The following is a 57,671-nucleotide window of genomic DNA, read 5'->3' as shown; positions in this document are numbered from 1 at the left end:
GTACGCGGAGCGCCGCTGGGAACTGCGCCGCAGCGGCCGTCTCCCCGGCTGAGGTCAGCGGCCGGCGAGCCCGGCCGCCCAGCGCAGCGGTGCGCACCGCCCCTTGTCCGGTACGGTCCACAGCGTCTGGCCGCGTACCCCCCACTGCGCCAACAGCGCGTTCGCCGCCAGGAATCCGGTGGTGGCGGCGCGCTCCATCAGGGCCACCGGCAGCGGGGTGCGCACCATGTCGCCGGCCACCACCACCCGGGGGTCGGGGGTGCGGACGGTGGGCCGGTCGGCGTAGCCGCCCACCGCGAACAGCGGGCAGTCCGCCCGCCACTCGTGGCGCTGGTCGACGATCCGCACCCCGCGGGTCTCGGGGTAGACGGTGTGCAACTGCTCGATCAGGCGGCGCTGTTGGTGCTCCCGGTCGGCTCCCGGAGCGACCGCGTAGGCGTGCAGTTCGAGGACCGAACCGCCGGTGCGGGCGGACCACCGGGCGGCCTCCCCCTCCCAGCGCTCCAGCACGCTGACGTTGTCCAACGTGCCGTAGCCACTGGTGCCGAGGAAGCCGGGGCGGTGCGCGGCCACCCGCCGTGCCAGCCACAGCCGGGACACCAGGAAGGGCGGCGCGGTCCGCAACCGGGCGATGCGCGCCCGCCAGGCGGTGTCCTCCAACGCATCGGACGCGGCCACGATCCGGCGCAGCCCGGTGACGTCCGCGGCAAGCACCACCCCGTCGAAGCGCCGCTCCCCGCCCGCCGTGTTGACCCGCACCGCACCGTCCGCCGCGGGTGCCACCCGCTCCACCTCGGTGCCGGTCTCCAGCCGTACGCCGTGCCCCTCCAGGTACCTGGCGAGGGGGTGCCACAGTGCCTGCGGGAAGGGTTCGCCGGGGACGTCGAACAGCAGCCCTTCGCTGGAGCCGAGGAAGTAGATGTGGAACATCAGGGCCATCTCGGCGGCGGACAGCCGGCGCGGGTCGGCGAAGAAGCTGCGGGAGAAGACCTCGAAGGCGAGGTGGCGGGCGGCTTCGGGGAAGCGGATGCGGGAGAGCAGGTCCCAGGCGCTGGTCCGGTCGAGCCGCCGGTAGATCTGCGGCACGCGTACGTCGAGCAGCGGCAGGGCCGCACCGGGCCGCATCCGCATCAGGTCCCGCCAGGCGAAGGTGGGGCTGAGCGCCATGAAGCCCAGCGCGCTCCAGGGCGGGGTCCGCGGCACCCGCGCGAAGCTGTCGTGGGTGCCCGAGCGGTGCTGCAGCGGGTAGTCCGGCAGTCGCCGCAGCCCGGCCAGGCCGGGGTCGACCCGGCGCAGCAGCCCGCGGAGGTTGTAGTACTGGGGGAAGAAGGCGTGGAAGCCGCGGCTCATGGTCGCCGCCGAGCCGTCGGCGAGCCGTACCGGCCAGCCCGTCAGCCGTCCGCCGAGGTCCCCTTCGCGCTCGTACAGCGTCACCCGCACGCCGCGCTCGGCCAGGGCGGTGGCGGCGGCGAGGCCGGCGATACCGCCACCGATCACCGCCGCCTCCGGCCGTCCGGCGGCCGTGACCCGGTGGGCTCCGGTCGGGCCCGGCACGAGTTGGGCGCGGCGGTCACGGCCGCGCGGGGCGGGCCGGTCGGGCGGGGCGGGCCGGTCGGGCGGGGCGGGCCGGGTGGTCATGGTCCCTCCTGGCGAGCGTCGGGTGCGGTGGCGGTGAAGGTGTGGGTGATGCCGGTCTGCCAGCCGGGCAGCGGCAGCGCCCGCACCCGGCGGAAGCCGGCCCGTCGCAGACGGTCGGCGAAGTCGGGGGCGGTGTCGAAGGCCAGGACGCTGTGCCACAGGTGCCGGTAGAGGCCGCCGTCGCCCGCGAGGCGGCCGGCCGGCAGCACGATGCCCCGGCACACCGCGGTCCACACGGCGCGGTGCGCGGGGCGGCCGGAGAGTGTGTACTCGTGGACGGCCAGCCGCCCGCCGGGCCTGAGCACCGTGCGGACCGCGGCGAGGACCCCGTCCGGGTCGGTGAGGTTGCGGAAGAGGTAGGCGGCGAAGACGGCGTCGAAACCACCCGTCACCCCGGCACCGGCCAGTCCCTCCGCCGGTGCGTGGACGAAGGTGACCTGCGGCGACCACGGTTTGGCGGCGGCGCGCCGCAGCATGCCCGCCGAGGCGTCGACGGCGACGATCCGGGCACGGGGCGCGGCGGCCAGCAGCGCCGCCGTCGAGGCCCCGGTCCCGCAGCCGAGGTCGAGCAGCCGCAGTCCGTGGCCCTCCCCCGGCAGCCGCAGCCGGCGGGCGGAGCGGCGGAGGTGGGCGTGGTAGCCGGGGTTGAGCGCGGTCAGCCGGTCGTAGCGGCGGGCCGCGTGGTCGAAGGCGGCGGACAGGTCGGTGTCGTGCAGCAGCGTCATGGCGCCCTCCTCGGGAGCGTCGGGGGGCCGGTCACCACGGGGCGGACCTGCGGGGCAGCAGCGGGAGTTCGGCGACGGTACGGAGCATGGGCAGTACGGGGGTGCGCAGCCCGATGGTGAGGTCCTCCCAGAGCCGGGAGCGGCCGTCCAGGAAGCGCAGCAGCCGCTCCATGGGCACCGCGCCGAACAGTCCGCCGAAGAACGCGGCGCCGTCCACCCGGCCGCTGTCCAGCGCACGCAGCAGCACCGCGTCCAGCGCCCGCGCCCACCGGGTGTGCGCGGGCGGCGGCAGGGGCGGCCGGTGGAGGCGGAGCGCGGTGGCGATGGCGTCGCTCTGGCGCTGCACCGCGGCGAAGGTGTAGCCGGTCGAGGGGCGGGTGGCACCGCCGGCCGTGCCGATGCGGAACACCGAGCGCCCCACCCGCCGGGGGAAGCGGCCGTCGGTCATCGGGATGGCGCCCTGCTCGACGGCGGTGATGTCGAAGGGGCCCAACTTCCGTACGTGGGCGGTGTAGTGGGCCAGCGCCCGCTCGTAGTCGGCGGTCTCCAGGGGGCGGCGGGAGAACTGGGTGTACTCGACCAGGGCGGTGCGGTCGGTCAGCGGCAGGACGTAGCCGAAGGCGAGGCCGTGGGGCGGCTGGGGGACGCGGAAGTCCATCAGGTCGGCGACCGCCGGGTCGAAGACCGGCCGACGGGTGCGGACGAACCAGCCACGGAAGTGCTGCCGGAGCGTGGTGCGGGCGGGCGGGAGCCGGGGTCCGGGGCGGGAGTCGAAGGCCCAGCGGGCCCGGAGCGTGACCGGCCGTCCCGCCGCGTCGCGGCCCCGTACCTCCGCGCCGGTGGCGACGTCCCGCACCGACTCGACCGTGGCTTCGGTCCGGATGACGGTGCGCTGCCCGGCCAGCCGGGCGCCGACGACGGAGGCGAAGTCGCCGGACCGCAGCATCTTGTACCGCAGGGGCGCGGGCCGACCCACCGTCTCCGCACCACCGGGCCCGTACACCCGCAGGCGGTCCCAGGACGCGGTGAGCGCCTGGTCGAACTCGCCGCCGGGGGCCTCCCAGAAGCACCAGGTGCGCTCCTGCGGCGGGTGCGGGCCGGGGGGTGCGTCGACCAGCGCCACGGCGAGCGGCCGGGCCCCGGCGTCCGGTGCGCACAGCCGATGGGCGAGCGACAACCCGGCCGCCCCTGCGCCGACGATGACCACATCCGTGTCCCGCACGCGCGTCCTCCCTGCCGCTACCGGCCCCGGGCGGGCCTCGGCCGGTCCGCTGACCGCCGCTGTCGATCCTTCCGCAGGCGGGGGCCGGGGCGGTGGCTGCGACGCGCGGAAATCCGCTCGGCCCGCCTGCGTCGCCCACCGTGGCCGGCGGGGTTGAATGGCGGTGGCGCACGGCCGCGCCGCCGGGTGTGCGCAGCGCGGCCTCCCCGGGCGAGAGGCGGAGTCCCATGACGGCAGCCGGCGGTGCCGCGGAGGTCCTGGTGGTCGGTGCGGGGGCGGCGGGGCTGGCGTGCGCGGGCGATCTGGCCGGGGCGGGAGTGACGGTCCTGGTCGCCGAGGGCTCCGACGCGGTGGGCGGGCGGATGCGGTCGGACCGGGTGGACGGCTTCACCATCGACCGCGGCTTCCAGGTCTTCAACACCTCCTATCCGCAGGTCAAGCGGCGCATCTCGCTGCCCGGGCTGCGGCTTCACCCGTTCTCGCCGGCCGTGTTGGTGCACACCGACGGCAGCCGGCTGCGCTTCGTCGACCCCAGTCGTGCGCCACGGCAGGCGTCCGGTCTGCTGCCCGGGCGGCTGGCCGGGGCACGCGATCTGCTCGCCCTGGCCGCGCTGTCCGCCCGCGATGCGGTGGCCCCGGTCCGGGTACTCAAGGGCGGCGCGGACCGCACCACCCGTACCGCGCTTGCCGCCGCCGGTGTCTCCGAGGAGCTGGTCGAGCGGTTCTTCCGGCCGTTCCTGTCCGGTGTCTTCCTGGAGGACGAGCTGGAGACCTCCAGCCGGTTCTTCCACCTGGTGTGGCGCAGCATGCTGCGCGGGACGCTGTGCCTGCCCGGCGAGGGCATCGGCGCCGTGCCGCAACAGCTCGCGACGGCGCTGCCGCCGGGCAGCGTGCGGCTGGGCTGCCGGGTGGCCCACCTCACCGATGGCGGTGCGAGGACGGACGAGGGCGAGGAACTGGCGGCCCGTGCCGTGGTGGTGGCCACCGGCGCCCCGGCCGCCGCCGCGCTGCTGCCGGGTCTGGCCGTACCGGCGCACCGGACGGTGACGACCTACTACCACGCGGCCGCGGCCTCCCCATTGGCCGAGCCGACCCTGCTCGTCGATGCGGCCCGCCGGTTCCTCAACACCTGTGTGCTGAGCGAGGTGGTGCCGGGCTACGCCCCGCCCGGCCGGAGCCTGGTGGCCACCTCGGTGCTCGGCGCGGACCGTCCGGGTCGGGAAGCCGCGCTGCGCGGGGTGCTCGCCGAGGCGTACGGCACCGGGGCGTCGGGGTGGGACCTGGTGGCGGTACGTACGGTGCCCGATGCGCTGCCCGCGATGCCGCCGCCGCATCCGCTGAGCCGGCCCTGCCGGGTGGGTCCGGGCCGGTACGTCTGCGGCGACCACCGGGCGACCGGCTCGGTCCAGGGGGCGCTGGCCTCGGGCGCCCGGGCCGCCCGTGAGGTGCTGTGTGACCTCGGACGGATCCCCTGAGGACCGTCCCGCGCAAAGGGCCGGTACGGATCTCCTGAGGGCCGCCGTCACGAGGACCCGGTCGTGACGTACGGCGCCGGAGGAGCGGCCCGCCGTCCCCCGCATGGAGGCACCGGAGGCTCTCGACTCCCCCTTCACCGGGCCGGACGCCATGCGGCCATGCGGCCCAACGGGCCGCGCACAGTGCGCGCCTGGGCCCCTGACCAGGGATCATGGGCCGCGGCACCCGCCCACCGCGGACTGCGGAGGAGACGCCGAGGCACTCACGGCCCAGCAGTGAACTTTCCGTGCAAAACCAACCTCAACACGCCTTTAACCCCTGAAAGAGTGAAAGGTTTGTAAATTCCTTAGCCTCGAGGCCGCACGCGCCGAAGGAGATATCAAGAGGCGGCAGTAAGCCGCTTAGATCGATCGGGAGATTGTTATGTCACGGATCACGCGAGTGACTGCTATGGCCGCCCTTGCGGCAAGCACTGCCCTGGGAGGCGCTTCGGCAGCGTTTGCAGACAGTGGCGCGGCCGGCGGCGCGGCCGGTTCTCCGGGAGTGCTGTCGGGCAACGCGATTCAGGTCCCGATCCACATCCCGGTCAACGTGTGCGGCAACACCGTGAATGTCGTGGGGCTGCTGAACCCGGCCTTCGGCAACACCTGCCTGAACGGCTCCATCGAGCGCCGGGTGGTCGTCCGCCGCCACATCGTCGAGCGGCACCACCACCACGTCAGGCACATCAAGAAGCACATCAAGAAGCACCGCCACCACCGTCCTTCGGGCGGCGTGCACACCGGCGGCGGCGGCCTGGCCGGCTAAGACGGGAACCGTCCGGGACACGGCTGAGCAACACGGCCCTGTCCCGGACGCCCACTGAAGAACCGCATCACCACGCCCGGGGCCGGACCGTCACACCGACAGCCCTTCCGCCTTCACCGGAGGAGACGGTCCGTCCCCGGGCGTACGCGTGTTTCCGCCGCCCGTTTTTCCGACGCCGGGGGCCATGACTCCCCGGCCGCCCCGCCCCGACCGCGTCCGAGCCCCCGTCATGCTCCGTGGTCGCGCTTCGATTGCCCTTCGATGCCCGTGGGTTGCCCGTGGGTTGCCCGCCCCGGGGCCCGGGCCGCGCGCGGACGCGCCCCCTGCCCGCGACGTCAGGGCGGGCCGTCACCCCGGGCACGTTCCTGGCGGAGCACCTCGTATGGCCCCGCGAGCCGGTCCAGGCCGCCCACCGCCCGCTACATCCGGGCGTTGCCCGCCAGTCCGTGCCTCGATCATCACCAGGGGGGTGTCGCGCCCGGGGCCGTGCTCGCCCGAGGCGGTGAAGTGCGGGCCGAGCTGGTCGCCGAACAGCCAGTAGCACGCTGGTCATGGCGGCGCCCTCAGGCCTTGCCGCGGGCGCGCTGGAAGCGGGCCAGGCCGTCGGTGAGGTCGATGAGGGGGTCGGGGTAGTCGTACCGGGCGCGTTCGCTCGCCCCGAGCTTCCAGGGCTGGTGCACCGCCGGGCCCGCCAGCCCGTCGAGTTCGGGCACCCAGCGGCGTACGTAGGCGCCGTCGGGGTCGAACCGCATGGCCTGGGTGAGGGGGTTGAGGACCCGGTTGGGCCGGGTGTCGGTGCCGGTGCCGGCCGTCCACTGCCAGTTGAGCTGGTTGTTGGCCACGTCACCGTCCACCAGGAGGTCGAGGAAGTGCCGGGCACCGATCCGCCAGTCCACGTAGAGGGTCTTGGTGAGGAAGCTGGCCACCAGCAGCCGGCCGCGGTTGTGCATCCAGCCCTCGTACGCCAACTGCCGCATGGCGGCGTCCACCACGGGGTAGCCGGTGCGGCCCGCCTGCCAGGCGGCGATGTCCTCGGCGGCCGAGCGGGCGTCGCGCCAGCGGTCGTGGCGGGTGCGGTAGTCCGCCGCTGCGGCCTCGGGGCGGGCGGCGAGCACCTGGTGGTGGAAGTCGCGCCAGCACAGCTGCCGTACGAAGGCCTCGGCGCCGGCGCCGCCCTTCTTGCCGGCGCGGTCGACGAGTTCGCAGGCGGAGACCGTGCCGAAGTGCAGGTGGGGCGAGAGCCGGGAGGTCGCGTCGCCCGCCAGGTCGTCGTGGCGCTCCTCGTAGGCAGCGATGCCGGTGCGCAGCCAGGTCCGGACCAGGGTGCGCCCGGCGCTCTCACCGCCCGGTGCGACCCCCGGTGACACCCCGGAGACCTTCCCGCGGGCGGGAACCGGCTCGGAGGGGAGGCGGCCTGGGACCCGTACGGTGCGGGGTGCGCCCAGGGGCTGCCGCAGCCGCTGCTGGGACCAGCGCCGGAAGTAGGGCGTGAACACCGCGTAGTGGTCCGAGGAGGCGGGGGTGACGGCTCCTGGCGGGAGGGCGGTGACGACGGCGTCGTGCACCTCCAGCCGGCGGCCGTCCGCCGCCAGCGCGGTGCGCAGCCGCTCCTCCCGGCGCTGCGCGTACCGGCTGACTCCTGCCGCCAGGTGCACCACCCCGGCGCCGGACTCCGCGGCGGCCCGGCACACCTCCCGCACCACGTCGCCGGACCGTACGACGAGCCGGCCGCCGCGCTCCCGCAGCCCGGCGTCGAGGTCGGTGAGGCAGTCGGCGAGGAAGGCCCGACGGTTGGGGGTCGCGAAGCCCGCCTCCGCGATGGCGTCGTCGAGGACGAAGAGCGGGACCACCTCGTCCGCGGTGTCCAGGGCAGCGCGCAGCGGCGGGTGGTCGTGCAGCCTCAGGTCGGAGGTGAACAGCACGAGGGAGACGCTCATCGCGCCACTCCTTCGGTAGGCGGGCCGGTCCGGTTCATCCGGGATCGACCGGGGGCGATTGCCAGAGCCGCTACCCGTACGCGATCGTTGGCATACAACGGCTCTGGTCTGATGGCACGGTGAGGTGAGGGGGGTTCACCCGGTGGACCCACACATGGTGACGAGTTCCGACCTCCCCATCGCGCCCGCACCCGATCTCCGCTCCGCTCCCGCTCCCGCGTCCGGCGCGGGCGTCGGATGGCATACCGCGCCCCACCCCGTCCTCGTGGTCAATGCGACCGGTGTGGCGCATGCGGCCAATGATGCCGCCGCGCTGCTGTTCGGCTCCGGGGCGGCCGGGGCGCTGCCGGACGGCACGCTGCCGGGCTGGCTGGCCGAAGCACACCGGCGGTTCGGCGACGGACCGCGGAGCGACGGCGGCGAAGAGCCGGCGTACGGACCGGTGGGCGGCCGCGCCTTCGCGGCCCGCCCGAGCCGTGCCGAGAACGGCGACGTGGTGTGGTGGCTGGTCGACGACACCGCACGCCGCCGGGCCGAGGAGGCACTGCGTGCCGAACGCGAGCGCACCGCGTTCCTCGCCGAGGCGTCGACCGAGCTGTTGGCGTCGTTGAACCTCGACCGGTGCCGGGAGGTCACCGCCCGGCTCGCCGCGGAGCACCTCGCGGACGCCGCGGTGGTGGTGACCCCGCCGTCGGGGCGGCGGCTGTCGGTGAGTTGCTCCGGGCCGGACGGGCGGGTGGTGCACGACCGGGTGGTGGCCGACCCGGCGTCGGTGCCTGGCCTGGCGGAGGCGCTGCGCGGGTTCCCACCCGTGCCGTCGCGCTGGATCGACCCCGCCGCCGTACCCGACTGGGTGGTGCCGGCCGCGCTGGACACCGTCGGCTCGGTCGCCGTCACCCCGCTGCCCGGCCACGGCGTGGCGGCCGGTGCGCTGATCCTGCTGAGGCGCTCCGAGCGGGCCGCGTTCAGCGAGAGCGAGGAGCTCTTCGCCCGGCTCTTCGCCGCCCGGGCCGGGGCGGCGATGTCCGCGGCGCGGCTCTACGCGGAGCAGTCGGCGATCACCCGGACCCTGATGCGGGAGCTGCTGCCGCCGCGCCTGGAGCAGGCGAGCGGGGTGGAGTTCGCGGGCGGCTACCGTGCCTCGAACGACAGCGACCGGGTGGGCGGCGACTTCTACGACGTGCACACGGCGGTCGGGGCCGGCGACGAGTCGCTGGTGGTGCTGGGGGACGTGTGTGGCAAGGGGCTGGAGGCCGCCGTACAGACCGGCAAGATCCGCAACACCCTGCATGCGCTGCTGCCGCTGGCGGCCGACCACCAGCGGGTGTTGCAGCTCCTCAACGGTGCGCTGCTGGACTCCCGGCACACCCGGTTCGCGACGCTGGTGCTCGCGTCGGTGGTGCGCCGCGGCGGCACGGTCCGGCTGCGGGTGACCAGCGCCGGGCACCCGGCGCCGCTGATCGTGCGTGCCGACGGGGCCGTGGAGGCGGCCGATACCCAGGGCAGCCTGGTCGGGGCGCTGCCCGAAGTGACCTCCCGTACGGCCCTGGTGGAGCTGGCGCCGGGCGAGTCGTGTCTGCTGTTCACCGACGGGATCACCGAAGCGGTGGGCGGGCCCCTGGGAGACGAGTTCTTCGGCGAGGAGCGGCTGCGCGCGGCGCTGGCCGAGTGTGCGGGGCTGCCGGCCGAGGCGGTGGTGGAGCGGATCCGGATGCTCGCAGCCCAGTGGGTGGGCAGCAACCGGCACGACGACATGGCGGTGGTCGCCATCACCGCTCCCCGGCACCCCCGCCTCGGCGCCGTGGACGGTCGCACGCCGGGCAGGTGCCCCGCATGACCGGCCGGTCCACGGGCACCGCCGGCCGGTGGCGCGCAGCCGTCGGCCCCGCGCACCGCCGTGCTGCCGGGCCGGGTGCCATGGCCAGCCGGTCCGGGGGCAGGTGGGCGTCATGACCCGCTCGCCCCTCGCCTCCATTCCGGATCCGCAGAGCCTGGCCGCCCGCACCGACCGGCTGTGGGAGGCGGTGCTGACCGCCGATGAGCACGCGGCCGTCCGCCAGGTGTTCGACGCGGTCGACGCCGGCCTCGGGCCGGAGGACGTGCTGCTCGGCCTCATCGTCCCGGTACAGCGCAGGGTGGGTGAGCGCTGGGCGGCGAACGAGCTGACCGTGGCACAGGAGCACGCCGGAACCGCGATTATGGAACGGGCCGTCGCGGCGCTGGCCCACCACCGGCCCACCACGGTCGGCGCGGAGCACGGCCGGATCACCGTGGCCTGTGTCGACGGCGAGTGGCATGCGCTGCCCGCCCGGCTGCTGTCCGAGGTGCTGCGGCTGCACGGCTGGCGGACCGACTTCCTCGGCGCGCAGGTGCCCTCGGCGCATCTGATCGCGCACCTCCACCAGACCGGTCCCCAGGCGGTGGCGCTGTCCGGCTCGCTCGCCACCCGGCTGCCGGCCGCACATGCGGCGATCACCGCCTGCCAGGCGGCCGGGGTGCCGGTGCTGGCCGGCGGTGCGGCCTTCGGTCCCGACGGGCGGTACGCCCGCCTGCTGGGCGCCGACGCCTGGGCCCCCGATGCCCGTACGGCCGCCGAGGTGCTGGCTCGGGGGCTGCCGCGCAGCCGGCCGCCGGCGCTCGGTCACCAGCCGGTCGACGACCTTCCCCACCTGTCCGACCAGGAGTACACCCTCGTGGTGCGTACGGCGCCGCAGTTGGTGCGGGAGACCCTGGCGGAGCTGGCGGACCGGTTCCCCGCCCTGCGTGACTACTCCGAACAGCAGCGCCGGCACACCGCGGAGGACCTCGCGCACATCACCGAGTTCCTGGCCACCGCCCTCTACGTCGACGACGACGCGCTGTTCAGCAGCTTCCTGACCTGGACCGGTACGGTGCTCACCGCGCGGGGCGTGCCCGCGCACTCACTGCTCCCAGCCCTGGACGTGCTCGCGGACCGTCTCAAGGACTTCCCGCGGGCCCTGCGCATCCTCGACCACGCCCGTCGTTCGCTCAGCTCGCCGCCCGACCACGGACCCACCGCATGATCTCTGACTCCTCCGACCTCGTCTGCCATCTGAGGCCGGTGCCCGATCCGGGCACCGCACACCTCCATGTGGTCGGGGACCTCGACTACGACACCGCGGACGACCTGCTCGACCTGGCCGTCCGGCAGCTGTCGGTGCAGCCGGCCCTGCGGGACCTGCACCTCGACTGCGCCCGCCTGACCGTCTGTGACTCCTCGGGGCTATCGGCGCTGCTCGCCATCCGCCGCCGCACCGGTGCGGCCGGGATCCGCCTTCACCTCGACCATCGGCCCCGGATCCTGGAGCGCCTGCTGACGGTCACCGGCACCCTCGCCCACCTCACGGCCCCGCCGGCCGAGGGCGATGAGGTGACCACCGGGTGAACCCTGGCCGGCGGTCCACCGGGCTGTCGGTGAAGCGCCGTTGGGGGGTGAGCTTCTTGGGGTACGTGCGAGCGCGGGCCCCAGGGAACGGCGGCCGGGCGGCGGGGCGCCAGCGGGCGGCCTGCGGGCGGCCTGTGGGCGGCCTGTGGGCGGCCTGTGGGCCCGGCGTGCGGTCGCCGCCGGGCCCCCGGGCCGGGTGCTCAGCGTTCGGTGAGCATGCCGCTGCGGAGCTTGGTCAGGGTGCGGTTGAGCAGGCGCGACACATGCATCTGGGAGACACCGAGTTCCGCGCCGATCTGGGACTGCGTCATCTCCTGCCCGAAACGCAGCTCGATCAGCAGGCGTTCGCGCTCGTCCAGCCGCTGCAGCAGGGGCGCCAGGGTGTGGATGTCCTCGACCATGTCCATGGCCGGGTCGTCCTCACCCAGTACGTCCGCGAGGGTGCGCCCCTGGTCGGAGGGGTCGGGATCGGTGGGCGTGTCCAGCGACCCCGCGTTGAAGCCGTTGGCTGCGACGACGCCCTCGATCACCTCCTCCTCGGACAGGTCGAGGTGGGCGGCGAGTTCGCGGACGGTGGGGTCGCGGTCGAGCTTGATGTGCAGCTGCTCCTTGGCCTTGGCCAGCTCGCTGCGCAGCTCCTGCAGCCGGCGGGGCACATGCACCGCCCACCCGGTGTCCCGGAAGAACCGCTTGATCTCCCCCAGGATGTACGGCACGGCGAAGGTGGAGAACTCCACCTCACGGGTGAGGTCGAAGCGGTCGATGGCCTTGATCAGACCGATCGTGCCGACCTGGATGATGTCTTCCATGTCGTCGCCGCGGTTGCGGTAGCGGCGTGCCACGTACCGCACCATCGACATGTTCATCTCGATGAGGGTGTTGCGGGCGTACTGGTACTCGTGGGTGCCCTCTTCGAGGTCCCGCAGGCGATCGAAGAACTGCTTGGACAGCTCCCGTGCATCGGTGGGCGCCACCGCACCGGGGCACCTGACTTCGGGCAGTCCTGCCGTCACTGCGGTCTGCGGTTCGGTCACGGTGTCGTTCACGACGGTGCTCATCACGCCTCCCTGCGCGCCCGTCACACGCGGGCGCCACAGCGCCCGCCTACCCCGCATCACACAAGCCATGCCAGAAAGATGACCACTTCCTCGGGAGCGGCCCCGACCCGGTGGGCGGCCAGCGGGCCGGAGCCACCGAGGGCCCGTTACGACGGTTATCGCAGGTGAACGGCGACGGCGATGGCCTTGCCTGCGTCCGTGGGCGTGATGTCGACGGACGTGGCGAGCTGACAGACCATCGGCCAGCCGTATCCGCCGACCTCTCCTGGGCCGTTGTGCGGGACCGCGACCGGGTGCTGCGGTACGGCGTCCTCGACGAGGATCTCCAGTCGGTCGTCGGTGATGCGTGCGGCGAAAGCGGTCACTCCACCCGCGTGCCGCCGGGCGTTGGTGACCAGTTCCGAGGTGATCAGCAGGGCATCGATGAGGAACACCTCATCGAGCGGCTGAGGATGAGCCTGCAAGAGGTCGTGCACGCGGTTGCGCGCCTCGGCTGCCGTGGCCGGTATCTCCGCTGCCTGTGTCACCTTTTCCACCCCCTTCGGTGCCGGGATCATTTGGGGTTCCCACCCCGCCTACCCGACATCTACGGGAGTCTGCACAGGTCACCGGTCTTCACTGTCGGTGCTTGCCGCAAAACGCCCGCCGCGGGAGCGGGACTCCGGTAGGAACGCCGGGCGGGGGCCCGGGAGTTTCGTACGGCGGCCGTGCCGTGCCCGGCCGAACACACGTGAGCGGGACCGCAAGTCCGCGGTCCCGCCCGGGCGGTCACGTGCAGCAGTCAGGCTTCGGCCAGAACGCTGTCCTTTCTCTTCTCGACACCTGCCTTCTTCGCCGTACTTCCTCCGTATCCCCACTCCTCTCCGCTGTCGCCAATCTCCTGACCTCTCTTCTCCTCTCGCCTCTCTTCTCCTGTCCTGTCTCTTCTCCTGTGCTGTCTCTTCTCCTCTCGTCCCTCTTCTCCTGTGCTGTCTCTTCTCCTCTCGTCCCTCTTCTCCTGTGCTGTCTCTTCTCCTGTTCGCCTTTCTCCCTGTCGTCCTCCACATCCGCCGTGAGTGCACTGCGGAGGACTTCCCGTGCGAAGGGAAGGGGGCACCCGAGACGCCGCGGAGACCAACCGGGAACCGGCGTCTCGGGCCATGCTGTGCGGTTCTCCCGGCTGCCGCGGACCATTCCCGAATTACCCCTACCGGGGGAACGGGTCCCCGCCCCGAGCCGCGTGAAGCCGTGCCGTGGGGGCGGTGCGTGCAGCCTTCACAGGTGGTCCCGGAGACCGGTTGCGGACGCCCTTCGTTACCGCTTTGCACGGTTCCGGCCAGGCGGTCCGTTCGCCGCTTCCCGCCGCGGGGCGCGGAGAAAGGCGCGGCCGGTGTGGCCGGATACCGAGAACGGGCACCACCCGGCCCCCGGACCGTCGGCCGGGGCACGGCGTTTCCTCGAACGGGCCGGCGTACCGCTCCTATCGGCGGGCACCGCGCCCGCCTACTGACGGCCGGGTACTGGCCGGAATTCCCTGAGCTTCGGCCGAACTGGCGGCACCGGAAACGGACATCACCGAAGCGGTCCAAATGCACCCTTGCCCGGAGGGCGATTCCGCGGGAATGCGAAAACCTTGAACCGGCAACTGCCCGGCGGCTTCGGCGTCCGGAATGTACCTTCCTGCGGGGCAATGGTCGCTCATAGATTCCTCCCCGAGGCACATGCCTCGGGAAAGTGCACACGCAACCTTTTGCATGGCGTACCAACGCCATCAGGTCAGGAGGAGATCGTGGCAAGTCGCAAGGTCATCGCTGCCGTTCTGTCCGCATCGACGCTGCTGGGCATGGGCCTGTTGACCGCCGGCACCGCCCAAGCGGCGGCGCCCACAACGTTCCACCCGGACGTGCGCTACACCTTCCAGAACGTGGGCAGCGACCGGAACCTCGACGCCTTCGGCAACGACACCGTCAAGGCATGGTCGGCGGACGCCTCCGGGACACAGGACTTCTACCTCAGAGCCGGCCGCTTCCAGGGCTACCAGCTGGAGAGCGCGCTCCACGCCGGCCGGTGCGTGACGGCCAAGGGGATCGGACAGCAGGTGACCCTGGAGAACTGCAACACCGCGATACAGGCCCAGTACTGGGACTTCGCGAACCGGGACGAGGGCTCCGCCTTCATCAGCCGCAAGTTCTCCCACGGCTGCATCGCCGACCAGGGCGAGCGCAACACGGTGGGCCTGGCGCAGTGCAACGGGTCCGACGACCAGCGGTGGATGCCCCTGATCGGCTGACCCAAGCCGGCCGGCGGAGCTTCCGCCCTCGCCCCTGGACTCCGGTGCGCCTGGCCGTTTCGACCCCACCGTGAAGCCACGGTGCCCTCCCCCGGAACGTGGTCAGTGGAGTGCAGCACCGGGGGCACGCCGACCGCCCGTCCGTGACTGGGGGTTACGACCCGAGGGGGCGGTGAGCCCTGGCCGAGCTCACCGCCCCCTCAGCCGCGCCGCTGCGACGGCACGGCTTCGTCACACTGAGCGAGTTCGGGGCTAGCGACCAGGGGAAAGGCCGCTGACCAGCCCTCCTTGCGCCGACCGGCGAGCTGCGGTGATCTGAGGTAATTTCGCCTTATATCGCCCTTATCCTGTCTGTCCCGCTCGTACGCGGGCGGGGAGGCGAGCAAGGAGGTGCGCACCATGCGCGCACAGCACATCAAGCGCTCGCTGGCGGCCGCGGCGGCCGGTGCCCTGTTGGCCGGCGGCGCGGCCGTCGGCACGGCGGGCACCGCGACGGCCGCCCCGGCGACATCATCCACGACCACGGTGAGCCAGCACAGCAACTGCACCTGGCACTCCGGCTATTGGACCAAGTACTGGCAGCAGGGGCACTGGGAGTACCGGTGGCATCCGGGCTGGTACGACGGCCACCACAACTGGCACAAGGGCCACTGGAGCAAGTACTGGAAGTCCGGCTACTGGGTGAAGACCTGGCACCCGGGCTACAACAGCTGTAACCGGTGAGCCGGTCGCCTCATGACCGCGCCTTCCTGGCGCCACCCGCCGCGCCCCCGGCGAGCGGGCGACACAGGAGGGCGTCGGGCCGCCCCAAGTGGCCCGGCCGCTGAGTGGAGGCGAGGCCCGCCGCATAGGCGTCGGACGGACACTGCCCCTTGAAGTGACCGTAGGCGAAGTCGCCACCCGGGTCGCCGGGCGGACGGCTGTCCCCCCGGTCGAACCACACGACCCGGCCCGACGTGCCAAGCGGGGTGCGGGCCGGGGCGCAGAGCGCGGCGGAGACGCTGGTGCCGCGGAGGCTGTAGCCGGTGAGGAACTGGCCGTCGGGGCACTGGAGTTTGCGGTAGCCGGGCGCCCAGTCTCCGCCGGCGGGGACGTAGCGCTCGTCGCGTACGACGACGGGGGCGGCCCCGGGCCGGTGCAGCGGCGTGGCGTCGGGGGCGTCGGTGCACAGCCCGCGCCCCTGAGTGTGACTGAGGCCGAGCAGCCGTTCGCCGTCGGGGCAGGCCGCCTTGCGGGCCCCCTCGTCCCAGTCGCCCTGTTCCCGTGCGGTCAGGGACTGGACGAGGTCAGTGTGGTCGGTGGTGAGCATGTGCCAGGACGGGACCGGTGCCACCGGCCCCGAGGTCTGCGGGGCCGTCGTCAGCCGCTGCCATGCGGGGGTGCGCCAGTCACCGCCGTCCAGGACCCCGGTGCGGTTCCCGGCGCGGTCGTACCGCAGCAGCGCCCAGTCGTCCCCCGCCGGCCGGCCCTGGGCGTCGGTGCTCCAGCCAACCAGCGGCCAGTAGGCGAAGTCCGTGTCGTGGGCGATGAGTTGATCGGCCAGACGGGCGAACCAGGTGCGGCCGGCGGCGCCTTGCTCGCCGGCGCCGATCCCGAACTCGCTGACCCACAGGGGCGCGGTGAAGTGCTTCCCGGTCTCGGCCGCGACGTAGAAGGCCTGGTCGTACAGGACGGCGCGCAGCTGGTCGGCCGAGAGGTCCTGGTACCGGGGGTCGCTGGTCTCCCCGATACCGGTGGCGCCGCTGTGGTGCGGTCCGGTGTAGCCGTAGAAGTGGGCCGAGTAGACGAGTTTGCCCGACACGACCAGGGTGTGCGAGAGCGTGCGGACCGGGGTGAGGGTGGGGCGGCCGTGCGGCAGGCCGTCGACCGGCAGGCCGGTCCAGTTGATGCCCTCGATGATCACCAGGAGCCGGGGGTTGGCCTCGGCGAGGAGGCGGTCCGCGGCTTGCTGGGCGGCGGCCTGCCAGTCGTGGGCGTCGCCCAGCCCCCAGTTGGGGTCGTCCCACACGTCCCGGCGCACCTCGTTGTAGAGGTCCGCCCCCACGACCCGGGCGTTGTCCCGGTAGCGGCGGGCCATGAAGACCCAGTCGTCGGCCCACTGCCGGGTGGTCTGCGCGCTGTTCCAGCGCTCGTTGCCGTCCAGGCCGCAGCACCAACGGGTGGTGTTCGTATGGTTGTTGAGGATGACCGCGAAGCCGTCCGCGGTCAGCTCCGCGACCACGGCGTCGAACACCTGCAACGGGGTCCGGCCGCGCAGGCCGGGGTTGGCGGCGACCGCGGCATCGGGCACCGGGGCGGTGCTGTGGATCATCTCGTTGGAGAACGGCAGCCGGATGCTGTTGAGGCCCAGGGCGTGGAAGTCGGCCAGCAGCCGGCGGATGCCGACCCGGTCCAGGCCGAGCGGGATGCCGTGGGAGTTCTGGCCGGCGTGGTGGGCGGCCGGGTCGTCGCGGTCACCCGAGCCGGTCCAGGATCCTTGGGCGCCGTCCCAGTTCGCGGACTTCAGACGAAAGCGCCGGCCCTCGGCGTCGACGATGTACCGGCCCCGGGTGGACAGCGGAGCGGTCCAGCGGTCCTCGGTGTGCGCCGTGCGCGTCCGCGGGTGCGCCGTCGGGGCCGCGGCGGCCGCGGGCAGGGCGAGTCCGGCCAGTACCAGACACAGCGCCAGGACCCGGGACACCGTACGGAGAGAGGTCTTCACGCCATCTGCCTGCCGTGTCGGGAAGTGCCCGCCGGGTGCGTCCGGAGAGCAGCCGGGACCGCGGGGCGCCGCGGCACGGGCAGGGCCAAGCTACCCACGACGCCGTGCGGGGGCCATACCCGGGACGTCCCGGTCGGCGCGCGGCCGCACAATTCCGGCCGTGAGGGGCGCTCCCGGCTACGGCGGCTCGGTGTGATCAGCGCATGAGGGATCTGTCTACGATGCAGCCATGCTGGCCTACGCCCCTGCGCTGCTCTTCTTCGTGCTGTTCTGCATCGGTGTCACACGCGACCGCCGGCGCTTCGGCAACGCCATCCATCTGGGGCTGGCCCTCACCTTCGGACTGCTCGCCCTGATCGGCAAACTCAGCCAGGCGCACGCCCTGCTGGGCGGGATCGCGGTGGTGGCGCTGCTGACACTGCCCGCGCTGGGCGTGCTGGTGCTCGCCGGCTTCCTGCTCGCCAACGGCGTGCAGATGGTCCGCAAGGAGGGGATGCGCCCGGCCAACCTGCTGTCGCTGCTGGCCGGTCTCGGCATCGTCGCGCTGATCGCCCTGCTGATCACGGCGGTGGCGCTGCACTCGCGCACGCTGGTGGTGATCGGGGTGACCGCCACCGGGCTGGTCGGTTTTGTCGCCTTCCAGTTCCTCTGCTTCGTCGGGTACGCCTTCCTCTACGGCCGGCTGCCAGTCCGGCGGGACGCCGACTATGTGGTGGTGCTGGGCTCCGGGCTGATCGGCGGGGTCACGGTGCCGCCGCTGCTGGCCAGCAGGTTGGAGCGGGGGCGCGCGGTGTACGAGCGGCTCACCGCCCGGGGCGGCACCCTGCAGCTGGTGACCTCCGGTGGGCAGGGGCCGGACGAGCAGCTTCCGGAATCCCATGCGATGGCCGACTACCTCGTCGAGCGCGGATTCCCCGCGGACCGGATCGTACGGGAGGACCGCTCGCGGACCACCGAGGAGAACCTGCGGTTCAGCCGGGCCCTCATGGAGGCGGAGAATCCGGACTACCGGTGTGTGGTGGTCACCAACAACTACCACGCCTTCCGTGCCGCGTTGATGGCCCGGAAGGCCGGTGTGCACGGTCAGGTCGTGGGGTCCCCCACCGCCGCGTACTTCTGGCCGAGTGCCACGATCCGCGAGTTCGCCGCGGTGTTCCTGGAGCACAAGGTGGTCAACCTCGGCGTCTGTCTGCTTCTGGTGCTGGGTGGTGTGTTGATCTGGTGGAATCGTTGAGGATCGGACCACAGGTGCCGGCGCCCCCAAGGGGCTGCCCGCTGGGCGGCGGCGGTTCATGTCATCACGGACATGTAAACAACGGGACACAAGAACACTCAAAATAGGTAAACCGCAGCAGGTGGGCGCAAGGTGCTCTAGCGTTCACGTCCGAAACAGGAGCGGTTGTGCGCCGGGGGGTCCAATCGCTACCTGAAGTGAGGGGACGACCAAGTGGGGGGCCATGGGGTTGTTCGAAGCTGCCGCATCACGGGGGATAGCGTCTCCCGCCGCGCCGGCAGGGCTGGATCGCACAGCGGGACCGCACCGAGAAGGCAGGCAGAGATCCGCCGAACGGCGGCTCTTACCGATGGCGTTAGCCGCGGATGTGCTCGGCACACTGATACCGGTCGGGGCGGTGGGTGTCGCGACGCGGCAGCCGCAGCCGCTGCTGACCGCCGCGGTGGCATGCGCCTCATGGCTTGTCGTGAGCGCGGCAAAGAATCGTTACAGCAGGGGTGAGTTAGGGGCGAACCGGGCGATGCTGGCGGTCCTTCGGGACTGGCTGACCATGCTGGGCGTGCTGGCCGTCCTCTGTGTGGCGGCCCGGATCGAGACCGCCACGGCGGTGTGTGTGCTGGCGCTGGTGCCCTGTCTGGCACTGACCGTGGTCAGCCGCACGCTGATGCACCGGCATCTGCTGGCCGTCCGGCGCCGCGCCCAGGCGCTGCGCCGGGTGCTGCTCGTCGGGGAGGCCGGCGCCGTCGACGTGGTGGTGGCGGAGTTGGCGCACCGTACCGATCACGAGTACCTCGTCGTCGGCAGTTGCCTGGTCGGGGAGGAGACCATCGATGCGGCGCTGCCGGTGCCGGCCCGGCTCGCGCTGGACGGGGACGGCCGGGAGGCACAGCCGGACGGGGAGACCGTCCTGCGGTGTGCGGCGGAACTCGATGCCGACCTGGTCCTCGTGGCACCCGGCCGCCGGATGCCCGCCGCGCGGGTGCGCCGGCTGGCCTGGGCGCTGCACGACGAGGGCCGGGATCTGGCCATACTTCCCGGGCTGCTCGATGTGTCCCAGCACCGGGTCCGGCTGGCGAAGGCGGCCGGGCTGACGGTGCTGCACATCGCCCCGGCGCCCCGACAGGGGCTGCCGGGGCTGCTGAAGGAGGTCACCGACCGGCTAGGGGCGCTGCTGCTGCTGGTGCTGCTCTCCCCGGTCTTCGCCGTGGTCGCCGCGGCGGTCCGACTGTCCTCCGCCGGGCCGGTGTTCTACTGGCAGACCCGGGTCGGCCGGGATCTGATGCCGTTCCGGATGTGGAAGTTCCGCACGATGGTCGTCACCGCCGACCGGATGCGAGCCGCGTTGGAGTCGGCCAATGAGCACGACGGCGCGATGTTCAAAATGCGGCGGGATCCCCGGGTGACCCGGGTCGGCCGGATACTGCGCCGGTTCTCGCTGGACGAACTGCCGCAGCTGTTCAACGTGCTGGCCGGCCGGATGTCGCTGGTCGGTCCGCGGCCGCCGCTGCCCGAGGAGGTGGAGCGCTACGACGGGACGGAGCTGCGCCGGCTCACCGTCAAACCGGGGCTGACCGGTCTGTGGCAGGTCAGCGGCCGGTCCGACCTCTCCTGGGACGAGACCGTCGCACTGGACCTGAGCTATGTCGACAACTGGTCCTACGCCAGCGACATCGACGTCCTGGTCCGCACCCTGCGCGCCGTCGTGGACGGCCGCGGTGCGTACTGAACGGGCCGGGTCCGGGTGTGCGGTCGGCGGCGCCCCGTCGGGGGGCTGCCGCCCGCACACCGCGGACCCGGGCTCAGGCAGGTGTCGGCTGCGCCCGCCACGCCCGGTAGGTCTGGGCGATGCCCTCGGCCAGCGGGATGCGCGGCGCCCACCCCAGGGAACGGATCCGGCTGATGTCGAGCAGCTTGCGCGGGGTGCCGTCGGGGCGGGACGGGTCGAAGGAGATCCGTCCCTGGTAGCCCACCGCGTCGGCCACGCAGGACGCCAGGTCGGCGATGGTCAGGTCCGCACCGCAGCCCACATTGACCGGGTCGTCGCCGTCGTGGTGGCGCAGCAGCACCTCGCAGGCCTCGGCCAGGTCGTCGACGTGCAGGAACTCGCGCCGCGGGGTGCCGGTGCCCCAGAGGGTGAGCTCGTCCTGTCCGCGCTCCTTGGCCTCGTGGAAGCGGCGGATCAGCGCCGGCAGGACGTGCGAGGTCTCCAGGTCGAAGTTGTCGCCGGGGCCGTAGAGGTTGGTCGGCATGGCGGAGATGAAGGAGCTGCCGTACTGCCGGCGGTAGGAGCGGATCTGGACCAGGCCGGCGATCTTGGCTATCGCATACGCCTCGTTGGTGGGCTCCAGCGGCCCGGTCAGCAGGGCGTCCTCGGTGATGGGCTGGGGCGCGTGCCGCGGGTAGATGCAGCTCGACCCGAGGAACAGCAGCCGGCGGACCTCTGCCCGGTGCGCACCGGCGACGACGCTCAGCTGGAGGGCGAGGTTGTCCTCCAGGAACTGCACGGGGTAGGTGCTGTTCGCCATGATCCCGCCCACCCTGGCGGCGGCCAGGACGACGGCGTCGGGGCGGACGTCGCGGAGGTAGCCGGCGGTGGCCTCGGCGTCCCGCAGGTCGAGTTCGGCCCGGCTGCGGGTCAGTACCTCGTACCCCTGGGCGGTCAGCCGCCGGGCGACGGCGGATCCCACCAGGCCCCGGTGGCCGGCGACGAAGATTCGGGCGGGTGTGGGCAGCAAGTCATCCATGCGCCGGATTGTGACAGTCAATCCCCTACGCCCACCGGCCATTTCCGGAAATATCTGCCGCACTTCGCTCTCGCCCCATGGTCATCGAGCGGGTAGCGTCCACGCCCCGCGACCCGTCCGGCACGCGGAGCAGCACATCGACCGCACTTTTCCGAAGCACCATCACATCCCGTGGGGGAAAGCCATGCCCAAAACCGCTGTTATCACCGGAATCACCGGCCAGGACGGGTCGTACCTGGCGGAGCTGCTGTTGAGCAAGGGCTATGAAGTGCACGGGCTGATGAGACGCTCGTCGAGCTTCAACACCGAGCGCATCGACCACATTTACCAAGACCCGCACACGCCCGGCCGCCGGCTGCTGCTCCACCACGTCGACCTGTCGGACGGGGTCGCGCTGGTGAATCTGCTGCGCGACGTGCAGCCCGACGAGGTCTACAACCTCGGCGCCCAGTCCCATGTCCGGGTCTCCTTCGACGCGCCGCTCTACACGGGCGACGTCACCGGGCTGGGCGCCGTACGGCTGTTGGAGGCCATCCGGGCCAGCGGGATCCGGACCCGGCTCTACCAGGCGTCGTCCTCGGAGATGTTCGGGGCCACCCCGCCGCCGCAGAACGAGGGCACGCCCTTCCACCCGCGCAGCCCGTACGGCTGCGCCAAGGTCATGGCGTACTGGTCGACGGTCAACTACCGTGAGGCGTATGGCCTGTTCGGCGTCAACGGCATCCTGTTCAACCATGAGAGCCCGCGGCGCGGCGAGACCTTTGTGACCCGGAAGATAACCCGTGCCGTGGCCCGGATCCAGGCGGGCCTGCAGGAGCACCTCTATCTGGGCAACCTCGACGCGGTCCGCGACTGGGGCTATGCGCCGGAGTACGTCGAGGCGATGTGGCTGATGCTGCAGCGCGACGAGCCGGACGACTATGTGGTGGCGACCGGGGTGGCCGCGACGGTACGGGACTTCCTGCAGGCCGCGTTCGGCACCGTCGGGCTGGATTGGGAGCGCAGTGTGCGCTTCGACCCGAAGTACGAGCGGCCCAGCGAGGTGGACGCGCTGATCGGCGATCCGTCCAAGGCCAAGAACGCACTGGACTGGTCGGCGAAGGTGCGGTACGACGAGCTGGCCCGGATCATGGTCGAGGCGGACGTACGGCAGCTGGAGGACGAACTCTCCGGCCACCGGGTGCGGGTGGACCGATGACCGTTCCCGTCACGACTCGCCGGCTGCGCGGCTTCACCGGCGCCGGTTACGACAAGGGCCGCGGACTGCTGACCCAGGTCGCCTGGTTCGCGGTGCTCAATGTGGTGTTCGTCAAGTGGTGGTGCCCGCCACGGCTGCGGCCCGCGCTGCTGCGGGCCTTCGGCGCCCGCATCGGGGACCGGGTGCTCATCCGGCACCGGGTGCGGGTGCAGTGGCCGTGGAAGCTGACGGTCGGCGACGACGTCTGGGTGGGCGAGGACGCCTGGCTGATCAATCTGGAGCCGATCACCCTCGGCAGTGACGTCTGTGTGTCCCAGGGGGCGGTGCTGTGCACCGGTAGCCACCAACGCCGTTCGCCCACCTTCGAGTTCGACAATGCGCCGATCCGGCTGGAGGCGGGCGCATGGGTGGCCGCCCGCGCCATGGTGCTGCGCGGGGTCACCGTGGGCGAGGGCGCGGTGGTCGGCGCGGGCGCGGTTGCCCACCGGGACGTGCCCCCGGGGGCCGTGCACATCACAGGAGGGACGCGGTGAGGATCACCCATGTCGTGACGCTGGTCAGCGACGACGGCGCGTACGGCGGCCCGGTGAGCGTGGCGACCGGGCAGCTGGGCGAACTCGCCTCGCGGGGCCATGAGGTCGAGCTGCTCTCCCTGTGGCGGGGGCGCGGGCGGCCACCGGCCGCGGTGGACGGGGTGCCGCTGCGCGCCCGGCCGGCCCGCACCCTGGTGCCGGGGCAGGGCTTCCTCGGGCTGTTCCATCCCGGGCTGCTGCCGCTGCTGTGGCGCCGGGCGGGCCGGGCCGACGTGCTGCACCTGCACGCCGGGCGCGACCTGGTCTCGCTGGCCGCGCTGGCGGTGGCCGTGCTGCGCCGCCGCCCCTTCCTGGTACAGACCCACGGTATGGTCCAGCCCCGCCGCACGGCCGTCGCCCGGCTCTTCGACCGGGTCTATGTCCCGCTGCTGCGCCGGGCCGCGGTGGCCTTGGTGCTGACTGACGAGGAGGAGGCCGGGCTGCGGCGGGTGCTGCGGTCGCGCGGGCCGCGGCTGGTCCGGCTCCCCAATGGCGTGCGCACCCGGCCGGACGAGGCGGAACGCGGGGAGGCGGACGTGCTCTTCCTCGCCCGGCTCCAGGCCCGCAAACGGCCCGAGGCGTTCGTACGGATGGCGGCCCTGGTGCACCGCAAACGGCCCGATGCGTCCTTCACCCTGCACGGCTCGGACGAGGGCCGGCTCGCCGAGGTGCGGCGGCTGATCGCCGAAGAGGGGCTCGGCGAGGTGGTGACGTACGGCGGGGCGCTGGACCACGGGGCGGCGGTACGGCGGACGGCGCGGGCCACCGTGTATGTGCTGCCGAGCGTCGACGAGCCGTTCCCGATGAGCGTGCTGGAGTCGCTGGCGGTGGGCACACCGGTGGTCTGCACCGGCAGCTGCGGGATCGCCGGCCCGCTGCGGGACCGGCGGGCCGCCCTGGTGACCGATGGTTCGCCGGAGCAGCTGGCCGAGGCGGTGCTGCGGCTGCTGGAGGACCGGGACCTGCGTGAGCGCACGGTGCGCGCGGGCCGGGCGGCCGTCGAGGCGGAGTTCTCCCTCACGGCCGTGGGCGACCGGCTGGTGGAGTACTACCGGTCGCTGACGGGAGCCTGGTGAGGTGGGCGGCGGGGACCGGTCCCCGCCGCCCCGGCCCAGGGCGTTCCTTGCGAAGCTCCGCAACCTCCGGAAGAAAAGCCCTACCGCCCGGTGCCCCGGGCGGCCGTGGCGAGCCGCAGCAGCGCGGTGATCCGGTCCAGGCCGGCCCGGCTGCTGAGGTGCTCCTCGGCGTACCGGGGACCGCAGGCGCCGATCCGGGCGGCCCGTTCGGGGTCGGCCGCGAGCGCGCACACCTCGGCGAGCAGCGCCTTGGGGTCCTCCGGCGTGATCACCGACCCCGCGCCGGAGCGCAACACCTCCTGGGCGGTGCCCCCCTGGGCGGCCACCGAGGCGATCACCGGCCGTCCCGTCATGAAGTACGACGTCAGCTTGGACGGCAGGCTCATATCGAGGACGGAGGCCTTCTGGGTCACCGCGAGCACATCGGCGGCGGCGAGCATGTCGGGGAACGCATCGGCATCCGCGGGCGGCAGGAAGGTCAGCGCGGAGACGCCCGTGGCCAGCTGCTGGAGGCGGTCGCGCTGGTTGCCGTCGCCCATGAGCACGATGCGTATCGGGGCGGCCTCCTGATCGGCGAGCCGGGCGGCCTCGACGAGGACGTCCAGCCCCTGTTTGAGGCCCATGTTGCCGGCGTGCAGCAGGACGGTCTCCTCGGGCCGCCAGCCGAGCCGGGCCCGGGTCGCCTCCCGGTCACCGCTCGGGCCTTGGACGTGCGTCCAGTTGGGCACCACCTGGACCCGGGACCGGGGCACCCCCATCGCGGTGACCCGCTGCACGAACGACTCGTGCACCACCCCGACGACGGTGGCGCCGCGCAGGATCCGGGCCTCGACCGCCCCGGCCGCCGCCGCGGCCCGGCCCCCGCCCCGGATGCCGCTCTGCGCCGCCGCCGCGCCCATCAGGTCCTGGACCACCACCACATGCGGGGCGCCGGCCCGTCGGGCCAGCCGCCCGCCCAGCACTCCCCCGGCCAGCGTGGGCATCTGGGTGAGCACCACCTCGGGTCGGATCCGCGGCGGCGCCAGGACACCGTGCGCCAGGATGCTCGCCTCGAACAGCGCCCGGTGCGCGGCGGTCTGGCGCGGTGGCACGGTGTGCCGGCGCCGGTGCACGGTCACCCCGCCCCGGCGCTCGCGCACCCGCCACCGGCCCCGGTACCCCTGCGCCACCTCCCAGGCCGGGTAGTGCGGCATGCCCGCCAGGACATGGGTGTCCGCGCCGGACGCGGCGAGGTGTTCGGCGATCTGTGTCGAGTACGGCCCTATGCCGGTGTGTTCGGGTGCGTAGTTGGTCGAGACCACGAGCACACACCGGCCGGCGAACGAGTCTTCCACGGCTGCCCCCTCTGGCTGTCGGGACATCGTAGGAGCGGCACCGCCCGCAGAACGGTGAATTGGGTTGCGATTGTGTCCCGAAGGCGACCTTGTCGTCCGATGTCCCTTAGATTGGCGGGCGCCGGTGGGGAGTTGGGGAGAGCTCTGGGGGGAGGTCGATGATGCCGGGGAGGCGTACGGGAAGCGCACCGCCCGCCCGCGGCGTGGCCGCGCTGTGCTGCTGGGCGCTGATGCTGGTCGTGGTGCTGCCGCTGCTGATCCTGCAGTCGCTGGACGCCCGGTTCGGCGCCGCGCTCGTCGTGCAGTGCGTCGTGGTGGTGCACACCGGTGCCGCGCTGGCCCGGGTACTGACGGACGTCGGGGCCCGGTTGATCGCCTTCGGCTTCTGGCTCTTCTCGTACGTGTGGCTCGGCCTGGCGCCGCTAGCCATGCTCGCGACGGACGCCTATCCGCGCGGCTTCCTGGTCGATGCGGACACCGCCTTTGTGTCAACGCTCTTGGTAGAGACGGGACTTGTGGCGTACAGCGCGGGGTCGGCGCTGGCCGGGTGGCGCTCGTCGCGGACCTCCGTGGTGCTCGAACCGCTACTGGCCAGGCGGCTGGCGCCGGGACGGGTGCTGCTGCTCTGCGGCCTGGCGCTCTTATTGGCCGTGATACTGATACCCCGTCAGGGCGGGCTGGCCGCCTTCTTCCTGAGCCGGCAGGCCGCCAACGAGGCGGCGGCGCTGGCCGAACCGGCGGGGTCGGCGGACCGGGCGATGGCGGCGTGGGTCCTGTCGGTGCCGGCGTTCTGGGCGCTGGTAGGGCTGCTGCACGTACCGCGCTTCCGTACGGGCGACCGGGTGCTGCGCGGGTTACGGTGGCTGCTGCTGCCGCTCTTGGCGGCGGTGAACGCGGTGGTCAACAACCCCATCAGCCAGCCCCGCTTCTGGGCCGGCACGGTGCTGCTGGCGCTGGCCTTCGGTGCCTCGTGGATGCGCGGCCCTCGGGCCTTCCGGATCGGTGCGGCCGGGGTGGCGGCGGTGGTGCTGGTGGTCTTCCCGTACAGCGACTACTTCCGCTACGACAAGCGGGAGCCGGTCCGGGTCGTCTCGCTCGCCGAGCAGTTCACCTCCAACGGCGACTACGACGCCTTCCAGCAGATCGAGACCGGTGTGGACTACGTCCGGCACGCCGGCTTCACCCCGTCGGCGGCACTGGGCCCGCCGCTGTTCTTCGTCCCGCGCGCCGCCTGGCCCGGCAAGCCCGACGACGCGGGCATCCTGCTCGCCCGGCACGCCGGGTACACCTTCGACAACCTCTCGGCGCCGCTGTGGATCGAGTCGTACATGTGGGCCGGGTTCCCTTCGGTCATCGCCGTCTTCGGGCTGATCGGTGCGGTCGGGCGGCGCATCGACGAGATCCGGCACCGGCTGCGGAGGCGTCCGGGCACGCTCGCGGCGCTGCTGGTGCCGGCGTTCGGCTTCTACCAGCTGGTGCTGTTGCGCGGCAGCCTGATGGCGATCGTGGGCCCGCTCGCCCTGCTGGTGTGCATTCCGCTGCTGATCACCCGTAAGCACCGGCGCCCGGCGCCGCCGTCGGCGCGGGAGGCCGGGTACGCGCCGGAGCGCGCGGCACCCTCGCCGCTACCCACAGGAGGAGCACGTACGTGAGCGTCTTCGACGAGCCCGTGGAGGAGCCGGACCAGATCCGCGATCAGCTGCGGCAACTGTTCCGGTACCGCGCCTTCATCGTCCTCGGGCTGGTGCTGGGCCTGCTCGGCGGCGCCGCGGTGTCGGTGCTGGGGGGTTCGACCTACACGGCGACCGGCGAGGTGGTGGTGCACGCCATCAGCACCGCGCCGTTCGAGGCCGGCGGGGTCTCGGCGGACAAGCAGATCAGCATGGGCACCGAGCGGCAGATCGCGCAGAGCGCGTCGGTGGCGGCCGGCGCGGCCAAGGCGCTCCGTGAGACCGGGAACCCGGCCGCCCTCCAGCGCGACCTGCGGGTGAGCAACCCGCCGGAGACCCAGACGCTGCTGTTCGAGTACAGCGCGGACTCCCCGGAGCGGGCGTCCAAGCTCGTCAACGCCTTCGTCCATGCGTATCTCGCCTACCGGCAGGACACCGCGAGCCACCGCATCGATGCGACGGTGAGCAAGCTGAACACCGAGCTCAAACCGCTGCTGGAGCAGCGCAAGATGCTGGACCGGCGGATCGCCGGGGAGAGCGCGGGGACGGCGCGGACCTCCGACCAGTCCGAGCGCAGCAACCTGGTGACGGAGATAGGGGACCTGCAGGGGCGGATCTCCAGTCTGAAGTCCCTGGACACCACGGCCGGTGACATCGTGCGCAAGGGGGATCCGCCGGCCTTCCCGTCCAGCCCGGGGCTGATGATGCTGCTGCTCACCGGTGCGGTGGTGGGGCTGGCGCTGGGGATCCTGGCCGCCTGGGTCCGTTCGGTGCTGGAGCCGCGGGTCCGGTCGGTGGCGGACGTACAGGACAATCTGCGGGCGCCGGTGCTCGGCATCCTGCCGCGCCGGCGGGGTGGGGAGCAGCTGCTGGAGGTCGGCCGGTCCGGCCACGGCAACCGGGCGGAGGCGTACCGGACGATCGCCTTCCGGCTGGTGCACGACCGGCGCTTCGCTGGGCGGGGCAGCCTGCTGATCGTCGCCCCGCGCGAGAACGCCGACGCGGTCTCGGTGGCGGTGAACCTCGCGGGGGCGTTCGCCGAGATCGGCAATGACATCCTGCTGGTGGAGGCGAACCTCCGCACGCCCAATCTCGCACAGCGGTTGCCGCTGCGGCCGGGCCGCGGGCGGCCGGTGCCGGGCAGCTGGGCCGAGGGCGAGCGGTTCGCGGTGGACGCGGGCTTCGACGGACGCTTCGACCTCCTGCCGGGACGGGAGGTGCCCAACCCCGCGCGGGCGCTGACCTCCCCGGAGTTCGCCCGGCTGCTGGCGGCGCCCTCGGGGCCGGACGAGCATGTGGTGGTGGTGACCGGGCCGCTGCTGACGCATGCGGACGGGCTGGCCGTGGCCAAGCAGGCGGCGGGCGTCGTGGTGGTCTGCGACCTCAACGAGGTGCGCCGGGACGACCTGGACCGGGTGTGGGAGCTGATCACCGGGGCCGGCGGGCACATCCTGGGGGCGGTGCTGGACAAGGGGAGCCGTGGCCCGTCGCTGCGCCGGCTGACCGACAGCGGTCCCACGCACCGCAAGCGGGGCCGGGGCCGCAGCCGGGCGCGGGCCGCGGTGCCGCCGCCGGCCGCCCACCCGGGTCCGCCGCCGCCCCGCTCCGGTCAGGGGTGGGTGGCCCAGGCGTCCGCCGACACCGACGCGCCGTCGCTGCGCGGATGACGGCGCTCCGTCCTGCGGGCACCGGCGGCCCCGTACCGGCTCCGGCCGGGGCGACGGACGGAGGGCGCGGCGTCGCCGTGACCGCGCGCGGGAGCCTGTTCGCCCTGGCCGGCTCGGCCGCCAATGCGGTCTTCGGGTTCGTCCTGGTCACCGTCGTCACCCACGGTCTGGGCGCGCGCGGGGCCGGCGCGGTCTTCACCGGCGTCGCGGCCTTCACCATCCTGAGCAACGCCCTGAAGCTGGGGGCCGATACCGCCCTGGTGCGGTTCGTCTCCCGGGACCTGGAGCTCACCGGCGGGGGCGGGGTGCCGGGGCTGCTGCGCAGCGCGGTGCTGCCGACCCTGCTGGCGAGCGTGGCGGGGGCAGCGGTGCTGCTGTGCTCCCCCGGGCTCGCCGGATGGCTGCTGCCCGAGCTGACTGCCGGCCAAGCAGTGGCGGTTCTACGGCTGTTCGCGCTTTTCCTGCCGGTGACGACGGTGGCGCTGGTGTTGCTCGGCGCCACCCGGGGGTACGGCTCGGTGGTGCCGTTCGTGGGTGTCGAGCAGATCGGGAAGCCGGTGCTGCGGGTGCTGCTCGCGGTGCCGCTGGTGCTGCTGGCGCCCGGCGTGGTCTCCCTGTCCGCGGCGTGGCTGGTACCGGGGGTGCTGGGCGCGGTGGCGGCGTCGGTGTCGCTGCGCCGATCGCTCCGCGCGCATCCGGGCACCGGCCGACCGCCCGCACGGGTACGGGAGTTCTGGGCCTTCGCCGGGCCGCGGGCGGTCTCCTCGCTCTTCGACATCGCGGCGGTGTGGATCGGCGTGATCCTGCTGTCGGTGCTGGGCACCAGCGCCGAGGCCGGTGTCTACACCGCGATCGGGCGTCTGATCACCGCGGGGACGCTGCTGCAGCTGGCCGTCCGGCTGGCGGTGGCGCCGCAGATCAGCCGGCTGCTGGCGGCCGGCGACGCACAGGGGGCGCACCGGCTGCACCGGCTCTCCACGCGCTGGATCGCGCTCTTCTCCTGGCCGGTCTTCGTCCTGCTGGCGGCCTTCCCCCGCACCGTGCTGTCGGTGTTCGGGGCGGGCTTCGAGGGCGGGCGGTCGGCGCTGGTGGTACTGGCGGTGGCCTGTCTGGTCAACGTGGGGGTCGGCAATGCGCAGACGGTCCTGCTGATGGCCGGGCGCAGCGGCTGGAACCTGACGGTCGCCGGGGCCGCCTTCCTGGTCCAACTGGGCAGCGGAATATGGCTGGTTCCGGAGTACGGGGTGCTGGGTGCGGCACTCTCCTGGGGCCTGGCGATCATCGTGGACAACGGCGCCTCGGCCTGGCTCGTCCGCCGCCGCCTGGGCTTTGGCACCGTGGATCGCGGTTATCTGTGTGCCGCGCTGGTCGGCATCGGGGTGGTGGCCCCGGCGGCGTTCGCCGTCCGGGCGCTCCTCGGTGACGGCATGGCCGGTGGACTCTTGGGAATGGTTTTGTGTATTGCGGCGTTCGGTGCGCTCGTCTGGCGCTATCGTTTGCCGCTGGGGGTAGGGGAGTTCTTCGGGGTGTTGCGCAAGCGCAGTTCGGAAAACTCGCGATGAACGCTGGACGCATTTCCGCACAGAACTCATCTCGTTCGCGCATCCTGTCCCGCCATTCCGTTCGCGCCATGTTTCCAGGGGGGATCTGTGCGCCAAAGAAACAAGCCCGTCCATCTCTTGATCGCCGCCGCAGTACTGGGTACCGCCTCGACGGCTCTCGCCGCCGGGCCCGCGCAGGCCACCGGCGAATCCACGCTGACCGCGGATCCGCTGAGCACCTGGCAGACCGACGGCATCGTGTGGTCCCTGGCGTACGCCAAGGGCATCGTCTATGTGGGAGGTCGCTTCGACCACATCCGGCCGCCCGGCGCGGCCCCCGGCACCGGTGAGGTCGCCCGCGAGAACTTCGCGGCCTTCGATGCGAAAACCGGCCAACCGCTCTCCTGCGCACCGGCGTTCAGCGGTGGCACCGAGACCATCAGGGCCATGAAGCCCTCGCCGGACGGCTCGCTGCTCTACATCGGCGGCTCGTTCGGCAAGGCCGGCCCGGTCGGACGCTCGAACACCGCCGCCCTGAACACCGCGGACTGCACCATCGACGGCGACTTCAAGCCCACCGTCAGCTCGACCGTACGGGCCCTGGACGTCACCGACGACGCGGTCTACCTCGGCGGCCAGTTCGACACGGTGCAGGGCCAGACCCGCGAGCGGGTCGCCGCGCTGCGGCCCGACGGGACGCTGCTGCCCTTCAAGGCCACGATCCGCGGTTCGTCGATCTCCAACGACCCCACGCCGGGCGTCAATGCGCTCACGGTCGTCCCGCAGCTCAACAAGGTCATCATCGGCGGCCGGTTCACCTCGGTGAACGGCAGCGTGCTGACCGTGCACGCGCTGGCCGGGCTGGACGCCACGACCGGCAAGGTCGTCAACAACTTCACCGGCTGGATCCCCCAGCGGTCGGCGGTGAAGGCGCTGGTCAACGACGGCACCAACTTCTACGTGGGCGCCGAGGGCACCGGCGGCGGGGTCTTCGACGGCCGGATCGCCGGCCGGCTGTCGGACGGTTCGCAGATCTGGAAGGACACCTGTCTGGGCGCCACCCAGGCGGTACTTCCGTACAAGGGGGTGCTCTACAGCGGCTCGCACGCCCACAACTGCTCCGACACGCCCGGTGGTTTCACGGACATCGGCAACCGTCAGCACTTCCTGGCGCAGTCGATCTCCGACAAGACCATCCTGCCGTGGTTCCCGGACACCAACGACGGGATCGGCGAGCAGATCGGGCCGCGCGCGCTGACCATGGCGGACGGCATCCTGTGGGCGGGCGGTGAGTTCACCACCGTCAACGACGCCCCGCAGCAGGGGCTGACGCGGTTCGCGGCGGGCCCGGACACCGGCGCGCCGCAGGTGCCGCTGATGAGCGGGTCCAGCACGTCCCGCGGGCGGGTCACGCTGAACTGGAAGGCCTCGTGGGACCGGGACAACGGCTCCCTGACCTATCGGATCTACCGGGACGGCGCGTACCTGACCTCGCTCACCAAGGAGTCGCGCTACTGGAACCGGCCCGACATGAGCTACACGGACACCGTCGAGCCCGGTTCCCAGCACCGCTACTCCCTGGAGGTCACCGACGGCACCAATGTCTCGGGCCGCAACGGCCCGGTCTATGTGACCGCCAGGAACTGACCGCAGGACCGGAGGGCGGACCGTGGGTTCGACCGTGGGGGGTATATGACGCACCGAGTAGGCTACGCGCCCGGGGTCTACGACCTGTTCCACGTGGGGCACTTGAACATCCTCCGGCACGCCAGAAGCCAGTGCGACTATCTGGTGGCCGGGGTGGTCTCGGACGAAATGGCCGAGCAGGCAAAGGGAAAGGCTCCGGTCATTCCCCTCACCGAACGGCTGGAGATCGTACGCAGTGTCCGCTTCGTGGACGCGGCGTTCGTCGAGACGGTGCCCGACAAATTGGAGACCTGGAAACAGGTACGGTTCGACGTCCTCTTCAAGGGCGACGACTGGCGGGGAACGAGCAAGGGCGACAAACTGGAAAGGGATTTCGCCACGGTCGGTGTCGAGGTGATCTATTTCCCGTACACCGTGCACACCTCAAGCACTCTGCTGCGTCAGGCGCTTGACGATCTGGCGAATTCCGCCTGAGTGCGGCGGCCCCGGCAGAAAATGCCGGGGCCGCTGCTCCGCTCGTTCCGCCGCCGCTGTTCCCCGGCGCCCTCAGCGGCCGGGGGCGGACAGTTCGCGGTACCACTTGACCAGGAAGCCCGCCATGAACAGGACATGGGCGGCGAGCAGGACGCAGTACCCGGCCACGAAGAGGTCCTGGCTGCCGAACAGCAGGAACAGCGCGCAGAACACCCCGTAGTCGACCGGCAGCAGCGCCACCGAGCGCAGGGTGGAGGCCGGTGCCGGGGACGCCGGGCGGCCGGCCCCGCTGCGCAACCGCTCGGCGCGCTTGAGCTGTTCGGTGAGGATCCCGCCGAAGAACACCATCACCGCGGCGAACTGGAAGGCGATGGGGACGCACAGCAGCACCGGGTCGGAGAAGCCGAAGTGCCGGTGGAAGCAGACGAGTACGGCCATGTGGAGAGCCAGCATCTTGGCGCAGTCGACCACATGGTCCAGCCACTCCCCCGCGGCGCTGCCGGCGCCCGTCAGCCGGGCGAGCTGTCCGTCGGCGGAGTCCAGTGCGAAGCCGAGGAACAACGCCGCGAATATCCCGAGTGCGGCCGCCGAAGAGGGCCGCAGCGTGGCCGTCATCACCACACCGGCGAAGGTGACGGCCGCACTGATGAGCGTGACTTGATTGGGCGTCAGTTTGACGCTGTAGCCCGCGGCGGCCAGCACCCGGCCGACCGGACGGTTCACGTACCGCGAGTACAGGGAAACCCCCTTGGCGGACTTCTGGGCCGTCGAGAGTTCTCTGATCGCGTCACCGAATTGACTCATGTCCCCCACCTGTGAATGGCCCCCGAAGGAGCAACATCATGGCAGGCAGCATCTCTCCGTCCAACGGTGCCGCCACCACCCGCAGGGCGCTGGTGGTGGGAACGGCCGCGGCCCTGGCGGCGGCGCTCACCGGATGCGACTCCGACTCCTCCTCCCCCGATGCGCCGGGGGACGAAGGCGCCCGGCCGCCGGTGGTGACCGGCAGCAAGCCCAAGGGCCGGGACACCATCGACGTGGTGGCGGACTGCGGCGCCAAGGGCGACGGCCGGACCGACGACAGCCGGGCGTTCGCCCGCGCCTACGCCTATGCGGCCGGGCGGGTGTGGGACCACGTGGGCCGGACCGTGATCGACGTACCGGCCGGCACCTACCTGATCAAGTCGCCGAACGCCCTGCTCAACGCGCCCGGGGGAAAGCTCAAGGCGAACGGGCTGCGGTTCCGCGGGGCCGGCAAGCGGATGACGCAGCTGCTGTTCGCGCCGCCCCGGGCCGAGGACGCCTATCTCTGCCGCAACGAGGACAGCTGGGCGAACCTCTCCTTCGAGCGGATGGCCTTTGTCTGCGGCACGCCCGGTGCCTCGTTCTTCTACTCGTACTCGACCGGCCAGGCCCAGGACTACCGCTTCAGCGAGTGCGAGTGGACCGGCGAGTGGACGTACGGGCTGGCGCTCGACGGCAGCAACACCAACTCGGAGATGCGCTGGGACGCCTGCCGGGTCGGCGGCGCGTACCGCAAGGCGTTCCTCTACTCGGGGCTCTCCCAGAAGTCGACGGACCCTTCGCAGCAGGACCAGTTCCTCAACTACTGGTTCACCGACATGAAGGTCGAGTACTCCTGGGGGAACTTCCTGGAGTTCCCGTACGGGGGGTCCCTGACCTGCCGGGGAGGTTCGTACATCATCACCGGCAAGCGTCCGCAGAGCACCGCCGACTACGGGCGCACCAGCACCTTCTTCCGCTTCCCGCGCGCCGGGCACCACGACTCGGTGCAGCGGTTCCACGCCGAGGACATCCGCTTCGAGGTGCGCGACCCCGACACCGTGGTGATCGACTGCGCCTGGGACAGCGGGACCGTGCACTTCAACGACTGCGATGACACCGCGCACGCCTTCAAACCGTTCGCCAAGAACAGCCGGCCGCACCGCTACCGGGTGGGCGCGCGGGGCCCGTTGGTGCGCTACGACGCGTGCCAGCTGTCCGGGCAGCACGTCTACGAGGACGGCGGGGGCGGTGACGGGTCGGCGCCCCGGGCCCGCTACGACATGTGCCTGTTGCGCAACCACCCCGCGCAGGACTTCATCGCGGGCACCGGCGCCCGGGTGCGGTTCGTCGACTGTGTGGGGCCGTGACGCCGACCGGCGGGGGCGGCGCCCCATGGGAGGGAGCGGGTGTGCCGCCCCCTCCCGCGGTGACGTCCGTTGAACTGCCCGGGGTCAGCCGGTCTGCAGGGCCGCGTCGTCGAGGACGAAGCTGGTCTGCAGACCGGAGTCCTCGGTGGCGGTGAACGTCAGGGTGATGCGCTGGCCGAGGTAGGGGGTCAGGTCGACGGTCCGCTGGACGTAGCCGGCGGCGGCGTCGGTGTTGGACAGCGTGGTCAGCGTGCTGCTGCCCACCTTGATCTTGAAGGTGTCATAGGCGCTGGCCGACCGCTCGTCGGTGTCGATGTGCAGCCAGTAGGTGAGGGTGGCCCTGGTGCAGCCGGCCGGTACGGACACCGTCTGGCTGATGGTGTCGGTGGCGGAGTAGCCGTAGCCGCCGAGCCAGGCGAATCTGCTGCCGCCGTGGGCGGACTGGCCCGCGTGCGCGCCGATCGCTCCGGTGTCGCCGGTCCAGGGCGAGGTGCCGTTCTCGAAGCCGCCGTTGGTGAGCAGTTGTCCGCCGGTGCAGCCGCCGGTGCCCCGGACCGTGAGGGTGTAGGTCGCGGTGTGGGTGGTGGATCCGGTACCGGTGACGGTGAGCGGATAGCTGCCGGGGGGCGTGCCGGAGGCCGTGGTGACCTTCATGGTCGAGCTGCCGCCGGTGGTCACCGAGCCGGGGCTGAACGAGACGGTCGCGCCCTGCGGGGCGCCGGATGCGGTCAACTGCACGGTCTGGGCGGACCCGCTGGTGGTGGCCGTGGTGACCGTGGAGGTGGCCGAGCCGCCGGGGTCGACGCTGCCGGCGGCGGGGCTGGCTGCCAGGGAGAAGTCGTTCGCCGGGGTGGAGCCGGTGACGGCCTGCTGCCACAGGGTGGCGGCGATGCCGTCGACGCTGCGGTCGAGCCCGGTGGCGTTGATGTTGGCCGTGGTGTCGCAGGACTGGTGGTAGCAGGCGTCGTAGGCGCGGTTGGCGGTGCCGCCCCACTTCGCGGCCTGTGCGGAGGTCTTCCTGGCGCTGGCGCCCATGGCGTACCCGGAGGTCGGTATGCCGGCCTGCTCGAAGGAGTAGTCGTCGGAGCGGCCGGCGCCCTCGGTGTTCTCCTCGGGCTGGAGGCCGAGCGCGTCCCAGTAGGCCTTCATCGGCTGGGCGGCGGCGGAGGTGAGGTGGTTGATGAAGTAGCCGCCGTTGGGCGAGGCGATCATGTCGAAGTTGTAGTACGCCTTGATCTTCGAACGTTCGGCGCTGGAGAGGGAGTTGACGTAGAAGTCGGAGCCGTTGAGGCCCTGCTCCTCGTCGGTCCACCAGCCGAACCGCACCCGGGCGGCCATGGTGGGGTGCCGCTCGGCGAGGGTGAGCGCCGTCTCCAGCAGGGCGGCCGATCCGGAGCCGTTGTCGTTGATGCCCGGCCCGGCCCCGACGCTGTCGAGGTGGGAGCCGAACATATAGACCTTGCCGGCGTCGCCCTGCGGCCATTCGGCGATCAGGTTCGGCCCTGCCCCGGTGGCGCAGCCGCTCGTACAGGGCTGCTCGGTGACGGTGTACCCGGCTGCCTGGAGCTTGGCGCGGACGTAGGCGACCGAGTCCCGGTAGCCCTGTCCGCTGGATTTGCGGGTACCTCCGTTGCGGGTGGCTATGGCGTTCAGCTCGGTCAGATGCGCCTGGACCTTGGTCACATCGATGTCGGGGGCGTCGGCGGCCGGCGCGGATATCGCGCGGACGAGCGGGGCGGGGGTCGCGGGCTTCGCGAGGGCGGCGGCCGCTGCGGTGGGGGACGCGGTCAGGCCTGCTGCGCCGAGGGTGGCGACGAGGGAGACGCCGGCCACCATGAGTCTTCGAAACACCATGGCTCCTTGAGGGGGTAGCGGTTCTACCGACGGAGGTTCCGGTGAAGCGCCGGGCCGCGGACGGCGTCGGTGGACGTCATGTCCATGACCCAGGCGGCCGTACCATCACACCCCGGCACCCGTGACGTCAACGGATATCCCCGTATGGAGCGGTGTTTGTCGTGAAGCAGCAGATGGCGCCCGATATCCGGGCACATGGTCGGGCAGCGGACGGGCCCCGGACCGATGCCGGTCCGGGGCCCGCACTCCTCAAGGTGTCAGGTCAGCGACGGTGGTGGCAGACCAGGTGCGCCTGGCGCCAGTCCCGGGTCCAGTAGCCGGGGTGACGGTGGCCGCGCCGGTCCCGCCAGGCCGGATGCCAGACCCGGATCCAGTGGCGGTGCATCACATGGCACCGGTCTCCCCGGTCGATCTGCTGCACCGCGACGTTGTCGTCGTCGTGCGACGGCGCCGCGGCGGCGCCGGCCGCCGTGGCGAAGACGGCGCCCCCGGCGAGGGCGACACCGGCCGCACCCAGGGCCAGGGCACGGGTGAATCGATCGGTCATGGTGGACTGCCTTTCTGCAGTGCCGTGAAACTGCCACCGTCGGCGGCAGAGAACGACAATGCACCTGAAAGTCCCTGATATCCCGTCAACACTTACTGTTTTACGCAATCCAGACCGATCGGATCGATATGCCTGGCTCGCCCCGAGGCCGTTTCCCTGAGAGGGCCTCAGGGTCAGGCCACCCCACGGGAGGACCGCCGATGCGACCGTGGTCTGACGATGCCCGCCGACTCAGTGACTACTTTCGACTGCTGTCACCACGAACCCGGCACGGAAGGCAGGGAACTGACATGAGCAGGTACGGAAGACAGCACCGGACGAGGCACCGCCGTCGGACGCGGGCGCGGGTCGCGCTCACTACAGCCCTGGCCGCGGTGACCGCGGCGGCAGGCTTGGCGGCGCCGGCGCATGCGATGTCCGGGGGGACCCAGCTACCGCAGCGCGGTGCCGCGCCATGGCTGGCGACCCTGGCGAAGAAGGGCGACGCACCACTACTGGCCCGCGCATCGTGCGGCGGTGCGCTGATCGCCCCGGACCGGGTGCTGACGGCGGCGCACTGTCTCGACGGCGTGGACTTACGGCAGGCGGAGGTACACATTGGATCCGCCGTCCTGTCACAGGACCCCGGAACGGTACGGGAGATCCGCAGGGTGACGATGCACCCGCGGTACCAGCTGCTCGCCTCCCCCGCGGCCCCCGACGAGCCCGAACTCTCCTCGGCGGCCTACGACCTGGCGGAGATCCGGCTCAGCGCCCCGGTGCGGGGCGTCCGGCCGCTGCCGCTCGCCGCACACCGGCCGCGGCCCGGCACCCCGGTCGCACTCTTCAGTCACGGCACCACGGCGGCGCCGGACCCCGCACACCCGGAACGGGAGATCCGCGGCGATGTACTGCGCCGGGGCGATCTCACCGTTCGCACCCATGCTCAGTGCGCCGCCCAGACACCTGCCGTGGTGGATGCGTCCTCGGTCTTCTGCGCCCGCGATCTGTCCGACGGCCGCACGACCATGTGCTTCGGCGACAGCGGCAGCCCGCTGGTCGTCCGGGGGCGGCGCGGTCCGGAGCTGGCCGGCGTCTTCAGCTTCGCCGGTGAGACGGCGGGCAAGGTCTGCGGACAGCCGGCCGACGGCGCGTTCGCCGACGTTCCGGCACTGATCGGAGGCGTGCGATGAGGTGAGTGGCACCCCGTCGGGGTGCCCGGATCGGGGGTCGTCGGCCGACGACCCCCGACCGCGTCATACGGGGGGCAGCTCCGCGAGCCGGAAGGGGCCGGCGGCACCGGGTCCGAACATCACCGGCAGGTTGCGGCCGTGGGGTACCACCACGATCGGTTCCTCGCGGTACTCCCGCAGGAAGTTCTCCAGAGGCTCCCAGATCAGGCCCCGGTACCCCGCCTCGGACCGCTGGTGTTCGAACGACAGGGTCAACGCGGACTCCTCCACGGTGACGCTGACGGCGGTCACCTCCAGCCACTCTCCGCCGATCCACGCCTCGAGCCTCACTTGCGACATGACGCCACCCTCCCATGATTTCCCGCTGGGCGGCGACGTGGGGTCGCGGTCCGGCGCGAGGGGAGTCCAATAGCGGGGCATCACCCGCCCCGCCGATACCGCGTCCCAAACCGCACTATGGATGAAGCGATCGGTTCCGTTCATAAAGGGACATGAGTGGTTGTTTTCGGTCAGTGTGCGCATCGGGATGCGCCGCACGGAGCGAGGAGGCGTCACACACAGCCGCAGGCTGCGGACCTGCCGTACTCCCTGGCACGGCAGACGCCGACCTTCCGGTATGCGCCCCGATCTGACGAAGAATTTTCTGCATGTGTACGCAAAAGGTGAAGAAAACCGACCGAAACTGTGCTCTGGGTTTTGACTATTGATCGGGCACTCCCTGAATCTCGGTGCCATGCCCGTCAGACCCCGCGCCGCGGCCAGCGGCCCGTTGCGCCTGCGCAACTTCCGCCTGCTACTCGCCGGAGCCGCAGCCGGACAGCTCGGCGCCCAAGTCACCCTGGTCGCCCTGCCGCTCGTAGCGGTGCTCCAGCTCAACGCCCCCGCCTTCGAGGTGGGGCTGCTCACGGCCGCCGAGACCGCCGCGTTCCTGCTCGTCGGACTGCCCGCAGGAGCCTGGGTGGACCGCATGCGGAAGCTGCCGCTGCTGATCCGCGCGGACGTGCTCCGGGCGGTGGCCATGGCCAGCATCCCGCTGGCCGCCGTCGCCGGTGTGCTGACGATGGTGCAGCTGTACGTCGTCGCGCTGCTCACCGGCGTGGCGACGGTGTTCTTCGACGTGGCGCACCAGAGCCTGCTGCCACGCCTGCTGCCCAAGGAGCAGCTGGTGCGCGGCAACGGAGCGCTGGAGACGATCCGTTCCTCGGCCCAGGTCGCCGGCCCCGGTATCGGCGGTGGCCTGGTGCAGCTGCTCGGGGCGCCGCTGGCCATCGTCGCGGACGCGGCCGGATACGCCGTTTCCGCCCTGTTCCTGTGGCGCATCAAGCAGCCGGAAAGCCGCCCGCCGCGGGTGCCCGGGTCCTCGCTGCGCAAGGACGTCGGCGAGGGGCTGCGCTTCGTCTTCGGCCACCCGCTGCTCCGGGTCATCGCGCTGGGCACCGGGCTGGCGAACCTCTTCAGCGCCGTGCTGATGGCCACCCAGGCCGTCTTCCTGGCCCGGGTGCTGGGACTGGCACCGGGCGCGATCGGTCTGGTGCTGTCGGCCGCCGCGATCGGCGGCCTGACGGGCGCGGTGTGCGCCGGTCCGCTCGCCGCCCGGATCGGCGGGGCCCGGCTCATCTGGCTGTCCCCGCTGGCCACCGGGCCGTTCGCCCTGCTGTGGCCGCTGTCCGGGCGCGGCGGCCCGGGCTGGGCGCTGTTCGCGGTCGGCTCCGCCGTGGTCTCCTTCGGCGCGGTGGTCTACAACGTGGCCCAGGTGAGCTTCCGTCAGGCGCTGTGTCCGCCCCGCCTGCTCGGCCGGATGAACGCCACCCTGCGGTTCGTGATGTGGGGCACCCTGCCCCTGGGCGCGCTGGCCGGCGGCGCACTGGCCGATGCGTTCGGCGCCCGCGTGGCGCTGGTGTGGTGCGCGGCCGGCTTCCTCCTCGTACCCCTGCCGCTGCTGCTCTCCCCGCTGCGCCGGATGCGGGAACTCCCGGATTCCGCGGGCGTCATGGACACCGGAGCGGAGACCGGCTCCGAAGACGCCGGGCAGGAGACCGACGCCGGAGACGCCGGATCGGAGACCGATTCCAGGCAGGACGCCCGGCTGCTGGACACCGCCACGGAAGCGGGAAACGTGCCGGCCGGTGTGGCCGGGAGCCCGGACGGCGTCGATGACAGCCACGAGGGCGTCGCCCGCGTCTGAGGCACCCGAGCCGGCCCGCTTTCTCCCCCTCGTTCCACCTCGTTCCTCCCTGCTCACCCAACCGCCTGCCCCACCGTGCTGCACCCAGCACCCACGGGCGGCTTCACCAGAGAGGTTTCCGTGCCCAGCATCACCAGCCAGTACCTGGCCCGCTTCCGCCGGCTCGACGACGACGGCGGGGCGGACCTGCTGCCGGTCACCGGCGCCCAGCGGCGCTTCGTACTGGTGCGGTCCATGGATCCGGCCGGGCGGCCCGACCTCGTGCCGATGTTCTTCTCGTTCCCGCGCGGGACGGTGGACCTGCCCCGGCTCACCGCGGCTGCCCACCGCCTCGCCGCCCTGCACCCCGTGCTGCGCGCCCGCCCGGTGGTGCTGCGGGGCACCCCGGTGCTCAGGATGGAACGGCCCGAGGTCCCGGTGGTACGGCTCACCCGCGCCCCCGGGGAGGATGCCGCCGCCACGCTGCGGCGGGCCCTGGAGGCGTGGGATCCGCAGGGTGCGCCGCTGCGGCTGTTCCTCACCGAGGACGGCCCGGCCGAGGGGGTACCCGACCGGACGGCCGGTGCGCGGGAGGTGCTCGCCGTCGTACTGGAACACACCGCCTGCGACGGCCAGTCGCTGGCCCGGATCGTCGAGGAGCTGGGCGAGGCCTACGCCGCGGGCCGCACCGCCGACACCTCGTCGGAGGCCGATGTGACCGCCGAACGAGACGCCTACCGGGAGGCCGTACTGCTGCAGTTGGCGGCGGAGGAGCGGGCGGGCTCGCCGGACGCGATGGCGTATTGGGGCGACCGGCTCCGCGCGGTGCGCGAACAGGCCCCCGCGCCGCGGCCGGCCGGCCCGGCGTCCGACGGGCTGCCGAGCGGCTCGGCCGAGCTGCGGATCCCCGCGCCGGACAGCGGGGCGTCCTTCCCCCAACTGCTCGACGCCTGCCGCGCGGCGGCGACGGTGCTGTACGGGAGGAACCATGTGGTGCCGCTGGGCTATCCGTGGGGCGGCCGGCCGGCCGGCGCCGCTCCGGTGCTGGGCTGCTTCCTCAACACGCTGGTCTTCCCCACCGCGACGGGGACGGTCACCGCGGCGCCGGAGGAGACCGCCGGGGCGTGGTGGGACGACCTGGACCACGCCGCCGCACCGTTCGACGCGGTGGTGCACGCGGCGCGCACGGCCGGCTCCGGCTGGACCGGCCGGCTCGACGGGATGCTGACCGTGGACGACGCCCAGCGGCGCCCCGCGCTCCGGCTGGCCGGTGTGCCGGGCGAGGAGGTCCAGATCGACGGCCGCCCGGTGCGCGGGCCGTTCGCGGTGTCCGTCACCCAGGGCGCCGAGCTGCACCTGCGGATGGTGTGGGACCGCGCGGTGCACCCCGACACCACCGCCGAGCAGGCCTTCACCGCGCTCGCCGACGCCCTGCGCTCCCCCTCGCCGATGTCCGCCTGACCCCGGAACGGGACGGCGCCGGGCCGGCACTCGGCCCGCCCTCCCCCGTTCCTCACCGCTCGCTGTCCTGCTGCCTCCCGCTCCCCCTCGCTCGCTGCCCTTCCTTCCTCGCTCCCCTTCTCGCGCTCTCTCCTTCTCGCACGCTCCACTTGCGCGCTCTCCACTTGTGCTCTCTCCTCTTGCGCTGCTGCGTCTTCTCCGCAGCAACCACACCTCTACCACCGGGCCGGCCGCGCGATCCGCGGCCCGGCCTCCCCTGCGGCCGGCCCGATCCGGCCCGGCCGCCGCACCCCGATCCGACCACTTCATCAGGGACCGCCCATGCTTCCGCTCTCCTCCTCGCAGGAGATCGTCTGGCTGCACGAACAGGTGCAACCCGGCAGCCGCGCCTACAACTTCACCGCCGCCCTCGACCTGTGGGGCACCCTCGACCCCGAGGCCCTGCGCCGCGGGCTGTCCGCCGTCCTCAGCCGGCACCCCGGCCTGCGGCTGGAACTCGTCGCCGTCCCCGGTGCGGTGCCCGGCCAGCGCGTCGCGGAGGAGTGCGGGCCGCGGCTGCACACCGTGGACCTCAGCGGCGCGGCGGACCCCGACGGCGCCTTCGAGGAGCTGCTGCGCACCGAGGCGGAGACCCCGCTCGACACCTATGAGGCGCCGCTGCTGCGCTGGACCCTGGTCAAGATGGCCGAGGACCGGCACCGGCTCATCCACGTCGAACACCATCTGATCCACGACGGCCACTCCTTCGCGATCCTGCTGCGCGACGTCTTCACCGTCTACCGGGGGCACGTCCTGGGCGAGCCCGTCGAGCTGCCGGCCGCTTCCTCGTACGCCGACCACATCCGGGCCCTGGCCGACGGCGGCCCCGAGGCGGACGAGGCCCGGCGGGAGGGTCTGGCGTTCTGGACCGAGGCGCTGCGGAACAGGGCGTACGACATGCCGCTGCCCGGGCTGACCCGGCCCGGGACGCGGCGCCGGCACCACGGCGGCCAGCTGCGCCAGTCGATCGGCGCCGACCTCGCCGGCCGGCTGCGGGAGCACGCCGCAGAGCGCGGCCTGACCCCGTTCGCCACCCTCCTGGGGCTCTTCGCCGAGCTGCTGCGCCGGCACAGCGGCCGGTCGGAGATGGTGGTCGGCACCGCGGTCGGCAACCGTCCGCGCGGCTTCGAGGACGCGGTGGGCATGTTCGTGAACACCCTGCCGCTCCCGCTGCGTCTGGACCCGGCCGCGCCGGCCGAGGAGTCCATGGACGAGGTCACCGACACCCTGATCCAGGCGCTGCCGCACCAGGACGTGCCGGTGCAGGAGCTGACCCGTGCGCTGGGGCTGCACACCTCCGGTGCAGACAACCCGCTGTTCAGCGTGATGTTCAGCGCCCACGACGCGGAGCTGCCCGAGATCGAGGTGCCGGGGCTGGACATCAGCCTGTTCGAGGGGTTCAACACCGGCACCACCCGGTTCGACCTGGACGTGGTGCTGCTGCCGGACGACCGCCGCGGGGTGGGCCCCCGGCTCGGCGCGGCGGGCATGACGCTGGTGTGGGACTACGACGCCGACATGTTCGGCGAGGACGTGGCGAAGCTGCTGGCCGGGCGGTTCCTGGAGCTGGTGCGGGCCTACCTGGACGCCCCGGGCACGCCGCTCGCCGACCTGGCGCTGCCACCGGCCCCGCCCGCCGTGGCCGCCGCGCCCGCGACCGGCGACCGTGACCCGCTGGACCCGGCGGCGGGCCACGACCCGTCGCTCCCGGCGCTGCTCATCGGCGCCCGCCGGATCAGCTACGGGGACCTCGACGCGCAGGTGACCTCGCTCGCCGAGCGGATGGAGGCGGCGGGGGTGACGGCCGGTCAGCCGGTGGCCGCCGTGCTGCCCCGCGGCGCCGACTCGGTGGTGACGCTGCTGGCCTGTCTGCGGACCGGGGCGGTGTACTGCCCGCTGTCGCCGTCGGATCCCCCGGCCCGGTTGGCGCTGCTGCTGGAGCGGCTCTCGCCGGCCCTGGTGCTGGCCGGTGAGGGTGCGGCCGGCAGCGTCCCCGCCGGTCTGCCGACCGCGTCGGTCGATGCCCCGGTGCTGCCCGCGGTCCGGAAGGCCGAGGTGGTGCCCGGCGCCGCGTACCTCATCCACACCTCGGGGTCGACGGGCATACCCAAGCCGGTCGCCGTCGGGCGGGCCGCGCTGGTGAACCATCTGACCGGTGCCGCCGAGCGGTTCGGCCTGGCGCCGGGCGACCGGGTGCTGCTGTTCGCCCAGCCGTCGTTCGACGTGGCGCTGGAGGAGGTCCTCCCCTCGCTGTACGCCGGGGCGTGCCTGGTCGTTCCGGAGCACGAGGTGCCCACCGGGGCGGAGCTGACCGATCTGCTGGCCGCCGCCCGGGTCACCGTGGCCAACCTGCCCACCAGTTACTTCCTCGCCACCCGTGACGAGACGGGGCCGGCGCTGCGGGACGGGCGGTGGGCTCCGCGGCTGCTGGTGCTCGGCGGGGAGCGCCTCCCGGCCGAGGTGATGCGCGCCTTCCTCGACGGCACCGACGTCACCGTGCTCAATGTCTACGGCGTGACGGAGGCCGCCGTCAGCTCCACCGTCCACGAGATCACCCGCGACGGCCTGACCGGGGGCGGGGAGATCCCGCTCGGCAGCGAGCTGCCCGGCGAGCGGGTGCACGTACTGGACGCCTGGCACCGGCCGCTGCCGGACGGCGCGGTCGGCGAGCTGGCCATCTCCGGGGAGGGGCTCGCCGAGGGCTACGTCGGCAACCCCGAGGCCACCGCCGCCCGGTTCCGCACGGTCGATGCGCTCGGCGGTGAGCGGGTCTACCTCACCGGTGACATCGGCTACCGGGGCCGTGATGGGCTGCTGTACTTCCTGGGGCGCCGCGACAACCAGGTCAAACTGCGAGGGTTCCGGATCGAGTTGGAGGAGGTGGAGGCCGCCGCCTCCGCGGTGCTCGGGGGCCGCTCCTGCGCCGTCGTGCTGGACCGCGAGGCCGCCGGCGGCCCCCGGCTGGTGGGCTTCCTGGAGGAGTCCAGCACGGACCCGGAGTGGGACGAACAGGCGCTGCACGCCGAGCTCAGCCACCGGCTGCCGGGCGCCTTGGTGCCGGGGCGCTGGGCGCGGCTGGAGGTGCTGCCGCGGTTGGCCGGTGGCAAGCCGGACCGGGTCGCGCTGACCGCCTGGGCCGCCGCCCTGGAGCCGGCCGCGCCGGTGGCCTTGGCCGAACCGGCCGACGCCGAGGCGGCATCGGACCCGTCCGCCCCGTCCACCCCGTTCGCCCCACTGCCGGACGACCCGCTGACCGCGCTGCTCGCCGACGGCTGGCACGAGGTGCTGGGTCACCGCCGCTTCGACGCTGCCGCGCACTTCTTCCGCATCGGCGGTCATTCGCTGCTCGCCGCCCAGTTGGCCGCCTGGCTGGAGCCCCACCTGGGCGTACGGCCGCCGCTGCGGCTGCTGTTCCAGAACCCGGTGCTCGCCGACCAGGCCGGCGCCCTCGCCACGCTCGCCGCCGAGCCCGCCCTGACCGCTACGACCACCACGACCACTGTGACGGAGTCCTGATGCCCCGGACCGAGACCGCCCCGGCCGAGACCGCGGCGACCGGCACCCCCGCCCCGTACGCCCCCCTGCCCAGCATCGCCCACGGCGCCGCTCCCGGCGCGCCGACCGGGGTGCTGGCCCGCTTCACCGAGTGGGCCGCCCGCTCCCCCCAGGCTCCCGCGGTGGTCGACGGCCCGCACACCTGGACGTACGGTCAGCTCGACGCCGCCGCCGACGCGGTGGCCGGCGCGCTGGGCGACCGGGTCCGCCCCGGCGACCTGGTCGGCGTCTGCCTGGACCGCTCCGCCGCCCTGGTGGTGACCGCGGTCGCGCTGGCCCGGCTCGGCGCGGTCTATCTGCCGCTCGGCCCGCAGCCCGGCGAGCGCCGGGTCGCCGCGGTCGCCGAGGACCTCGACGTGGTCTGTCTGATCGGTGACCCGGAGGTGCTGCCGCCCCGCTACCGGACGTCCGGCACGGTGCCGCTGCCGCTGCCCACGGACGGCGCTAACGCCCCCGCGGCGCCGGTCGCGGCGTTCGCCGGACCGCCCGCGCAGGGCGCCCGCCCGGCGCCCGCCGGCACCTTCTACGCCGTGCTGACGTCCGGTTCCACCGGCCGCCCCAAGGCGGTCGCGGTGGGCGAGCAGGCGCTCGGCACGCTGCTGGACTGGTACCGCGCCGAGACCGGCCTGGCTCCGGGCGACCGCCAGTCCCTGCTCATCGGGGTCTCCTTCGACCCCCATGTGCTGGAGCTGTGGGCCGGGTTGACGTCCGGCGCGGCGCTGGCTCCGGCCCCGGACGAGGTCCGCTGGGACACCACGGTGCTCACCGACTGGTGGCGCCAGGCCGCCGTGTCGGTCGCGGTCGCGGCGACCCCGATGGCCGAGCCGCTGCTGGACCTGCCCTGGCCGGCCGACCTGACGTTGCGTCACTTGATCGTCGGCGGCGACCGGATGCGCCGCCGTCCCGGCCCCGATGTGACCGCCACCGTCCACAATGTGTACGGGCCGGCCGAGGCCACCGTCCTGGTCACCGCCCATGCGATGCACGGCGCGGACCGCGCGGCGGACGCGGAAGGCGCGCCACCCATCGGCTGGCCGGTGCCCGGCGTGACCGTGGTGGTCACCGGTCCCGACGGCCGCCCCGTGGACCGTGGCACGGCCGGCGAGCTGTGCCTCGGCGGGCGCTGTCTGGCGCTGGGCTATGTGGACCCGGAGCTGACCGCGCGCCGGTTCACCGCTCCGCCGGCCGGCGTCGACCTGCCGGGGGTGGACCGGCTGTACCGCACCGGTGACCGGGTGCTGATGCGGGCCGACGGGCAGCTGGAGTTCCTCGGGCGCCTGGACGACCAGGTGAAGATCAGCGGGGTGCGGATCGAACCGGCCGAGGTGGAGGCCGCGTTCGAGCAGGACCCGGCGGTGCGCAGCGCGGTCGTGGTGGCGCCCCGTACCGGCGACGGGCGGGCCCGCCTGGTGGTGTACGTCCGACCGGCCGCCGGTGCCACGCCCGCCGCGGAGGCGCTGCTGACGGCGGTGCGGGCCTGGCTGCCCGAGCAGGCGGTGCCCTCGGACGTGCGGATCACCGGCTCCTTCCCGCTGGACGCCAACGGCAAGGTGGACCGGGCGGCGCTGCTTCGCCGGGCCGCCACCGACGAGGGCGGCGCGGTCGACGCCGACACCGACGCCCCGACCGGCTCCGCATCCGGCTCCCCGTCCGACGGCGCCACCCCCGCGGAGCGGCTGGTACTCGATGCGGTGCGCGACCTACTGGGCCGTCCGCAGACCACGCTGGCGGACAACTTCACCGCGGTGGGCGGCACTTCGCTGATCGCCGCCCGGCTGCTGACCGCCATCCAGCGGGAGACCGGTGTGCGGCTGCGCGCACCGGAGCTGCTCCGCCAGTCCGACCTGCGTGCCGTGGCGGCCCTGATCGACACCCGTCGCGCGGCCCTGACGCCGGGAGGCGCCTGAGATGACCGCCCGCACCCCGTACCCCGACGACACCCGGAAGGAAGGGCCCGTGCCCACCGAACCCACCCTGCCGAGCGGGCGCGCCGCGTCCGCCGGCCCCGCCCCGGCCGCCGCGCCGGGCGGGCACCCGGGGCCCTCGGCCGGTCTGCCGGCGCTCGTGGCGTGGCACGCCGAACGGGCGCCGCACGCCCTGGCGGTGGCGGACGGCGACACCACGCTGACCTATGCGCAACTGGCCGGCGCCGCCCGCACCCTGGCCGCGCGGCTGCACCGGCACGGCGTCCGCACCGGCGATCCGGTGGCACTGCTGATGCCGCGCTCCGCCCGCACGGTCGTCGCCCAACTGGCGCTGTGGTGGGCGGGCGCGGTGTGCGTACCGCTGGACCCGGCACATCCGCGGCCTCGTAGTCGGGCGCTGAGCGCGGACGCGGGGGTGACCCTGACCGTCGGGGACGCCAAGCTCCTGGAGTCGGCCGCTCCGGCGGGCCCCACCCTCGTCCTGCCCGAGGAGCCGCTGGCGGACGGGCCGGTGGACGAGGAGCCCCTCACCGGCGCGGCGTTGGCCGGTCAGATGCTGACCGGTGCGGCCCGGGCCGGAGAGGCAGGGGCCGGAGAGGGGGTGACCGGTGGGGCGTCGGCCGGTCGGGCGCTGCCGGCCGCCGCCCCGACCGCGGGGGCCGAACCCAGCCAGGACGCCGCCGCGTTCATCATGTTCACCTCCGGCTCCACCGGCCGGCCCAAGGGCGTGGCGGTCACCCACCGGGCGATCGCCGAGCTGGTCACCGATCCGGCGTACCTCACCCTGACCGCCCGCGACCGGGTGCTGTTCCACTCGCCGATGACCTTCGACGCCTCGACGTTCGAGGTGTGGAGCGCCCTGGCCAACGGCGCCGCGGTGGTGGTGTGCACGGTGGAGCGGCCCTCGCTGGAGGACCTGGCCCGGGAGGCGGAGCGCTACGGCGTCACCGTGGCCTTCTTCACCACCGCGCTCTTCCACCAGCTGGCGGTGCGCCGCTCCCGGATCTTCGCGCTGCTGCGCACGGTGGTGGTGGGTGGCGAGGCGCTGGCCGCCCACCACGCCCGTGAGGTGCTGCGGGCATTCCCGTGGCTGGAGTTGGTCAACGGCTACGGCCCGACGGAGACCACCACCTTCGCCACGGCCCACCTGGTGACCGACGCGGACTGCGACGGGCAGGTGCCGATCGGCCGGCCCATCGCCGGGGCGACCGCGCACGTCCTGGACGGTACCGGCCGGCCGGTGCCGGACGGCGAGCGCGGCGAACTGTGGGTCGGCGGCAGCCGGCTGGCGCTGGGCTACACCGGGCGGCCGGAGCTGACCGCCGAGCGCTTCACCGAGCACTCCGAGTGGGGACGCCTCTACCGGACCGGCGATGTCGTCTCGCGCCGCGCCGACGGCGTCCTCGATTTCCACGGCCGGACCGACGACCAGGTCAAGGTGCGCGGCTTCCGGATCGAGCCCGGTGAGGTCGAACACGCGCTGCGGGAGCAGCCGGTGGTGGCTGATGCGGCCGTCACCGTGCACCGCCCCGCCCCCGACGACGCCCGGCTGATCGCCTTCGTGGTGGCCGCACCCGGGCCGGTGCCGCGTGCGCAGGCCCTGCGCAACCGGCTGGCCGAGGTGCTGCCGGCCCATCTGGTACCGGACGAGCTGACCGTCGTCGGCGAGCTGCCGCTCACCCCGTCCGGCAAGGTGGACCGCCGGGCCCTGACCGCCCCGGAAGCCGCCGCGGACGGCGCCGACGCCCCGGCCGGGGCGCTGACACCGCTGGAGCAGGCCGTCGCCGACCTGTGGAGCCGGTCCCTGGGCCTCGCGGTGACCTCCGCGGACGCCGACTTCCTCGCCCTCGGCGGGCACTCGCTGCTCGCCCTCGCGGTCACCGACGACCTCCGCGAGGAACTCGGGGTCGAACTGACCCTGGCCGACTTCTTCGCCGAGCCCACCGTGGCGGGCCAGGCCGCCCTGGTCGAACGGGCGCTGCTCGCCGCCGACCTCACTCCGGAGGCCACCGATGTCCACTGACCGTTCCACCGCTCCGGCCCGCCAGGAGGAGCTGCTGCGCCGGGCGCGCGCCCGGGCCGCCCACCCCGCACCCCACGGCGCTGCGGCCGCCGTGTCCCAGGGCCCGGCGCCGCTCTCGCACGCCCAGCGCCGGATGTGGCTGATGGACCGGATGGGGCCGGGCGGCTCCGCGTACAGCGTGCCGTTCGCCACCCGGCTGCGCGGTCCGCTCGAGGTGGACGCGCTGTCCGCCGCGCTCACCGCGCTGGTACGCCGCCACGAGATCCTGCGCACCCGGTACGGGCAGCGGGACGGCGAGCCGTACCAGGAGGTGCTGCCGGCGCCGGCGGCGATGGAGGTGCGGGTGGTCACCGCCGGGGCCACGGAGGCGGTGGCGCTGGCAGAGGCCGAGGCCCGCCGCCCGTTCGACCTGTCCGCCGGGACGCTGCCCCGCGCACTGGTGGTACGGCATACCGAGCAGGACCACACCGTTGTGCTGACGTTCCATCACATCTCCATCGATGGACCGTCGTTGGAGACCGTTTCTGCGGAACTGGGGGAGCTCTACGCGGCCGCCCGGGCCGGGCGGGGGCCGCAGCTCCCGGAGCCCCCGCAGTACGCGGACTTCGCCCGGCGCGAGGACCGGGCCGGCGGCGACCGTCTCGACGAGGGGCTGCGCCACTGGACCGGCCGCCTCGAAGGCGCCGCTCCACCGCGGCTGCCCGGCCTCGCAGGGCCGCCCGCCGACGCCGCCGACCGGCCCGCCGGGACGCACACCACGGACCTGGACCCCACGGTGCTGACCGCGCTGCGCGAACTGGGCCGGCAGCACCGGGCCACGCTGTTCACCGTGGCGCTCACCGCGGCCTTCGCCGCCCTGCACCGGGCCACCGGTCAGGACGACCTGGTGATCGGCATCGCCGGTACCCACCGCCGGGGCGCGGCCATGCGCGGCCTGGTCGGACTGTGCGTCAACACCCTGCCGCTGCGGGTGGACGCCTCGGGTGACCCGTCCTTCGCCGCCCTCCTGGACCGGGTGCGGGACGCGCTGCTCGATGCCCAGCAGTACCGCGAGGTGCCGTTCGACCTCGTCCTGGAGCGGCTGGGGGCCGCGGCCCGCGGTACGGATGGAACGGCGCTGGTCCGGGTGACCGCGGACGTCCTCGGCGAGCCCACCGCCCTGGAGTTGCCGGGCGCGGTGGGGGAACACCTGGAGGTCGGCGCCGGCGGGGCCAAGTTCGACCTGTCCTTCGGCCTGAGCGACACCGGCCGACCCACCGCACTGGTGCAGTACCGGCGCACCGCGCTGGACGACCCGACGGCGGCCGGGCTGGCCGCGGCCCACGCGGCACTGCTCACCGCGGTCGCGGAGGAGCCCGCCCGCCGGCTGTCCCAACTGCCGGCTCCCGCCCGGCAGCTGTCCCCACTGCCGGTCCCCGCGCACCGTACCGGCCCCGCCGCCCACCCGGCCGAGGCGCTGTTGTGCGCGCACCCCCGGGTCGCCGAGGCCGCGGTGGTGGCACCGCCCGGCAGGCCGCTGCTCGCCTATGCGGTCCTTAGGGAGGCCATCGGCCCGTCACCCGCGGTCCTGCTCTCGCACCTGAGGGCCCGGCTCACACCGGATCTGGTGCCGGCCGCGGTCACCCTGCTCGACGTCCTGCCGAGGACCGCGGACGGCGCGGCCGATCCGGCGCGGCTGCCCGGCATTCCGTCCCTGCCGGCGCCGGACGGGCCGCACGCCGAGGCGGTCGGCGGGGCCTTCACGGCGCTGCTGGGCCGCACCCCCGCGCCGGACGACGACTTCTTCGCCCTCGGCGGCCACTCGCTGCTCGCCGTCAAGCTCGCCGAACGGCTGCGCCGCGAGCTGACCCTGCCGCTGACCGGCCTGGACATCATGCAGGCCCGCACCCCGCGGGCGATCATCGCGCTGCTGGACGACCGGGCCGCACAGCGGGCCGCGACGCCGACCCGGACGGCCGCCCGGCCGCCGCGGGCACGGGCCGGCACCGTGCTGGTCACCGGCGCCACCGGCGGCGTCGGCGCTTTCGTCCTGCGGGAACTGGCCGCCCGGGGACGCCCCGTCCTGGCGCTGGCCCGCCCCGAGTCCGCGCATCTGATCGCCGCCGAGGGCGTGGACGTCGTCGAGGGCGACCTGACCGATCTGGACGGGCTGCGCAAGGCGGTGTGCGAGGCGGACGCCGTCATCCATGCCGCCAGCACCTTCACCCGCCCCGAGGTCGACGTCGCGGCCGTGGAGGCGATGGCCGAGGCCTGGTCACAGGGGCACTTCGTCTTCGTCAGCAGCGTGGACGCCTACGGGCACCCGGCCGGCGGGGCGGTGGCGGAGGAGTCCGCCTCGTGCGCGCCGCTCAGCCCGTACGGCCGGGCCAAGGCCGACTGCGAACAGCTGCTGCTGCGGGTGGCCGGCACCGGCGGCCGGGGCGGCGCGAGCGCGGTCCGGTCCCCGCTGGTGTGGGGCCCGCACGACCGGCTGCGCGACCAGTTGCGCTGGGGCGCCACCGGCCGGCTCTACCAGGCCGCGCAGGAGGGCCGGCCGCTGGAGGTGCCGCGGCCGGGCACCGGCGGCCACGACTGGTACGGCGCGTCGTGGGTGCACGCCGCCGCGCTGGCGCGGGCGGTGGTGTCGTGTCTGGACGCGCCGGTGCACGGGGTGGCCAACGCGGTCAGCGGCCATGTTTCCTGGCGGGACCTCGCCGCCGACCTGGCCCGACTCCTCGGCAGCGACAGCCCGATCGGTGAGACCGACGAGGTCCATCCGGATCTCGACCACCACTGGCACTACCAGGCCGACCGGCTGGCCCGGCCGCTGCGCCCGCTGCCCGGCGAGGACCGGCGCTCCGTACTGACGGCCATGGTCGGCTCCCCGCCCGGGCGCTGACCCCCTGGGCCCTGTCGTCACACTCCCGTCGTTCGCCCGCGGGGCGGGAGGGAGTGTGACGACAGGGCGCAGATGGCTGCGGTGCCACCCGGACCGCAGCCACCCTCCGCGGGCCTCCCCGCTCAGCCGGCCGGTAGCGTGCCGGCCCGGTTGGCCCGCAGCGCGGCGAACACGGCCCAGACGACCGAGACCAGCGGTACGGCCACGACCGCGCCCAGCACGCCCGCGGTGACGCCGCCGCAGACCACCGACAGCGCCACCACCACGGGGTGCAGCCGGACCGCGCGGCTCATCACCAGGGGGTGCAGCACATGCCCTTCGAGCTGGCCGATGACCACGATCAGCAGGATGACCACCGCCGCCACGATCGGCCCCTTCGCGGCCAGCGCGACCACGGCGGCCACCGCCAGCGCCACCGGCGAACCGACCAGCGGGACGAACGCGGCGAAGAACTCCAGCACGGCAAGCGGCACCGCGAGCGGTACGCCCAGGACGAACAGCGCCACCCCGACGAGGACCGCATTGGTCGCCGCCACCACCACGATGCCGCGGGTGTACCCGGTGAAGGTGGTCCAGGCGGTACGTCCGGCGAGGTGCACCGGGTTGCGCCCGTTCGTCGGCAGTTGGCCGCCGAACCATCGCCACATCCGGTCGCCCGAGTGCAGGAAGCAGACCGAGCAGAACAGCGCCAGCGCCACTACGGTCAGCACCTCCACCAGCCGGTCCACCCCACTGAGCGCAGTGCTGATCACCGTCCCGCGGTGGCTGGACACGAACCGGGAGACCCACTCCTGCACATGGGACAGCGTGCCGCCGCGCAGGTGGAGCGGCGGGCCCTGGAGCCACCGTTCGATCCTGGTCACGCCGCCGCCGAACTCCCGGCGCAGCCCCGCCCACTCGCCGGCGACGTTCGCCCCGATCAGGCTCAGCACGCCGAACAGCAGCAGCGCGCTGCACAGCAGGCCGACGGTGACCGCCGCCCAGCGCGGCATGCCCCGGCTGAGCAGCCGGATCACCGGCTCCAACAGCGCGGTCAGCACCAGGGCCAGGAACACCGCCAGGGTCACCAGGTGGAACCGCCCAAGCGCGACGAACACCGCGTAGACGGCGGCACCCACCACGATCAGGCGCCATCCGTACGCGGCCGCCGTCCGCAGGACCGGGGAGACCGCGGCGGCGTCACCGACCGCGCCCGGGTCCACGGACCGCCTGCGGCCCGCCGGGCGGCGTCCGCGGGCGCCGGTCCGCTCCGCGCGCAACGCACCGTGAGCGTGCAGCCGGCCCCCGCCCCGGTGTGCGCCGGACGAGGGAACCCGCTTCCTGCCGGACCCATTCCGCATACCAGGACGAGCTAACCCCTGCGCATGGGCTTCGAACGCGGTGCGGCGGGCTTTCCCCCGAAGGCGTGCGGGCCGGTGGAATCAGTCGTCCGCCCGCTGCCGGCTCAGCATTCCCCGGCGCAGTTGCTTGATGATGCGGCTGAGCAGCCGGGACACCTGCATCTGGGAGATCCCGAGTACGGCACCGATCTGAGCTTGGGTCATTTCCTGGCCGAAGCGGAGCTCCAGGATGTAGCGGTCGCGTTCACCGAGCAGCTGCAGCAAATGGGACAGGGTGCAGCGGTCCTCGACGGATTCCGTTGCCGGGTCGGTTTCGCCGAGAAATTCAGCGAACGACCGCCCGCCGGTGCCCAGCGCCTCCTCGCCGTCGCTCGACATGTCCAGGGACACCGCGGAATATCCATTTCCGGCGATGATGCCCTCGATCACCTCGTCCTCGTCGAGCTGTAGGTGGTCGGCGAGCTCCTTGACGGTGGGATCGCGGTTCAGCACCACCGAGAGCCGTTCCATGGCCTGGGCCAGCACCACCCGGAGCTCCTGGAGCCGGCGCGGGACGTGCACCGCCCAACTGGTGTCGCGGAAGAACCGCTTGATCTCGCCGAGGATGTGCGGAATGGCGAAGGCCATGAACTCGGTGCCCCGGTCGGGGTCGAACCGGTCGATGGCCTTGATCAGGCCGATGGTGCCGACCTGGACGATGTCCTCCATCTCGTCGCCGCGGCTCCGGTAGCGACCGGCCGTGTAGCGGACCAGCGAGAGGTTCATCTCGATGAGCGTGTTGCGGACGTACTGATACTCGGGTGTGCCCTCCTCCAATTTCTGGAGCCGGTCGAAGAACAGCGGTGAGAGGGCTTTTGCGTCATGCGGCGCGACGCTGCCGGCGTCCACGATCCGGGGAAGTTCGGATTCTGCCGTCTCATTTCGCGGTGCGGTCACACCGCGGGCCCGGTGCAGTTCCGAGTCGGAAGCCCTCATGCATTCCGTCTTCATGGTCCACCTCCGGAATTCAGGCTGTTTGACGCAGCCTGTTTCCCGTGGCCGGGGAGCTTATGCGTCAGGCCCGGCAATTCCACCTGCCGAGGGAGCGCGACCGGCGGAAGGAGCGGCTCTGCCGGCTCCCCGCAACACCGTGCACCCCTCGCTGCCGGACTTCGGGTTCAGCCTCGTGCGCGGATTGACGGAGTGTGACCCGGGTAGGAGGCCTGCTGCGACCGAGGAGGCCCTGCCGCAGGTCAACGCAGCGGCCGGGCCTCGCACCACAAAGATCGCAAGAAAGGACTGAACTCTCCGTGAACAGCATCTGGGCTTACCCGGCAGAGATCGGCCAGCAGCACCAGCCCCTGACAGGGTTCTCCGTCACCGGCCGCGACGGCGTGATCGGGCATGTGGACCGCCAGATGGACCGGCCCGGACGGCAGCACCTGGTGGTCGACACCGGAATGTGGATCTTCGGAGAGAGCGTGCTGGTACCCGCCGGTTTCGTCACCGGCATCGACCACGCGACACGGACGGTCACCGTCGACCGCTCCAAGGACCAGATCCATGCCGCGCCGCGCTTCGTCACCGACAAGCAGACCTCCGACTCCTCGTACCTCGCGGAGGTCGGGGCGTACTACGCGTCGCTCGGAGTTCCGGTGGCCGGCTGACACCGGCCCGGTCACAGCACGGCAGCGGCGTGGCGGCCCGGTGGCCGGCACCGCGCGACATCCTCGCGCGGCGCGCCACCGGGCCGCCCCCATTCCGGCCAGGCAAACGAGGTGAACGTGATGAGCAGCACGACGGACCTGCACCGCAGCACCGCGCCGACGGCGCACCTGGTGACGCTGGACAGTCGCCCACAGGCGGCCGGGATCGCCCGGGACGCCACCACCCGGTTCCTGACGTCCCTCCAGCCACCGGTCGACCGTCACGCGGTGGACACGGTGGTCCTCGTCGTCTGCGAGCTTGTCACCAACGCCGTACGGCACGCCCCCGGCCCCACCTGTTCGCTGCGGCTGGCGGTCTGCGGCGACGCCGTCGCGGTCGCGGTGAGCGACGCCGGCACCACCCCGCCGGTGGGCCGGGTCCCGGACGTCGAGGGCGACACCGGCGGCTTCGGCTGGCCGATGGTCCAGCAGCTCGCGCTCGCCACCTCGGTGTGCCGGACGCCCCAGGGCAAGACCGTGCACGCCCTGCTGCCCTGCCGCCGACACGGCGCGCCCCGCACGACCCCGGCGCTACGGGACAGCCGTTGAACGACACGTTTTAGGCCCTGTCGTCACACTCCCGCCTGCCCTCCTGTCGTTCGCCCGGAGGGCAGGCGGGGGTGTGACGACAAGGCCTAGCGTGCCGGCGCGGCCGGCGGGTTCAGCCGGAGCGCCAGTGCCAGGGTGTCGTCGGAGTGCAGGATGAGGGAGTGCATATCGTCCGCGATCGCCCCCGGGATCTCCCCTATCGGGCGCCCGCGGTTTTGTTGGGCGCTCTCGATCAGCCGGCGTTCGCCCTCCAGCGGGTCCCGGCGGCTCTCGGTGAGCCCGTCGGTGTAGAGGACGAGCAGGTCCCCTTCGTCCAGTCGGGTGCGTAGCACCCGTTCGCTGCCGGGCAGCGGAAAGCCCACTCCCCGCCCGCGGACCTCCAGGTACTGCGCGGTCCCGTCCTGACGTACCACCAGCGCCGGTGGGTGGCTGCCGTTGGCGAGGTGCAGCTCACCGGTGGCGGGGTGCAGCCGGGCCAGCAACACCGTCGCCATGAGGTCGGGGTCGAACGGCGCGAGGATCTCGTGGGTGCGGGCCACGATCGACTCCAGCGGGTGCCCCTCCAGGGCCAGCGTCCGGACCGCATGGGTGACGTTGAGCGCGCTGCGGGTGCTGCGCACGCCGTGGCCGAGGGCGTCGACGATGGTGATGTGGGCGGTCCCGTCCGGCAGCATGAACCAGTCGTAGAGGTCGCCTCCGGTGGGTGCGTCGGTGCCCGCGGGGGCGTAGTGGACGGCGACTTCGAGGCCGTCGATGGTGATCGGCGGCGGCCGCAGGGCGTCTTCGAGTTCACGCAGCGTCTGGCCGTGCGCCTTGCGGAGCTGTTCGTCCCGCTCCTCCAGCTGGACGTAGAGGGCCAGCACTCCGCTGTTGGTCTCGGCGAGTTCGTTGGTCAGTCGGCGCTGTTCGGCGACCAGGGCGTCCACCCGCGCCAGTGCGGCCCGCAGCTCCTCCTCCAGCGCCGCCGATGCCGCGTCCGCGGTGCCGGCGTCGGCGCGGGGTAGGGGGGACTGCTCGGGCCGGCCACCGGACGCGCACAGCGGGACGCGCCACACATGGGCGCCGTCGGAGCCGGTCCGGGCGGGCAGCGGCAGTTCGGTGGCGCGCTGCGGGCGAAGGGCTCCGGGGGTACGGAGCGTGACGACCAGTGAGGGGCTGGACCGCTCTGCCTCATCGCCTTCGCGGGTGGCCTCCAGCGTCACGGCGCGGCCGGCGTCGAGCGCGGCGCCGGCCGATTCGCTGACGGCGAGCACCAGCCGCGCCCTCGTCTCGACGGGCAGCGCACTCGATTCGGCGAGCCCCCGGACGGCTTGCTGCAGGGCCGTGAGGCTGTGGAGGACGTGTGGGGTCACGGATTTCTCTGGTAGAGGTTGGCGGCGAGGACGGTGGCGTCGTCCCTGGTACGGCGGTGGCCGTGGGCCAGGGCCGCGGCGAGCAGGGGCGGGGGCAGTCGCAGCAGGAACGGCGGCGGGGTGTGGGCCCACCGGTGGTCGATGCCGTCGGTATGCAGCACGGCGGTGGTACCGGGCTGCATGGGGATGTCCCGGACCCTCGGCCGCGGCAGGTTGAGGCCGGCCACCCCCGGCTGCCCGGTGATCCGGTGGTGGACGTCGTGCGGGTCGACGGTCAGGGCCCGTACGTTGCCCACCCCGCAGTACTCCGCCCGATCGGGATGGAGCCGCAGCAGTCCGACCGCGGCGCCCCGGGTGTGGCGCAGGGCGCGGTGGATCGCGTCGAGGAGGTCGGGCAGCGGGCCGTCCGACAGCCGGCCGAAGGTGCGCAGGGCCAGTTGTGCGGCCTCGGCGGCCAGCGGGCCGTGCCCCAGACCGTCGACGACCACGGCGGTCCGGGCGTCCGGGCCGTCCGCCACCGCGCAGGCATCGCCGCTGTCCCGCTCCGCCACGGCCGGCAGGCACACCGCGCCGACGTG

Annotated in this window: 46 protein-coding genes (2 of these 46 only partly in view); 28 read left to right on the top strand and 18 right to left on the bottom strand. The window is 73.1% G+C overall.

The window, feature by feature from the left end; genetic code table 11:
- Positions 1–52, top strand: partial view of a DUF5914 domain-containing protein gene (locus AB0G84_RS07320; protein WP_361316679.1) — the final stretch only. Its footprint begins 962 nt before the window's first position; only the last 52 of its 1,014 coding nucleotides appear in the window; the start codon falls outside the window, past its left edge; the stop codon is at positions 50–52.
- A gap of 2 nt (positions 53–54) precedes the next feature.
- Here AB0G84_RS07320 and AB0G84_RS07315 read toward each other — a convergent pair whose 3' ends face one another.
- The 3 genes from AB0G84_RS07315 to AB0G84_RS07305 are packed head-to-tail and all read right to left on the bottom strand — an operon-like array spanning position 55 to position 3,585.
- Complete coding sequence (locus AB0G84_RS07315; RefSeq protein WP_361316676.1) at positions 55–1,638, bottom strand: FAD-dependent oxidoreductase; 1,584 nt, start codon at positions 1,636–1,638, stop codon at positions 55–57.
- Positions 1,635–2,363, bottom strand: a complete 729-nt coding sequence (locus AB0G84_RS07310) for a class I SAM-dependent methyltransferase (protein ID WP_361316674.1) — start codon at positions 2,361–2,363, stop codon at positions 1,635–1,637. Before AB0G84_RS07310 ends, AB0G84_RS07315 begins: the two co-directional genes overlap by 4 nt.
- Before the next feature lie 31 nt (positions 2,364–2,394).
- A complete protein-coding gene (locus tag AB0G84_RS07305; RefSeq protein ID WP_361316671.1) occupies positions 2,395–3,585 on the bottom strand; it encodes a lycopene cyclase family protein in 1,191 nt (396 codons plus the stop codon).
- Positions 3,586–3,812: 227 nt separating this feature from the next.
- Between AB0G84_RS07305 and AB0G84_RS07300 the strand changes: the two genes are divergently transcribed.
- Together AB0G84_RS07300 and AB0G84_RS07295 are read left to right on the top strand one after the other, a co-directional pair.
- Complete coding sequence (locus AB0G84_RS07300; RefSeq protein ID WP_361316668.1) at positions 3,813–5,060, top strand: NAD(P)/FAD-dependent oxidoreductase; 1,248 nt, start codon at positions 3,813–3,815, stop codon at positions 5,058–5,060.
- A gap of 424 nt (positions 5,061–5,484) precedes the next feature.
- Complete coding sequence (locus AB0G84_RS07295) at positions 5,485–5,868, top strand: chaplin (RefSeq protein ID WP_361316666.1); 384 nt, start codon at positions 5,485–5,487, stop codon at positions 5,866–5,868.
- A gap of 563 nt (positions 5,869–6,431) precedes the next feature.
- On the opposite strand, the gene AB0G84_RS07290 is transcribed toward AB0G84_RS07295, so the two are convergent.
- Positions 6,432–7,805 carry a deoxyribodipyrimidine photo-lyase gene (locus tag AB0G84_RS07290; protein ID WP_361316663.1) on the bottom strand — a complete coding sequence of 458 codons (1,374 nt, stop codon included), beginning with the start codon at positions 7,803–7,805 and terminating at the stop codon, positions 6,432–6,434.
- Between the two features lie 154 nt (positions 7,806–7,959).
- Between AB0G84_RS07290 and AB0G84_RS07285 the strand changes: the two genes are divergently transcribed.
- From AB0G84_RS07285 to AB0G84_RS07275, 3 genes are all read left to right on the top strand, one after another.
- Positions 7,960–9,642, top strand: a complete 1,683-nt coding sequence (locus AB0G84_RS07285) for a PP2C family protein-serine/threonine phosphatase (RefSeq protein ID WP_361316660.1) — start codon at positions 7,960–7,962, stop codon at positions 9,640–9,642.
- Positions 9,643–9,754: 112 nt separating this feature from the next.
- Positions 9,755–10,849 carry a B12-binding domain-containing protein gene (locus AB0G84_RS07280; RefSeq protein ID WP_361316658.1) on the top strand — a complete coding sequence of 365 codons (1,095 nt, stop codon included), beginning with the start codon at positions 9,755–9,757 and terminating at the stop codon, positions 10,847–10,849.
- Complete coding sequence (locus tag AB0G84_RS07275) at positions 10,846–11,211, top strand: STAS domain-containing protein (RefSeq protein ID WP_361316655.1); 366 nt, start codon at positions 10,846–10,848, stop codon at positions 11,209–11,211. Before AB0G84_RS07280 ends, AB0G84_RS07275 begins: the two co-directional genes overlap by 4 nt.
- A 200-nt stretch (positions 11,212–11,411) precedes the next feature.
- Here the strand turns inward: AB0G84_RS07275 and AB0G84_RS07270 are convergent, their stop codons facing one another.
- From AB0G84_RS07270 to AB0G84_RS07260, 3 genes are all read right to left on the bottom strand, one after another.
- Positions 11,412–12,269: an RNA polymerase sigma factor SigF gene (locus AB0G84_RS07270; RefSeq protein ID WP_361316653.1), complete on the bottom strand. Its 858-nt coding sequence runs from the start codon at positions 12,267–12,269 to the stop codon at positions 11,412–11,414.
- 155 nt (positions 12,270–12,424) lie between these two features.
- On the bottom strand, positions 12,425–12,796 hold the full coding sequence (locus AB0G84_RS07265) for an ATP-binding protein (protein WP_361316651.1): 372 nt from the start codon (positions 12,794–12,796) through the stop codon (positions 12,425–12,427).
- A 241-nt stretch (positions 12,797–13,037) separates the two neighbouring features.
- Positions 13,038–13,313, bottom strand: a complete 276-nt coding sequence (locus AB0G84_RS07260; RefSeq protein WP_361316648.1) for a hypothetical protein — start codon at positions 13,311–13,313, stop codon at positions 13,038–13,040.
- A 724-nt stretch (positions 13,314–14,037) separates the two neighbouring features.
- Between AB0G84_RS07260 and AB0G84_RS07255 the strand changes: the two genes are divergently transcribed.
- A complete protein-coding gene (locus AB0G84_RS07255) occupies positions 14,038–14,538 on the top strand; it encodes an RICIN domain-containing protein (protein ID WP_361316645.1) in 501 nt (166 codons plus the stop codon).
- A 399-nt stretch (positions 14,539–14,937) separates the two neighbouring features.
- The gene (locus AB0G84_RS07250) at positions 14,938–15,261 is read left to right on the top strand and encodes a hypothetical protein (protein ID WP_361316642.1); all 324 of its coding nucleotides are present in this window, start codon (positions 14,938–14,940) and stop codon (positions 15,259–15,261) included.
- A gap of 10 nt (positions 15,262–15,271) precedes the next feature.
- Here AB0G84_RS07250 and AB0G84_RS07245 read toward each other — a convergent pair whose 3' ends face one another.
- Positions 15,272–17,239, bottom strand: coding sequence for a cellulase family glycosylhydrolase (locus AB0G84_RS07245; RefSeq protein ID WP_361316640.1), 1,968 nt, complete (start codon positions 17,237–17,239; stop codon positions 15,272–15,274).
- A 229-nt stretch (positions 17,240–17,468) separates the two neighbouring features.
- Between AB0G84_RS07245 and AB0G84_RS07240 the strand changes: the two genes are divergently transcribed.
- Positions 17,469–18,473 (top strand): YdcF family protein, encoded by a 1,005-nt coding sequence (locus tag AB0G84_RS07240; protein ID WP_361316637.1) that lies wholly within the window; start codon positions 17,469–17,471, stop codon positions 18,471–18,473.
- 349 nt (positions 18,474–18,822) lie between these two features.
- Positions 18,823–20,199, top strand: coding sequence for a sugar transferase (locus AB0G84_RS07235; RefSeq protein ID WP_361316634.1), 1,377 nt, complete (start codon positions 18,823–18,825; stop codon positions 20,197–20,199).
- A gap of 73 nt (positions 20,200–20,272) precedes the next feature.
- Here the strand turns inward: AB0G84_RS07235 and AB0G84_RS07230 are convergent, their stop codons facing one another.
- The gene (locus AB0G84_RS07230; protein ID WP_361316631.1) at positions 20,273–21,217 is read right to left on the bottom strand and encodes a GDP-L-fucose synthase; all 945 of its coding nucleotides are present in this window, start codon (positions 21,215–21,217) and stop codon (positions 20,273–20,275) included.
- 184 nt (positions 21,218–21,401) lie between these two features.
- On the opposite strand from AB0G84_RS07230, the gene gmd reads away from it, so the two are divergent.
- Genes gmd through AB0G84_RS07215 form a run of 3 tightly spaced genes read left to right on the top strand, consistent with a single transcriptional unit; the run spans position 21,402 to position 24,063 of the window.
- Positions 21,402–22,415 carry a GDP-mannose 4,6-dehydratase gene (gene gmd, locus AB0G84_RS07225; RefSeq protein ID WP_361316629.1) on the top strand — a complete coding sequence of 338 codons (1,014 nt, stop codon included), beginning with the start codon at positions 21,402–21,404 and terminating at the stop codon, positions 22,413–22,415.
- Positions 22,412–22,948: a DapH/DapD/GlmU-related protein gene (locus AB0G84_RS07220; RefSeq protein ID WP_361316626.1), complete on the top strand. Its 537-nt coding sequence runs from the start codon at positions 22,412–22,414 to the stop codon at positions 22,946–22,948. The genes gmd and AB0G84_RS07220 overlap by 4 nt, the downstream gene beginning before the upstream one ends.
- Entirely contained in the window at positions 22,945–24,063 is a 1,119-nt protein-coding gene (locus AB0G84_RS07215) for a glycosyltransferase (RefSeq protein ID WP_361316624.1), read from the top strand. The genes AB0G84_RS07220 and AB0G84_RS07215 overlap by 4 nt, the downstream gene beginning before the upstream one ends.
- Before the next feature lie 80 nt (positions 24,064–24,143).
- Here the strand turns inward: AB0G84_RS07215 and AB0G84_RS07210 are convergent, their stop codons facing one another.
- Positions 24,144–25,397 (bottom strand): glycosyltransferase, encoded by a 1,254-nt coding sequence (locus AB0G84_RS07210; protein WP_361316621.1) that lies wholly within the window; start codon positions 25,395–25,397, stop codon positions 24,144–24,146.
- A 158-nt stretch (positions 25,398–25,555) separates the two neighbouring features.
- Here AB0G84_RS07210 and AB0G84_RS07205 point away from each other — a divergent pair, with 158 nt between their 5' ends.
- The 5 genes from AB0G84_RS07205 (at position 25,556) to AB0G84_RS07185 (ending at position 32,396) form a co-directional block, all read left to right on the top strand.
- Positions 25,556–27,049, top strand: coding sequence for a hypothetical protein (locus tag AB0G84_RS07205; protein ID WP_361316618.1), 1,494 nt, complete (start codon positions 25,556–25,558; stop codon positions 27,047–27,049).
- Complete coding sequence (locus AB0G84_RS07200) at positions 27,046–28,734, top strand: lipopolysaccharide biosynthesis protein (protein ID WP_361316616.1); 1,689 nt, start codon at positions 27,046–27,048, stop codon at positions 28,732–28,734. The genes AB0G84_RS07205 and AB0G84_RS07200 overlap by 4 nt, the downstream gene beginning before the upstream one ends.
- A 77-nt stretch (positions 28,735–28,811) precedes the next feature.
- On the top strand, positions 28,812–30,296 hold the full coding sequence (locus tag AB0G84_RS07195) for an oligosaccharide flippase family protein (RefSeq protein WP_361316613.1): 1,485 nt from the start codon (positions 28,812–28,814) through the stop codon (positions 30,294–30,296).
- Between the two features lie 117 nt (positions 30,297–30,413).
- The gene (locus AB0G84_RS07190; protein ID WP_361316610.1) at positions 30,414–31,922 is read left to right on the top strand and encodes a fibronectin type III domain-containing protein; all 1,509 of its coding nucleotides are present in this window, start codon (positions 30,414–30,416) and stop codon (positions 31,920–31,922) included.
- Between the two features lie 45 nt (positions 31,923–31,967).
- Positions 31,968–32,396, top strand: a complete 429-nt coding sequence (locus AB0G84_RS07185; RefSeq protein WP_361316608.1) for an adenylyltransferase/cytidyltransferase family protein — start codon at positions 31,968–31,970, stop codon at positions 32,394–32,396.
- 72 nt (positions 32,397–32,468) lie between these two features.
- Here the strand turns inward: AB0G84_RS07185 and AB0G84_RS07180 are convergent, their stop codons facing one another.
- On the bottom strand, positions 32,469–33,200 hold the full coding sequence (locus tag AB0G84_RS07180) for a CDP-alcohol phosphatidyltransferase family protein (RefSeq protein ID WP_361316606.1): 732 nt from the start codon (positions 33,198–33,200) through the stop codon (positions 32,469–32,471).
- Between the two features lie 38 nt (positions 33,201–33,238).
- Between AB0G84_RS07180 and AB0G84_RS07175 the strand changes: the two genes are divergently transcribed.
- Complete coding sequence (locus tag AB0G84_RS07175; protein WP_361316604.1) at positions 33,239–34,549, top strand: glycosyl hydrolase family 28-related protein; 1,311 nt, start codon at positions 33,239–33,241, stop codon at positions 34,547–34,549.
- 84 nt (positions 34,550–34,633) lie between these two features.
- Here the strand turns inward: AB0G84_RS07175 and AB0G84_RS07170 are convergent, their stop codons facing one another.
- Together AB0G84_RS07170 and AB0G84_RS07165 are read right to left on the bottom strand one after the other, a co-directional pair.
- Positions 34,634–36,403 carry a M28 family peptidase gene (locus tag AB0G84_RS07170; protein WP_361316601.1) on the bottom strand — a complete coding sequence of 590 codons (1,770 nt, stop codon included), beginning with the start codon at positions 36,401–36,403 and terminating at the stop codon, positions 34,634–34,636.
- 262 nt (positions 36,404–36,665) lie between these two features.
- On the bottom strand, positions 36,666–36,950 hold the full coding sequence (locus AB0G84_RS07165) for a hypothetical protein (protein WP_361316599.1): 285 nt from the start codon (positions 36,948–36,950) through the stop codon (positions 36,666–36,668).
- A 290-nt stretch (positions 36,951–37,240) separates the two neighbouring features.
- On the opposite strand from AB0G84_RS07165, the gene AB0G84_RS07160 reads away from it, so the two are divergent.
- On the top strand, positions 37,241–38,122 hold the full coding sequence (locus AB0G84_RS07160) for a serine protease (protein WP_361316596.1): 882 nt from the start codon (positions 37,241–37,243) through the stop codon (positions 38,120–38,122).
- 63 nt (positions 38,123–38,185) lie between these two features.
- On the opposite strand, the gene AB0G84_RS07155 is transcribed toward AB0G84_RS07160, so the two are convergent.
- Entirely contained in the window at positions 38,186–38,461 is a 276-nt protein-coding gene (locus AB0G84_RS07155) for a hypothetical protein (protein WP_361316593.1), read from the bottom strand.
- A gap of 394 nt (positions 38,462–38,855) precedes the next feature.
- Here AB0G84_RS07155 and AB0G84_RS07150 point away from each other — a divergent pair, with 394 nt between their 5' ends.
- The 6 genes from AB0G84_RS07150 (at position 38,856) to AB0G84_RS07125 (ending at position 52,167) form a co-directional block, all read left to right on the top strand.
- Positions 38,856–40,307, top strand: a complete 1,452-nt coding sequence (locus AB0G84_RS07150; protein ID WP_361316590.1) for an MFS transporter — start codon at positions 38,856–38,858, stop codon at positions 40,305–40,307.
- 120 nt (positions 40,308–40,427) lie between these two features.
- Positions 40,428–41,747, top strand: a complete 1,320-nt coding sequence (locus AB0G84_RS07145) for a non-ribosomal peptide synthetase (RefSeq protein WP_361316587.1) — start codon at positions 40,428–40,430, stop codon at positions 41,745–41,747.
- 321 nt (positions 41,748–42,068) lie between these two features.
- Positions 42,069–45,302, top strand: coding sequence for an amino acid adenylation domain-containing protein (locus AB0G84_RS07140; RefSeq protein WP_361316585.1), 3,234 nt, complete (start codon positions 42,069–42,071; stop codon positions 45,300–45,302).
- The gene (locus AB0G84_RS07135) at positions 45,302–47,248 is read left to right on the top strand and encodes a non-ribosomal peptide synthetase (protein WP_361316582.1); all 1,947 of its coding nucleotides are present in this window, start codon (positions 45,302–45,304) and stop codon (positions 47,246–47,248) included. The genes AB0G84_RS07140 and AB0G84_RS07135 overlap by 1 nt, the downstream gene beginning before the upstream one ends.
- A 49-nt stretch (positions 47,249–47,297) precedes the next feature.
- Entirely contained in the window at positions 47,298–49,289 is a 1,992-nt protein-coding gene (locus AB0G84_RS07130) for a non-ribosomal peptide synthetase (RefSeq protein ID WP_361316580.1), read from the top strand.
- Complete coding sequence (locus tag AB0G84_RS07125) at positions 49,279–52,167, top strand: condensation domain-containing protein (RefSeq protein ID WP_361316577.1); 2,889 nt, start codon at positions 49,279–49,281, stop codon at positions 52,165–52,167. The genes AB0G84_RS07130 and AB0G84_RS07125 overlap by 11 nt, the downstream gene beginning before the upstream one ends.
- A 122-nt stretch (positions 52,168–52,289) precedes the next feature.
- On the opposite strand, the gene AB0G84_RS07120 is transcribed toward AB0G84_RS07125, so the two are convergent.
- Complete coding sequence (locus AB0G84_RS07120) at positions 52,290–53,369, bottom strand: AI-2E family transporter (RefSeq protein ID WP_361316575.1); 1,080 nt, start codon at positions 53,367–53,369, stop codon at positions 52,290–52,292.
- 219 nt (positions 53,370–53,588) lie between these two features.
- Positions 53,589–54,482 carry a SigB/SigF/SigG family RNA polymerase sigma factor gene (locus AB0G84_RS07115; protein ID WP_361316572.1) on the bottom strand — a complete coding sequence of 298 codons (894 nt, stop codon included), beginning with the start codon at positions 54,480–54,482 and terminating at the stop codon, positions 53,589–53,591.
- Positions 54,483–54,796: 314 nt separating this feature from the next.
- Between AB0G84_RS07115 and AB0G84_RS07110 the strand changes: the two genes are divergently transcribed.
- On the top strand, positions 54,797–55,153 hold the full coding sequence (locus AB0G84_RS07110; RefSeq protein WP_361316569.1) for a PRC-barrel domain containing protein: 357 nt from the start codon (positions 54,797–54,799) through the stop codon (positions 55,151–55,153).
- A 120-nt stretch (positions 55,154–55,273) separates the two neighbouring features.
- Entirely contained in the window at positions 55,274–55,741 is a 468-nt protein-coding gene (locus tag AB0G84_RS07105; RefSeq protein ID WP_361316566.1) for an ATP-binding protein, read from the top strand.
- 86 nt (positions 55,742–55,827) lie between these two features.
- On the opposite strand, the gene AB0G84_RS07100 is transcribed toward AB0G84_RS07105, so the two are convergent.
- Both AB0G84_RS07100 and AB0G84_RS07095 read right to left on the bottom strand, forming a co-directional pair.
- Entirely contained in the window at positions 55,828–57,093 is a 1,266-nt protein-coding gene (locus tag AB0G84_RS07100) for a PP2C family protein-serine/threonine phosphatase (RefSeq protein WP_361316563.1), read from the bottom strand.
- On the bottom strand, positions 57,090–57,671 hold the 3' portion of the coding sequence (locus tag AB0G84_RS07095) for a SpoIIE family protein phosphatase (RefSeq protein WP_361316560.1). 429 nt of this gene lie beyond the right edge of the window; 582 of the gene's 1,011 nt are visible here — the last part of the coding sequence; its start codon lies off the right edge, out of view; it ends in the stop codon at positions 57,090–57,092. Before AB0G84_RS07095 ends, AB0G84_RS07100 begins: the two co-directional genes overlap by 4 nt.

The sequence above is a fragment of the Streptomyces sp. NPDC020742 genome, from assembly GCF_040641675.1.
Classification (GTDB): domain Bacteria; phylum Actinomycetota; class Actinomycetes; order Streptomycetales; family Streptomycetaceae; genus Streptomyces.
This window is presented reverse-complemented; position numbering and strand designations above follow the sequence as displayed.

Coding starts and splice junctions, on each gene's coding strand:
- AB0G84_RS07280 (WP_361316658.1), top strand. CDS start 9,755: ATGACCCGCTCGCCCCTCGCCTCCATTCCGGATCCGCAGAGCCTGGCC.
- AB0G84_RS07115 (WP_361316572.1), bottom strand. CDS start 54,482: ATGAGGGCTTCCGACTCGGAACTGCACCGGGCCCGCGGTGTGACCGCA.
- AB0G84_RS07160 (WP_361316596.1), top strand. CDS start 37,241: ATGAGCAGGTACGGAAGACAGCACCGGACGAGGCACCGCCGTCGGACG.
- AB0G84_RS07175 (WP_361316604.1), top strand. CDS start 33,239: ATGGCAGGCAGCATCTCTCCGTCCAACGGTGCCGCCACCACCCGCAGG.
- AB0G84_RS07250 (WP_361316642.1), top strand. CDS start 14,938: ATGCGCGCACAGCACATCAAGCGCTCGCTGGCGGCCGCGGCGGCCGGT.
- AB0G84_RS07155 (WP_361316593.1), bottom strand. CDS start 38,461: ATGTCGCAAGTGAGGCTCGAGGCGTGGATCGGCGGAGAGTGGCTGGAG.
- AB0G84_RS07295 (WP_361316666.1), top strand. CDS start 5,485: ATGTCACGGATCACGCGAGTGACTGCTATGGCCGCCCTTGCGGCAAGC.
- AB0G84_RS07205 (WP_361316618.1), top strand. CDS start 25,556: ATGATGCCGGGGAGGCGTACGGGAAGCGCACCGCCCGCCCGCGGCGTG.
- AB0G84_RS07135 (WP_361316582.1), top strand. CDS start 45,302: ATGCCCCGGACCGAGACCGCCCCGGCCGAGACCGCGGCGACCGGCACC.
- AB0G84_RS07300 (WP_361316668.1), top strand. CDS start 3,813: ATGACGGCAGCCGGCGGTGCCGCGGAGGTCCTGGTGGTCGGTGCGGGG.
- AB0G84_RS07185 (WP_361316608.1), top strand. CDS start 31,968: ATGACGCACCGAGTAGGCTACGCGCCCGGGGTCTACGACCTGTTCCAC.
- AB0G84_RS07275 (WP_361316655.1), top strand. CDS start 10,846: ATGATCTCTGACTCCTCCGACCTCGTCTGCCATCTGAGGCCGGTGCCC.
- AB0G84_RS07315 (WP_361316676.1), bottom strand. CDS start 1,638: ATGACCACCCGGCCCGCCCCGCCCGACCGGCCCGCCCCGCCCGACCGG.
- AB0G84_RS07235 (WP_361316634.1), top strand. CDS start 18,823: ATGGCGTTAGCCGCGGATGTGCTCGGCACACTGATACCGGTCGGGGCG.
- AB0G84_RS07165 (WP_361316599.1), bottom strand. CDS start 36,950: ATGACCGATCGATTCACCCGTGCCCTGGCCCTGGGTGCGGCCGGTGTC.
- AB0G84_RS07150 (WP_361316590.1), top strand. CDS start 38,856: ATGCCCGTCAGACCCCGCGCCGCGGCCAGCGGCCCGTTGCGCCTGCGC.
- AB0G84_RS07230 (WP_361316631.1), bottom strand. CDS start 21,217: ATGGATGACTTGCTGCCCACACCCGCCCGAATCTTCGTCGCCGGCCAC.
- AB0G84_RS07290 (WP_361316663.1), bottom strand. CDS start 7,805: ATGAGCGTCTCCCTCGTGCTGTTCACCTCCGACCTGAGGCTGCACGAC.
- AB0G84_RS07220 (WP_361316626.1), top strand. CDS start 22,412: ATGACCGTTCCCGTCACGACTCGCCGGCTGCGCGGCTTCACCGGCGCC.
- AB0G84_RS07140 (WP_361316585.1), top strand. CDS start 42,069: ATGCTTCCGCTCTCCTCCTCGCAGGAGATCGTCTGGCTGCACGAACAG.
- AB0G84_RS07240 (WP_361316637.1), top strand. CDS start 17,469: ATGCTGGCCTACGCCCCTGCGCTGCTCTTCTTCGTGCTGTTCTGCATC.
- AB0G84_RS07170 (WP_361316601.1), bottom strand. CDS start 36,403: ATGGTGTTTCGAAGACTCATGGTGGCCGGCGTCTCCCTCGTCGCCACC.
- AB0G84_RS07125 (WP_361316577.1), top strand. CDS start 49,279: ATGTCCACTGACCGTTCCACCGCTCCGGCCCGCCAGGAGGAGCTGCTG.
- gmd (WP_361316629.1), top strand. CDS start 21,402: ATGCCCAAAACCGCTGTTATCACCGGAATCACCGGCCAGGACGGGTCG.
- AB0G84_RS07180 (WP_361316606.1), bottom strand. CDS start 33,200: ATGAGTCAATTCGGTGACGCGATCAGAGAACTCTCGACGGCCCAGAAG.
- AB0G84_RS07285 (WP_361316660.1), top strand. CDS start 7,960: ATGGTGACGAGTTCCGACCTCCCCATCGCGCCCGCACCCGATCTCCGC.
- AB0G84_RS07310 (WP_361316674.1), bottom strand. CDS start 2,363: ATGACGCTGCTGCACGACACCGACCTGTCCGCCGCCTTCGACCACGCG.
- AB0G84_RS07270 (WP_361316653.1), bottom strand. CDS start 12,269: ATGAGCACCGTCGTGAACGACACCGTGACCGAACCGCAGACCGCAGTG.
- AB0G84_RS07105 (WP_361316566.1), top strand. CDS start 55,274: ATGAGCAGCACGACGGACCTGCACCGCAGCACCGCGCCGACGGCGCAC.